The 57671-nt window shown below is 73.1% G+C and carries 47 protein-coding genes and 1 other RNA gene (1 of these 48 running past the window's edge); 31 read left to right on the top strand and 17 right to left on the bottom strand.

Features of this window, described 5'->3' with window-relative positions:
- Nucleotides 1-1145: the 3' portion of a hypothetical protein gene (locus ACH5A8_RS05445; protein ID WP_398998143.1), read on the top strand. The gene continues 385 nt to the left of window position 1, outside the view; the window shows 1145 of its 1530 coding nt (coding positions 386-1530); its start codon lies off the left edge, out of view; the stop codon is at nucleotides 1143-1145.
- A 180-nt stretch (nucleotides 1146-1325) separates the two neighbouring features.
- On the opposite strand, the gene ACH5A8_RS05440 is transcribed toward ACH5A8_RS05445, so the two are convergent.
- Together ACH5A8_RS05440 and ACH5A8_RS05435 are read right to left on the bottom strand one after the other, a co-directional pair.
- The gene (locus ACH5A8_RS05440; protein ID WP_398998141.1) at nucleotides 1326-2117 is read right to left on the bottom strand and encodes an ABC transporter ATP-binding protein; all 792 of its coding nucleotides are present in this window, start codon (nucleotides 2115-2117) and stop codon (nucleotides 1326-1328) included.
- Entirely contained in the window at nucleotides 2110-3024 is a 915-nt protein-coding gene (locus ACH5A8_RS05435) for an ABC transporter permease (protein ID WP_398998139.1), read from the bottom strand. The genes ACH5A8_RS05440 and ACH5A8_RS05435 overlap by 8 nt, the downstream gene beginning before the upstream one ends.
- Before the next feature lie 170 nt (nucleotides 3025-3194).
- On the opposite strand from ACH5A8_RS05435, the gene ACH5A8_RS05430 reads away from it, so the two are divergent.
- Nucleotides 3195-3833, top strand: coding sequence for a TetR/AcrR family transcriptional regulator (locus ACH5A8_RS05430; protein WP_398998137.1), 639 nt, complete (start codon nucleotides 3195-3197; stop codon nucleotides 3831-3833).
- Between the two features lie 88 nt (nucleotides 3834-3921).
- Here ACH5A8_RS05430 and galE read toward each other — a convergent pair whose 3' ends face one another.
- The 10 genes from galE to ACH5A8_RS05380 all read right to left on the bottom strand — a co-directional run bounded on the left by galE (nucleotide 3922) and on the right by ACH5A8_RS05380 (nucleotide 22713).
- Complete coding sequence (gene galE / locus ACH5A8_RS05425) at nucleotides 3922-4902, bottom strand: UDP-glucose 4-epimerase GalE (protein WP_398998135.1); 981 nt, start codon at nucleotides 4900-4902, stop codon at nucleotides 3922-3924.
- A 66-nt stretch (nucleotides 4903-4968) separates the two neighbouring features.
- On the bottom strand, nucleotides 4969-6570 hold the full coding sequence (locus tag ACH5A8_RS05420) for a glycosyltransferase family 2 protein (RefSeq protein ID WP_398998284.1): 1602 nt from the start codon (nucleotides 6568-6570) through the stop codon (nucleotides 4969-4971).
- A gap of 45 nt (nucleotides 6571-6615) precedes the next feature.
- Nucleotides 6616-7902 carry a glycosyltransferase 87 family protein gene (locus ACH5A8_RS05415; protein ID WP_398998133.1) on the bottom strand — a complete coding sequence of 429 codons (1287 nt, stop codon included), beginning with the start codon at nucleotides 7900-7902 and terminating at the stop codon, nucleotides 6616-6618.
- A gap of 117 nt (nucleotides 7903-8019) precedes the next feature.
- The gene (locus ACH5A8_RS05410; RefSeq protein WP_398998282.1) at nucleotides 8020-9405 is read right to left on the bottom strand and encodes a hypothetical protein; all 1386 of its coding nucleotides are present in this window, start codon (nucleotides 9403-9405) and stop codon (nucleotides 8020-8022) included.
- Nucleotides 9406-9545: 140 nt separating this feature from the next.
- Entirely contained in the window at nucleotides 9546-11834 is a 2289-nt protein-coding gene (locus ACH5A8_RS05405) for a CDP-glycerol glycerophosphotransferase family protein (RefSeq protein ID WP_398998131.1), read from the bottom strand.
- Between the two features lie 8 nt (nucleotides 11835-11842).
- Nucleotides 11843-14107 carry a CDP-glycerol glycerophosphotransferase family protein gene (locus tag ACH5A8_RS05400; RefSeq protein ID WP_398998129.1) on the bottom strand — a complete coding sequence of 755 codons (2265 nt, stop codon included), beginning with the start codon at nucleotides 14105-14107 and terminating at the stop codon, nucleotides 11843-11845.
- Nucleotides 14108-14811: 704 nt separating this feature from the next.
- The gene (locus tag ACH5A8_RS05395; protein ID WP_398998127.1) at nucleotides 14812-15717 is read right to left on the bottom strand and encodes a carbohydrate ABC transporter permease; all 906 of its coding nucleotides are present in this window, start codon (nucleotides 15715-15717) and stop codon (nucleotides 14812-14814) included.
- Nucleotides 15714-17057, bottom strand: a complete 1344-nt coding sequence (locus tag ACH5A8_RS05390; protein ID WP_398998125.1) for a carbohydrate ABC transporter permease — start codon at nucleotides 17055-17057, stop codon at nucleotides 15714-15716. Before ACH5A8_RS05390 ends, ACH5A8_RS05395 begins: the two co-directional genes overlap by 4 nt.
- 180 nt (nucleotides 17058-17237) lie before the next feature.
- A complete protein-coding gene (locus ACH5A8_RS05385; protein ID WP_398998123.1) occupies nucleotides 17238-18635 on the bottom strand; it encodes an ABC transporter substrate-binding protein in 1398 nt (465 codons plus the stop codon).
- 322 nt (nucleotides 18636-18957) lie between these two features.
- A complete protein-coding gene (locus ACH5A8_RS05380) occupies nucleotides 18958-22713 on the bottom strand; it encodes an FHA domain-containing protein (protein WP_398998120.1) in 3756 nt (1251 codons plus the stop codon).
- 451 nt (nucleotides 22714-23164) lie between these two features.
- Between ACH5A8_RS05380 and ACH5A8_RS05375 the strand changes: the two genes are divergently transcribed.
- The 4 genes from ACH5A8_RS05375 (at nucleotide 23165) to ACH5A8_RS05360 (ending at nucleotide 28492) form a co-directional block, all read left to right on the top strand.
- Nucleotides 23165-24862, top strand: a complete 1698-nt coding sequence (locus ACH5A8_RS05375) for a serine/threonine-protein kinase (protein ID WP_398998117.1) — start codon at nucleotides 23165-23167, stop codon at nucleotides 24860-24862.
- Between the two features lie 154 nt (nucleotides 24863-25016).
- Nucleotides 25017-26264: a serine/threonine-protein kinase gene (locus tag ACH5A8_RS05370; RefSeq protein ID WP_398998114.1), complete on the top strand. Its 1248-nt coding sequence runs from the start codon at nucleotides 25017-25019 to the stop codon at nucleotides 26262-26264.
- Nucleotides 26265-26313: 49 nt separating this feature from the next.
- Nucleotides 26314-27429, top strand: coding sequence for a peptide chain release factor 2 (gene prfB / locus ACH5A8_RS05365; protein ID WP_398998113.1), 1116 nt, complete (start codon nucleotides 26314-26316; stop codon nucleotides 27427-27429).
- Nucleotides 27430-27730: 301 nt separating this feature from the next.
- Complete coding sequence (locus ACH5A8_RS05360; RefSeq protein WP_398998111.1) at nucleotides 27731-28492, top strand: hypothetical protein; 762 nt, start codon at nucleotides 27731-27733, stop codon at nucleotides 28490-28492.
- Between the two features lie 93 nt (nucleotides 28493-28585).
- On the opposite strand, the gene ACH5A8_RS05355 is transcribed toward ACH5A8_RS05360, so the two are convergent.
- A complete protein-coding gene (locus ACH5A8_RS05355; RefSeq protein ID WP_398998109.1) occupies nucleotides 28586-28780 on the bottom strand; it encodes a hypothetical protein in 195 nt (64 codons plus the stop codon).
- 246 nt (nucleotides 28781-29026) lie between these two features.
- Here ACH5A8_RS05355 and ftsE point away from each other — a divergent pair, with 246 nt between their 5' ends.
- The 5 genes from ftsE to ssrA all read left to right on the top strand — a co-directional run bounded on the left by ftsE (nucleotide 29027) and on the right by ssrA (nucleotide 33125).
- On the top strand, nucleotides 29027-29716 hold the full coding sequence (gene ftsE / locus ACH5A8_RS05350; RefSeq protein ID WP_009188903.1) for a cell division ATP-binding protein FtsE: 690 nt from the start codon (nucleotides 29027-29029) through the stop codon (nucleotides 29714-29716).
- A 32-nt stretch (nucleotides 29717-29748) separates the two neighbouring features.
- Nucleotides 29749-30666, top strand: a complete 918-nt coding sequence (ftsX, locus tag ACH5A8_RS05345; RefSeq protein ID WP_398998107.1) for a permease-like cell division protein FtsX — start codon at nucleotides 29749-29751, stop codon at nucleotides 30664-30666.
- 69 nt (nucleotides 30667-30735) lie between these two features.
- Nucleotides 30736-31923, top strand: coding sequence for a S41 family peptidase (locus ACH5A8_RS05340; protein ID WP_398998105.1), 1188 nt, complete (start codon nucleotides 30736-30738; stop codon nucleotides 31921-31923).
- Nucleotides 31924-32000: 77 nt separating this feature from the next.
- Complete coding sequence (gene smpB, locus ACH5A8_RS05335; protein WP_398998103.1) at nucleotides 32001-32480, top strand: SsrA-binding protein SmpB; 480 nt, start codon at nucleotides 32001-32003, stop codon at nucleotides 32478-32480.
- A 244-nt stretch (nucleotides 32481-32724) separates the two neighbouring features.
- Nucleotides 32725-33125, top strand: a transfer-messenger RNA (tmRNA) gene (gene ssrA / locus ACH5A8_RS05330).
- A 70-nt stretch (nucleotides 33126-33195) separates the two neighbouring features.
- On the opposite strand, the gene ACH5A8_RS05325 is transcribed toward ssrA, so the two are convergent.
- Nucleotides 33196-34479: an MFS transporter gene (locus ACH5A8_RS05325; protein WP_398998101.1), complete on the bottom strand. Its 1284-nt coding sequence runs from the start codon at nucleotides 34477-34479 to the stop codon at nucleotides 33196-33198.
- An 83-nt stretch (nucleotides 34480-34562) separates the two neighbouring features.
- Here ACH5A8_RS05325 and ACH5A8_RS05320 point away from each other — a divergent pair, with 83 nt between their 5' ends.
- From ACH5A8_RS05320 to ACH5A8_RS05295, 6 genes are all read left to right on the top strand, one after another.
- A complete protein-coding gene (locus tag ACH5A8_RS05320) occupies nucleotides 34563-35531 on the top strand; it encodes a LysR family transcriptional regulator (RefSeq protein WP_398998099.1) in 969 nt (322 codons plus the stop codon).
- 153 nt (nucleotides 35532-35684) lie between these two features.
- On the top strand, nucleotides 35685-36791 hold the full coding sequence (locus ACH5A8_RS05315) for a translation initiation factor IF-2 (RefSeq protein WP_398998097.1): 1107 nt from the start codon (nucleotides 35685-35687) through the stop codon (nucleotides 36789-36791).
- Complete coding sequence (locus ACH5A8_RS05310; RefSeq protein WP_398998095.1) at nucleotides 36791-39052, top strand: glycosyltransferase; 2262 nt, start codon at nucleotides 36791-36793, stop codon at nucleotides 39050-39052. Before ACH5A8_RS05315 ends, ACH5A8_RS05310 begins: the two co-directional genes overlap by 1 nt.
- A complete protein-coding gene (locus ACH5A8_RS05305) occupies nucleotides 39049-40215 on the top strand; it encodes an acyltransferase (RefSeq protein ID WP_398998092.1) in 1167 nt (388 codons plus the stop codon). Before ACH5A8_RS05310 ends, ACH5A8_RS05305 begins: the two co-directional genes overlap by 4 nt.
- 184 nt (nucleotides 40216-40399) lie before the next feature.
- Entirely contained in the window at nucleotides 40400-41755 is a 1356-nt protein-coding gene (locus tag ACH5A8_RS05300; RefSeq protein WP_398998090.1) for a nitrate/nitrite transporter, read from the top strand.
- Between the two features lie 103 nt (nucleotides 41756-41858).
- Entirely contained in the window at nucleotides 41859-43022 is a 1164-nt protein-coding gene (locus tag ACH5A8_RS05295; RefSeq protein WP_398998087.1) for a uroporphyrinogen-III synthase, read from the top strand.
- A 5-nt stretch (nucleotides 43023-43027) separates the two neighbouring features.
- Here ACH5A8_RS05295 and ACH5A8_RS05290 read toward each other — a convergent pair whose 3' ends face one another.
- Nucleotides 43028-43480: an ATP-binding protein gene (locus ACH5A8_RS05290; protein WP_398998085.1), complete on the bottom strand. Its 453-nt coding sequence runs from the start codon at nucleotides 43478-43480 to the stop codon at nucleotides 43028-43030.
- A 225-nt stretch (nucleotides 43481-43705) separates the two neighbouring features.
- Here ACH5A8_RS05290 and ACH5A8_RS05285 point away from each other — a divergent pair, with 225 nt between their 5' ends.
- The 8 genes from ACH5A8_RS05285 to ACH5A8_RS05250 all read left to right on the top strand — a co-directional run bounded on the left by ACH5A8_RS05285 (nucleotide 43706) and on the right by ACH5A8_RS05250 (nucleotide 49099).
- Nucleotides 43706-44560: a helix-turn-helix domain-containing protein gene (locus ACH5A8_RS05285; protein ID WP_398998083.1), complete on the top strand. Its 855-nt coding sequence runs from the start codon at nucleotides 43706-43708 to the stop codon at nucleotides 44558-44560.
- Between the two features lie 10 nt (nucleotides 44561-44570).
- Nucleotides 44571-44750 (top strand): DUF397 domain-containing protein, encoded by a 180-nt coding sequence (locus ACH5A8_RS05280; RefSeq protein WP_398998081.1) that lies wholly within the window; start codon nucleotides 44571-44573, stop codon nucleotides 44748-44750.
- Between the two features lie 310 nt (nucleotides 44751-45060).
- Complete coding sequence (locus tag ACH5A8_RS05275) at nucleotides 45061-45483, top strand: WXG100 family type VII secretion target (protein ID WP_398998079.1); 423 nt, start codon at nucleotides 45061-45063, stop codon at nucleotides 45481-45483.
- Between the two features lie 59 nt (nucleotides 45484-45542).
- The gene (locus ACH5A8_RS05270) at nucleotides 45543-45854 is read left to right on the top strand and encodes a WXG100 family type VII secretion target (RefSeq protein ID WP_398998077.1); all 312 of its coding nucleotides are present in this window, start codon (nucleotides 45543-45545) and stop codon (nucleotides 45852-45854) included.
- Entirely contained in the window at nucleotides 45854-47548 is a 1695-nt protein-coding gene (locus ACH5A8_RS05265; protein ID WP_398998075.1) for an RNase A-like domain-containing protein, read from the top strand. Before ACH5A8_RS05270 ends, ACH5A8_RS05265 begins: the two co-directional genes overlap by 1 nt.
- 19 nt (nucleotides 47549-47567) lie before the next feature.
- Nucleotides 47568-48056 (top strand): hypothetical protein, encoded by a 489-nt coding sequence (locus tag ACH5A8_RS05260; protein ID WP_398998073.1) that lies wholly within the window; start codon nucleotides 47568-47570, stop codon nucleotides 48054-48056.
- A gap of 52 nt (nucleotides 48057-48108) precedes the next feature.
- Nucleotides 48109-48408, top strand: coding sequence for an RNase A-like domain-containing protein (locus tag ACH5A8_RS05255; protein WP_398998071.1), 300 nt, complete (start codon nucleotides 48109-48111; stop codon nucleotides 48406-48408).
- 22 nt (nucleotides 48409-48430) lie between these two features.
- Complete coding sequence (locus ACH5A8_RS05250; protein ID WP_398998069.1) at nucleotides 48431-49099, top strand: contact-dependent growth inhibition system immunity protein; 669 nt, start codon at nucleotides 48431-48433, stop codon at nucleotides 49097-49099.
- Between the two features lie 18 nt (nucleotides 49100-49117).
- On the opposite strand, the gene ACH5A8_RS05245 is transcribed toward ACH5A8_RS05250, so the two are convergent.
- Together ACH5A8_RS05245 and ACH5A8_RS05240 are read right to left on the bottom strand one after the other, a co-directional pair.
- Nucleotides 49118-49513, bottom strand: coding sequence for a type II toxin-antitoxin system VapC family toxin (locus tag ACH5A8_RS05245; RefSeq protein WP_398998067.1), 396 nt, complete (start codon nucleotides 49511-49513; stop codon nucleotides 49118-49120).
- Nucleotides 49510-49749: a hypothetical protein gene (locus tag ACH5A8_RS05240; RefSeq protein WP_398998065.1), complete on the bottom strand. Its 240-nt coding sequence runs from the start codon at nucleotides 49747-49749 to the stop codon at nucleotides 49510-49512. Before ACH5A8_RS05240 ends, ACH5A8_RS05245 begins: the two co-directional genes overlap by 4 nt.
- Nucleotides 49750-49896: 147 nt before the next feature.
- Here ACH5A8_RS05240 and ACH5A8_RS05235 point away from each other — a divergent pair, with 147 nt between their 5' ends.
- The 6 genes from ACH5A8_RS05235 to ACH5A8_RS05210 all read left to right on the top strand — a co-directional run bounded on the left by ACH5A8_RS05235 (nucleotide 49897) and on the right by ACH5A8_RS05210 (nucleotide 57453).
- Nucleotides 49897-50661 (top strand): CGNR zinc finger domain-containing protein, encoded by a 765-nt coding sequence (locus ACH5A8_RS05235; protein WP_398998063.1) that lies wholly within the window; start codon nucleotides 49897-49899, stop codon nucleotides 50659-50661.
- Between the two features lie 262 nt (nucleotides 50662-50923).
- Nucleotides 50924-51508: a sigma-70 family RNA polymerase sigma factor gene (locus ACH5A8_RS05230; RefSeq protein ID WP_009188888.1), complete on the top strand. Its 585-nt coding sequence runs from the start codon at nucleotides 50924-50926 to the stop codon at nucleotides 51506-51508.
- A complete protein-coding gene (locus ACH5A8_RS05225; protein ID WP_398998061.1) occupies nucleotides 51508-52314 on the top strand; it encodes an anti-sigma factor family protein in 807 nt (268 codons plus the stop codon). The genes ACH5A8_RS05230 and ACH5A8_RS05225 overlap by 1 nt, the downstream gene beginning before the upstream one ends.
- A 137-nt stretch (nucleotides 52315-52451) precedes the next feature.
- Nucleotides 52452-54911 carry a HelD family protein gene (locus ACH5A8_RS05220; RefSeq protein WP_398998059.1) on the top strand — a complete coding sequence of 820 codons (2460 nt, stop codon included), beginning with the start codon at nucleotides 52452-52454 and terminating at the stop codon, nucleotides 54909-54911.
- A 435-nt stretch (nucleotides 54912-55346) separates the two neighbouring features.
- Entirely contained in the window at nucleotides 55347-56783 is a 1437-nt protein-coding gene (locus ACH5A8_RS05215; RefSeq protein WP_398998057.1) for an NAD-dependent malic enzyme, read from the top strand.
- A 388-nt stretch (nucleotides 56784-57171) separates the two neighbouring features.
- Nucleotides 57172-57453, top strand: coding sequence for an HU family DNA-binding protein (locus tag ACH5A8_RS05210; protein WP_003990598.1), 282 nt, complete (start codon nucleotides 57172-57174; stop codon nucleotides 57451-57453).
- Nucleotides 57454-57671: the final 218 nt, after the last annotated feature.

The following is a 57671-nucleotide window of genomic DNA, read 5'->3' as shown; positions in this document are numbered from 1 at the left end:
TGCGGACCCTCAGCGCGCACCCGGCCGCGCCCGCCGTGGCCGCCCTGAGCCTGGTCCTGCTGTGGGGCACGGTCCTGATCAACTGGAGCGGCTTCCTCTCCCTGAACTCGCTCGCCCTGACGGTGTCGTACCCCAGCGTGCTCGCGCTCGGCCTGGCCTTCCACCACTGGGCCTGGCTCACCCGGGCGCTGCGCACGCCGGCCGGCTGGGAGGTGTGGCTCGGGCTGGGCGCGCTGTGGGCGGTGATCCTGCTGTGCCACCAGTTCACCGGGGTCGTCGACACCCTCGGCGCCCTCGCGGCGGTGGTCTGCGCCCGGCCCCCGCGCGAGAGGTGGCCCCGGATCGCCGTCGGGACCGCGTTGGGGCTGCTGGTGCTGGGCCTGTGGCCGTACTACGACTTCTTCGCGCTGTCCTCGGCCGGCGGCGACCTGGAGGAGGTGCACCGCGCCCTTTACGACCACTTCGCCGGCCGCTACTGGCTGGCGCTGCTCGGGGTGGCCGCGCTGGTGCCGCGGTGGCGGCGCGACCGTCGGGACGTCCTCGTCGTCTTCTTCGCGCTGGGCGCGCTGGTGTGCGCGGCGGGCTTCGTGACCGGCCACTACTCCTGGGGCCGCGCCCTGCCCGCGGCGCTGGTCCCGGCCCAGCTCGCCGCCGCGCTGGCGGTGGTCGAGGGAGGCGCGCGAGCGGTGCGGATCCGCTGGGCCTGGGCGCTGGCCGCCGCGCTGGCGGCGGGCGCGTGGACCCAGTCGGGGGTGCTCGGCTACGTCGTAGGCCGCGCCCGGCTGCCCGCCGCGCTCGCCGCCAACTACACCCGGCCGTGGGCCGGCTACCACTGGATCACCCCGCACGTGCGGTACGGCGACGTCGTCATGGCCAGGGACTTCCCCTCCCGGCTGATCCCGGCCTATGGCGCGTACACCGTGGCCCCCGGCTACCCGGAGTTCTTCCTCGCGGACGAGGACGGGCGCGAACGGGCCGTCCAGCGCTACTACCGGCGCGGCACGCCGCCCGGGGTGCGCCGGGACATCCTGCGGGCGTACGCCGTGCGCTGGGTCGTCGACACCGCCACACCCCGCCCCGCCCCCGGCCTGCGCCCGGTCGCCCGGGGCGCCGGCGGCCAGGTCCTGTACGCGGTGAATCCCTGACGGGACGCGAGCGGCCGCGGCCCGCACGGCACGCGCTGCGCGCCGGGGGACCGCGGCCGCTCGGGCCGGACGGTTCAAACCTGCCGTCGGCGTCTGCCGGTCCGGATCCGCCGGCCCTGCCGGGCCGGTCCGTTCCGCCGGCCCTGCCGGACGGTCGGGACCCGCTCTCCCCGCCGGGGGTCAGGACCTGCTGTTGGTGAAGGTCTCGTAGGCCTTCAGGACCTCGTCGGTGGGGCCGTCCAGGCGCAGTTCGCCGCGTTCGAGCCACAGGACGCGTTCGCAGGTGTCGCGGATGGAGTTGTTGTTGTGGCTGACCAGGAAGACCGTGCCCGCGTGCTCGCGCAGCTCGCGGATGCGCTCCTCCGAGCGCTTCTGGAAGGCGCGGTCGCCGGTGGCGAGGGCCTCGTCGATGAGGAGGACGTCGTGGTCCTTGGCGGCGGCGATGGAGAACCTCAGGCGGGCCGCCATGCCGGAGGAGTACGTCCGCATCGGCAGGGTGATGAAGTCGCCCTTCTCGTTGATCCCCGAGAAGTCGACGATGTCCTGGTAGCGCTCCTTGATCTGCTCCCGGGACATGCCCATGGCCAGTCCGCCGAGGTGGACGTTGCGCTCGCCGGTCAGGTCGTTCATCAGCGCCGCGTTGACGCCGAGGAGCGAGGGCTGGCCGTTGGTGTAGATCTTGCCGTTCTCCACCGGCAGCAGGCCCGCCACCGCCTTGAGCAACGTGGACTTCCCGGAGCCGTTGGTGCCGATCAGGCCGATGGCCTCGCCCTTGTAGGCGACGAACGACACCTTCTTCACCGCGTGCACCCGCCGCACGCCGGCCGCCTTCTCGGCCTTGTGGGGCCGCAGGATCCGGTTGAGCGCGGCGGTCGCGCTGCCCCGTCCGGCGCCGGTGCCGTGCACCCGGTAGACGATGTCGACCTTGTCGGCGACGACGGTGGGGACCTTCTCGGTGCTGGGCTCAGCCACGGCCGTACCTCTCCTCAGCCTTCCAGAAGTAGACGAAGCCGCCGACGCCGGCCAGCAGCGCCCAGCCCAGCGCGTACGCCCACACGTGGTGCGGGAGCTGCTTGGCGTGGAAGCTGTCGATCAGCGAGAAGCGCATCAGGTCGATGTAGACGGCGGCGGGGTTGGCCTCCAGCAGCGTCTTCACCGCGGCCGGCAGGTCGGTGTTCTTCAGCGTCTTGTCGATGCTGAACATGACACCGGAGATGTACATCCAGGTGCGCAGGATGAAGGGCATCAGCTGCGCGAGGTCCGGCGTCTTGGCGCCCATCCGCGCCATGATCATCGAGACGCCCGCGTTGAACACGAACTGCAGCAGCAGCGTCGGGATCGTCAGCGCCCAGGACAGGCCGACCGGCACGCCGCACAGGAACAGGATGAACACCAGCGCGGCCATGGAGAACAGCAGCTGCTGGAGCTGCTGGAGGGCGAAGGAGATGGGCAGGGCGGCACGCGGGAAGTGCAGGGCGCGCACCAGGCCCAGGTTGCCGGAGATGGCCCGGGTGCCCGCCATGATCGAGCTCTGCGTGAACGTCCACACGAACACGCCCGTGACCAGGAACGGGATGTAGTCGGCCAGGCCGCGCTTGGTGCCGAGCAGCACGCCGAAGATGAAGTAGTAGACGGCCGCGTTCAGCAGCGGGGTGGCCACCTGCCAGACCTGCCCGAGCTTCGCCTGGCTGTACTGGGCGGTGAGCTTGGCGGTGGCGAACGCGGTGATGAAGTGCCGCCGCGCCCACAGCTGTCGGACGTACTGGGACAGGGAGGGGCGGGCGCCGCTGACGGACAGGCCGTACCGGGCGGCGAGCGCCGTGAGGTCGTCCTCGGCGTGGGCCGGGGCGGGGGGCGGTGTGTGGAGGACCTGGCTCACATCCGCTGCTTTCGTCGGGGGGAGGGGGTACGGGCGTGCGGCTCCGGGTCCGCCGTCCGTTTCCTTACGGTTCTCTTCACGTTCTCTTACGTCGGAACGGGACCGTATCGTCGCAACGTGAGAGTAGGGCCTAGCGACGTCGGAACGCAACCGTATCGTCGTGACGCCCTATGCTGGACGGCATGACGACGAACGCCGGCGAACCCCAGACGCGTCCGCGCCGCCGCGCCCCCGCCGGGGCGGCCGTACTCCGCGAGGACGTGACCGAGGCGATCCGGGCGGCCGTCTTCGGGGAGCTGGCGGCCGTCGGCTACGCGCGGATGTCGATCGAGGGCATCGCGCGGCGCGCCGGGGTCGGCAAGACGGCGGTGTACCGCCGCTGGCGCTCCAAGCTGCACCTGGTGCTCGACGTCGTCTCGGCGCTGGCGGTCCAGGGCCTGCCCGCCCCCGACACCGGCTCCCTGGAGACGGACCTCCGGCTGCTGTACGAGGTGACCTCCCGGGCCCTGCGCCACCCCGTGGCCTCGCAGATCATCCCCGACCTCCAGGCCGAGGCGGCCCGCAACCCGGACCTCGCCGACGCCGTGCAGAAGGCGCTGCGCGACGGCCAGGAGAGCGTCGCCAGCAGCATCCTCGCGGCGGCCGAGGAGCGTGGCGAGATCCGGTCCGGGCTCGACCGCGACCTGGCCCTCGACCTGATCTCCGGCCCGCTGTACTGGCGTTCGGTCGTCATCCGCTCGCCGAAGCTCCCCAAGGGCTACCTGGGCGCCCTCGCCCGGGGCACGGCGGAGGCGATCAAGGCGCTGTAGCGGCCGGCGGGGACGGCGAAGGACGGCGTACGACAAGAGGGAGCCCGCGCCCGCGGGCTCCCTCTTGTCGTACGCGGCGGGCGGGCCGTCAGTCGCGGGCCGCCTCCGGGTGCAGGCGCAGCCAGCCGGCCCAGGCCGACGTGATCATGTCGTCGATGTCGAGCCGGGCCTTCCAGCCGAGCTCGGTGGCGATGCGGTCGGCGGAGGCGACGACCCGGGCGGGGTCGCCGGGGCGGCGCGGGACGACCGTCGGGGGACGGTGGTGACCGGTCACGGCGTTGATCGTGTCGATCATCTCCCGCACCGAGACGCCCTCGCCGCGGCCGGCGTTCAGCGTCAGGCAGGCGCCGGGCGAGGAGCGCAGGGCGCGCGCCGTGGCGACGTGCGCCTCCGCCAGGTCCACCACGTGGATGTAGTCGCGTACGCAGGTGCCGTCGGGCGTGGCGTAGTCGTCGCCGAAGATCCGTGGGGAGGAGTTCCCCGTCAGCCGCTCGAACACCATCGGGACGAGGTTGGAGACACCGGTGTCCGCGAGCTCGGGGCGCGCCGCGCCCGCCACGTTGAAGTAGCGCAGAGCGGCCGTCGCCAGGCCGGTCGCGCGGCCCGTCGCCCGCACCAGCCACTCCCCGGCCAGCTTCGTCTCGCCGTACGGGCTCATGGGCGCGCACGGTGTCTCCTCGGTGACCAGGTCCACGTCCGGCATGCCGTACACCGCCGCCGAGGAGGAGAACACGAGCGAGCCGACACCGGCCGCCGTCACCGCCTCCAGCAGCACGCGCAGCCCCTCGAGGTTCTCCCGGTAGTAGTGCAGCGGCCGGTCCACGGACTCGCCGACCTGCTTCTTCGCCGCCAGGTGCACGACGCCGTCGACCCGGTGCTCGGCGAGGGCGCGGGCCAGCCGGTCACCGTCCAGGGTGGAGCCCACCACCAGCGGGACCCCGTCCGGGACGCGGTCGGCCGTGCCGGTGGACAGGTCGTCGTACACCACGGCCCGTTCGCCCGCCTCGGTCATCGCGCGGACGACGTGCGCTCCGATGTAACCGGCGCCGCCGGTGATCAGCCAGGTCATGTGCGGCCTCTCCTCGTCAGTGTGCCCAGGGTGCGGGGTCGCTCGGATCGGTTCTCGCCGGCCTCGTCAGCGCAGCAGGCGGCGCAGCCGGCCGCGCAGCACGGAGGTCACGCCGCGCAGGCCGGTCGCCAGGCGCACGGCGAGCGCGCCGGAGTGGGTGGCGTAGGGCTGGGCCAGCAGGACGCCGAACCGGAGGCTCGGCACGACGCTGCGGCGCAGTAGACCGGCGCCCGCGCGGGCGTGCGCCGTCACGTCCCGGCCGGTGCCGTCGGCGAAGAGCACCCGCAGCCGCAGGTCCCAGGTGCCCGCGCCGAGCGCCGCCAGGTCCACGGCCGTCTCGGCCGACCAGGTGTCGTCGGCGGACAGCACGAGCGGGACGGTGGCGCGCCGGGCCGGGCGCCTGTCCTCCCGGTGGCGCCACTCCATCTCCAGCGACCGGGGCCCGGCCGCCGCCACTCTGCCGTACATCTCGTGCAGGCGCAGCCGCAGCACGGTGGCCCGCGCGCGGGGGCGCAGCGCCGCGTCCACGGCCAGCGGCAGCTGGTGCGCCGGCCGGGTCCGGTACGGCTCCAGGGTGACCCGGGGCAGGTCGTCGGACCAGAGGGGGGTGCCGTCCGCGGACTGGGCGTAGGGCGGGCACAGGCGGGCCGGGCGCGCGGCGAGCTCCTGGAGGCGGGGCAGGTCGCGCGGCTCGGGCGAGGCCATGATCACCCGGGCCAGGAGTCGGCCGGGCGCGGCCGGGTCGGCGGCCCAGTCGGCGGCGTCGTACTCGCCGAGGTACGCGCGGGTGTGCGCCCACCACGCGCGCCGGTACTCCGCGTCGCGCAGGCCCAGCTCGCGCGCGTACATGCGCAGCTCGTGGTCGAGGAACTTGGCGCGGGCCGCCCGCGCCAGCTTCTTCTGCCCGGCGCCCAGCAGGATCTCGTAGGCCTGCCGGTTCGCCTCGGTGCGCGAGCGCCAGTTGCCGACGTCCGCGCGGTCCAGGGAGATCGACAGCCGTTCGGCGGAGCGGCGCACGTTCCACACGTAGACCCGGTCGGGGATCAGCGCCAGGCGGGGAGCGGCGGCCAGCACCCGCGCGGTGAACACGATGTCCTCGTAGGGGAAGCGGCCCTCGGGGAAGCGGACGGCGTTCTCGCGCAGGAAGTCGGCGCGGTACAGCTTGTTGACGCAGAGGGTGTCGTGCACCAGGCGCGGCAGCCGCTCGGGGCCGGTCAGGACGGCGGCGTGCGCGTACAGGGACTCCTGCCAGGGCACCTCGCGCCCGGAGGGCAGCTCCCGGCGCACGCACAGGCCGCTCACCACGTCCACGCGCTCCTCGCGCGCGGTGGCGAGCAGGGCGTCCACCGCGCCGGGCGGCAGCACGTCGTCGCTGTCGAGGAACATCACGTACGGCGACGTCACCGCGTCGATGCCCGCGTTGCGGGGGCTGCCGCAGCCGCCGCTGTTGGTCTCGCGCCGGATCACCCGCACTCTGGGCTCGCCCGCGGCGAGCCGCTCCAGCAGCGCGTGGCTGCCGTCCGTCGAGCAGTCGTCGACGGCGACGACCTCACGGACGGCTGGGCCCTGCGCGAGCGCCGAGCGCACCGCGTGGGCTATGTGGGCGACGTCGTTGTATCCGATGACGACGACGCTGACGTGGGGGGTCTGGTGGGGGTGCGGGTGCATGGGATCCACGGGCCGGGTTCGTAGGCGGAGGTCGGTGGTCTGCCGTCAGGAGGGACTCAGCGTCCCCTGCGGAAGACGGCGCGGGTCCGGTTCGGGTTGCGTGTGGGGCGCGAGCGGTTTCGCCGAGCGCCACAGCCGGGCGAATGAGAGTACCGCGGCAGCGGCGAGCAAACCGTTGCGGACGAGCATCAGCACACAACCCGTCCATGTGCAGGCCGCCACCAGGTGGTACAGCGTAGGGTAGGCGACCACGCTGACCAGGCAGGCAGCCGCGACCAGCACGGCCACCGGACGCTGTGTGGTCTGCCGCGAGGTCAGGCACACCGCGGCCAGCCCCAGCAGCCAGATCATGTACTGGGGGCTGATCACCCGGCTGGTGACGGTGAACAGCAGGACGGCGCTCAGCGCGGCGTCGTACGGCGTCGCCGGCGTCCACCGGCGGGCCCGCACCCGCCACCACAGCAGCAGGGCGAACGCCGCCGCCGACAGGGCCAGCGAGACGTGCGCCACGGCGGCCACGTGCGGTCCGGTGAACTCCAGCGACCCGTACTGGTAGCGCACCCTCCCCGGCCAGCCGGCGTGCGTGGCGAGGGCCAGCGCCGTGCCGCCGAACGACTCGATCTGCACGCCCCGCCCGCCCTGCTGGCGCGCGAACGCCAGCGGGTTGCGGAACGTCCCGGCCAGCACCAGCGCGGCGGCGGCCCCGGCGAGCGCGGCCCACGTCCACGCGGAGCGGGTCGTACGGCCCCGGTCCACGCCCAGCAGCACCAGGGCCGGCCACACCTTCACCAGCGAGCCCAGCGCGGCGAGGGCGCCCCCGGCGCGCGGGGAGCGGCGCAGCGCGAGGAGCGAGAGCACGGCGAAGGCGGTGACCTGGATGTCGTAGCGGGCCAGGGGGACGTGCAGCAGCAGCGGGAGGCCCAGCGTCCAGTAGCCCGCGCCGCGCAGACTGCGGCCGGGCCGCGTGCCCGCGCGGGCGAGCGCGAGCGCGATCACCGCGTCCACCGCCAGGGTGAGCGCGACGAAGCCCTGGAAGTACGTCAGGCCCGGCAGCAGCGCGGGCGAGAGCAGCACCGGTGCGGCGCCCGGCGGGTACTGCCACAGGGTGTCGTGCGCGGGGAACGCGCCGTGCGACAGCACCGTGTACCAGTGGTGGTACAGCTTCCAGACCTCGCGGGCCACCGCGCCCCGGCCCAGCAGGGGCCGCGTGTCGTGGGCGAGCAGCCACAGCATCGCGGCGCGGGTGAGGAGCCAGGCGGCCGTCAGGGCGAGCAGGCGGTGCCTCGTCGACGCGCGTGCGAGGGCGGACGGCATGCTCCGGAAGGCACTCATCACGGCGGATCGTAGACCGCGCGAACGCCGCGCCCGCGCCGATACGCCGCACGGTCGGCCAAAAGGCACCGACCGGCCCCGGCGCCGCCACCGGCGCCTCCACCCGTTCCGTGGCCCTCAGGAGGGGAGCGGGCGGCTCGGGCGGTCGTCCGGGCGTGCCGGGCCGGGATCGCCCCCCGGGCGAGGCCCCGGCACCTCCGCCGCGGGCCCGTGTCCCGGCGCTCCGGCGGCCGGACCGGGCTCCCGCGCCTTCGCCGCCGGATGGGGCGCCGGTGCATTCCCCGCCGCTGCCGGCGTCGACCGCGTCAGCTGTTCCAGCAGCAGCGGTACTCCCACGACCGGCAGCAGCCAGGTCAGGACGATCAGGCGTTCGCCCCACACGGTGATGTCCGGGTGGGCCGCCTGGGTGAGGATCCCGGTGAACGCGGACGCCACCGCGAAGGCGCCGAAGGTCCGGCCGCCGCGCCGCAGCGCGCCCCAGGCGCCCGCCGCGAGCAGGGCGGCGAACACCGGCTGCCACAGGCGCCGCCGCAGCCACTCCCGCCAGAAGTCCGCCTCCAGCCGCAGCAGCTCCTGCCACGGGTGGGCCCGGTCGGGGCGGGCGTAGTGATCGGTGAGCAGGTCCTGCACGCTGTCGGTCTCGGTCGGGTAGTGCAGCGCCCGCGCCAGCAGCAGCGTGCCGGCGACCGCGCAGCAGGCCACCGCCGTGAGCGCCAGGACCTCGTGGCCGGGCGGCCGTCCCCGCCGCCGGCGCCGTACGGCGATCAGCGCGCCCGCGGCGGCCAGACTCGCGCCGAGGAACAGCGCCTGCGAGTGCTTGACCGCGAACAGCGCGGCCAGCGCGCAGGCCGTCAGGGTGACGCCGGGCCGCCGGCGTCCGTCCAAGGCCAGCGCGCAGCCCCACAGCGCCGCCAGGGTCAGCGCCAGCATCAGCCCCTCGGCCATCGGCCGCATGGCGGTGGTGCCGCACGGCAGGACGTAGTAGAGGGCCTGGCCGGTCAGCGCCAGGGGGACCGGGACCCGCCGGGTGCGCAGCAGCAGGTACACGAGGGCGCCCCCCGCCGCCGTGACGGCCACGCCCGCCGCCCACAGCCCCCAGGTCACGCCGAACGCCGTGACGAACGGGATCAGGAACACCGGGTAACCCGGCCGCACCTCGAAGATCCGCATGAACCGTTCCGACATGAACGGCAGGGTGTGCCCGCCGGTCTGCCCGGCCCGCAGCCGGGCGTCCACCTCGCGCCACAGCTCGGCCCGGCACTCGGCGGCCACCCGGGCGGCCGGGCTCGGCGCGCCGAACCGCAGTACGTCCACGCTGTGCCTGCGGTCGGCCCGGACGGCCTCCCCGGCGCAGGCGTAGTCGATCGTGACGGCCGCCGTCTCGCGCTTGCCCTCCCCGCGCAGGCTCAGGGCGTAGGACAGGTAGTTCTTGGTGTCGGGGGTGTCCCGGCCGGTGACGGTGCCGAGCTGGAGCAGCGCGAACAGCACGGCCAGCAGCAGCACCCAGCGACGCGGCCCGCGCGGCACCGCGGGCAGCCGGCGAACCAGGTTCAGCGGCCCGCGCGGTACCGCCGGCAGCCGGCGAACCAGGTTCAGCGGGCCGCGAAGGCGGGCGAGGGCACCCCGGGCCGGGGCGGGCGGCCTCATGACGACGTCAGCCGGTCGTGGCCCGAGGCCTGCGCGGGCACCTGGGCGCCCGTCCCGCCGGACCGGCCGTCCGCCTCGCCCGCCCTCGCGGGCCGGACCGTAGGTGGTGGCCGCGGCGGGATCCAGTCCTCCTCGCCGAGGATCAGCGTCCGCACCACCCGCTCGGCCGCCCAGCCGTCGTCGAACTCGCAGAACCGCGCCCGGAACGCCGTCCGCAGCCGCGCCGACTCCGCGTCCCGCCAGCGCCCGGACGTCAGCAGCCGGGCCAACTCCTCGTAGCAGCGCGAGACATGGCCCGGCGGTTCGGCGGTGACGTCGAAGTAGACGCCCCGGCTCGCCGCGTACGCGCCCCAGTCGTCGGCGTGCACCACGATCGGCCGGTCCAGGTTGGCGTAGTCGAACATCAGGGCGGAGTAGTCGGTGACCAGCACGTCCGAGGCGAGCATCACCTCTTCGACGTACGGCTCGTCGGTCGCGTCGACGAGCACCCCGCGCCGGTGCAGCTCGGTCAGGCCCATGCCGCGCGCCGGGCCGCTCGCCAGCGAGGGGTGCAGGCGGACCACGAGCGTGTGGCCCTCGCCCAGCTCCTCGGCGAAGCGGCCCAGGTCCACCCGTTCGACGTACCCGCCGTGCCGGTACTCGCGCCGGGTCGGCGCGTAGAGCACCACCGTGTGCTCCGCCGGGATGCCGAGCCGGGCGCGGACGGCCGCGCCGTCCTCGGGAGCCGCGCCGACCAGCACGTCGTTGCGGGGGCTGCCGGTGCGCGCGGAGGCGAAACGGCAGGGGTAGGCGCGCTCCCAGACCAGTTCGGAGTGGCGGTTGGCGACCAGGCTGTGGTCCCAGCGGTCGGCGCGGGCCAGCATCCGCGGCACGTCGAGACCGCGCCGGGCACCCGGCTTGTCCAGCAGGTCGGCGCCCATGTACTTCAGCGGCGTGCCGAGGTGGGTGTGGATGTGGACGCTGCCGGGGCGTTTGGTCTGCGCGTGGGGCCAGTTGACGTTGTTGACGAGGAACGCGGCCCGGGCGGCGAGTGCGCGGTGGCGCGGGGTGCCGGGCAGCACGTACTCCACATCGGGGGGCAGCAGCCCGGTCTCCTCGGCGAGTTCAGGGTTCTTGACCACCCACACCGCGCGCAGGTGCGGGGCGATCTCGCGGGCCGCCCGGTGCACGGCCGCCGGGTCGCCGAGCACACCGCGGCTGTGGAACGCCGAGTACAGGACCAGGTCGTGGTCCAGCGGCCGGCGGGTGTGCAGCGCGGCCCAGCCGTCCCTGGCGCGACGGCCCGCCGCCTTGCGGACCTTCGACGCCCGCCGCGCCAGCTCACGTTCCGCCCGGCCCGACTGTCGCCGCAGCAGGTAGGCCGCGTAACTCCCCTCCAGGACCCGGACCTCGCCCTCCACGGGCGCTCCGGCGGGCCGGTGGGCGCGGAAGACGCGGGCCGTGCCGCGGAAGAACTCCGCCTTGTCCGACGGGGGCAGCCGGTCCGGCTTGGCGAGGATGTCCAGGCAGTGCTCACCCATCTTGCGGTGCAGGTAAGGGCGCCAGGTCGCCAGCTCGGGACGGGAGTCCACGAACGCGAACACCCGCTCGTACTGGTCGTGGATGTCGAAGTGCTTGCGGCTGGTGGTGGACAGGATGTTGCCCTGCCGGCGCTGGCGGTAGTGCAGGCAGATCCGGTCGAGCGTGGCGATCCGCTCCGCGCTGAGCATCACCGGGAACGTCCACGGCGTGTCCTCGTAGTAGCCCGGCGGGAAGGCGAAGCCGTGCTCCTCGACGAAGCCGCGCCGGTAGGCCTTGTTCCACACCACCATCAACAGGTCCAGGATCCGGGGGTGTTCGGACGCCGTGAAGGTGCCGTCGGAGCACTCGGCGAGCACCCCCGCCAGGACGTTGCGCCGGGTCCCGCCCCACCAGTAGGTGCGCGCGTAGTCGAAGACCAGCACGTCGGGGTCGGCGGTCTCGGCCAGCCGGTCCGCCATGGCGCGCAGCGCGCCCGGGGTGAGGGTGTCGTCGCTGTCGAGGAAGAGCACGAAGTCGCCGACGGCGAGCGGGAGTCCGGCGTTGCGGGCCCGGCCGAGCCCCACGTTCTCCGGCAGGTGCAGCACCCGCATCCGCGGGTCGCGTGCCGCGTACTCGTCGAGGATGGCGCCCGAGCCGTCCGGGGAGCAGTCGTCGACGGCGATCACCTCGATGTCCCGGAAGGACTGTGCGAGGACCGAGTCGAGGCACTCGCGCAGGAAGCCCTGCACCTTGAAGCAGGGGACGATGACGCTGAATCGGGGCACTGCTGTCGTCAGCTCCTTACGAGGGCGGCCGCGGGGGCCGGGACGCGCCGGGCGAGGGGGACCACCGGCGGCAGGGACTCCGGGGGCTCGCCGAGGAACACCCGGCGTACGACGCGCTCGGCGGCCCGCCCGTCGTCGAACTGGCAGAACCGCTCGCGGAACACCGCCCGCAGCGCCGCCGACCGGGCGCCCGCCCAGGAGCCGTCGCCGAACAGGCGCGCCAGTTCCTCGGGGGTGCGCGCCACCGGGCCGGGCGGGCAGTCCATCAGGTCGAAACAGACGCCCCGCGTCTCCCGGTACACCTCCCAGTCGTCGGCGAGGATCACGATCGGCCGGTCGAGGTTGGCGTAGTCGAACATGATCGAGGAGTAGTCGGTGACCAGCGCGTCGGCGGCCAGGCACACCTCCTCGGTGGAGCGGTGCGCGGTCACGTCGATGACCCGGCCGCCGCCCCGCCGCCCGCCGCGGTCGTAGAAGTAGTGGGCGCGCAGCAGCACGACGACGTTCTCGCCGGCCGCCGCGCAGAAGGCGTCCAGGTCCAGGCCCGTCTCGAAGCCGGTGTGGTGGTCGCGGTGGGTGGGGGCGTACAGGACGGCCGTCGCGCCGTCCGGGACGCCGAGCTCACGGCGGACGCGGGCCACGTCCTGGGCGCGGGCGGTGCAGAAGAGGTCGTTGCGCGGATAGCCGTACTCCAGGGCCTCGTACCCGCCGGGGAAGGCCCGCTCCCACATCTCGGTGGAGTGGCGGTTGGCGGAGAGGTTGTAGTCCCAGCGGTCGACGCGGCGCAGCAGCTTGGTGAAGCTGCCGCTCTGCGCGGCGACGACGGGGTACGTCGACTGGTCGCAGCCCATCGTCTTCAGCGGCGTGCCGTGCTGGGTCTGCAGGTGCACGCTGCCGGGCCGTTTGACGACGGCGTCGGCGAAGTTGGCGTTGTTCACCAGGTACTTGGCGCGGGCCAGTACCCGCCAGTGACGGCGGCTGCCGATCACCGCGTGGTCGACGTCGGCGGGCACGGTGTGTTCCTGGCCGGCCTCGACCAGGAACACCGAGCGCAGGTGCGGGGCGAGTTCGCGGGCCGCGGCGTGCAGGGCGGCGGGGTTGCAGGCGTAGCCCCGGCCCCAGTAGGCGCAGTACACGACGAGGTTCTCGTCGATCGGCCGGCGCAGGTGCCACCGGTAGGCCAGGCGCGTCGCCAGGCCCTGGGCGCGCGCGAGGGCGGCGGCGCGCACCCGGGCGGCCCGCGCGCCGGTCCGGCCGGCGGCGCACAGGGCGCGGAAGACGGGGTGCGCGACGGCGGCGGGCAGCAGGGGCGACAGGCCGAGGCGGCCGGCCGCCCGGGGCACGGGTCCGCCGCCGGACGGCCGTGACCCGGCCGGACGGGGCCGACCGGCCGGGGACGCGGGGCGGTGGCGGCGGTGGAGGGCGCGGGCGCGGCGGAGGAAGGCGCGGCGGTGGCGCGCGGGCACCCGGCCGGGGTGCGCGGCGGTCTCCAGCACGGCGGACAGCACCTGCTCGAACAGCGCCGTGAACCGTTCCGCCGCGAGACCCTGTTCCGCGGCCCGGGCGAGCACCCGCTCGGACTGGTCGAGGAGGTCGAGTTGGTGCTCGCCCGGGAGTTCGAGCCGGCTGCCCTGCCGGCGTTCCCGGTGCCGTACGACGGCCCGGCGCAGCACGGCGATCCGCTGGGCGGCCACGGTGACCAGGCCGCCCCAGCCCAGGTCGGTGTGGTGTCCGGCGGGGAAGGCGAGGCCGTGACCGGTCACGAAGGACCGGCGGTGGGCGGCGCTCCAGGCCGGCCGGCGCACGCCGGTCAGCCGGGGGACCTCGCCGGGCGGGAAGGCGTGCGCGGGAGCCGCCGCCGGCAGCGGCTCGGCCGGGCCGGCCGGCGGACCCTCCCACCAGGGGGCCCGCTCGTGCTCGAAGTACAGCGCGTCCACGTCGCCGGTCTCCTCCAGCCGGCCGGCGAGCGCGGTCAGCGCGCCCGGCAGGAGCAGGTCGTCGCCGTCGAGGAAGAGCAGGTACGCGCCGTGTGCCGCGCCGATCCCGGCGTTCCGCGCCCCGGCGAGCCCCGCCGACGGCGGCGAGTGCACCGCTCTCACCCGTGGGTCCCGTGCGGCGAATCCGGCGGCGACGTCGGCGGCGGGAGCGTCGGGCGCGTCGCACACCGGGATCAGCTCGAAGTCGGCGAAGGACTGGGCGAGGACCGAGTCCAGGGCCTGGGACAGCCGGCCCGCCACCCCATGGGACGGGACGATGATGCTGAAGCGGGGCATGCTGCTCTCTCTGTCGTTGCCTTGGTCCGGCCCACCCGTCGGTGTCCCGGCCCGTCGTCCCGGCGCGCCCGCCGGCGTACGGACCGTCGGGCGGGCCGGCGGGCCGGGTCCGCCGTCGCGCGGGGCCGGCCCGGGCGTCCCGACGGCCGCCAGGCGGGGGGCCGGGCGGGCGTGGGCCACGAGGTGCCGGCGCGCACGCGGACTCCCGGAAGGACAAACGGCCCTCGACGGCTCTCGGTGACGGTCTGGCGGCCGGCGGGTTGCGGCACGGTGGCGACCGGGGAACGCCCACGGGGCGCGGAGGAGCGCGACGGCGCCGCCGGGGAACGCCGGGCGGGCGACGGCGCGAGGGACGGCGCGAGAAGCGGTGCGAGGGGCGGGCGCCGGACCGGTGCGCCGGTGTCGCGCGCGTCCGGGGCCGGCGGGCAGGTCCGCAGGTCATGGCGGGTACGGAGGGCCGCCGCACCCGCCTGCCGGCCGAGGGGCGGGGGCGCGGCCGGACGGTCCGGGGCGGCGGCGTCGGACACGGGGCCGTCCAGGGGGCGGCGCGGGCGGTCGGCCCCGTCGTCACGACGGGGCTGTGCCCGGCAACGGCCGATGGAGTGAATCGGTCACGCTCCGCTGCGGCATGCGGGGGACGGCGGGTGAACGTGAGGGGACGGACCGGTGTCGGCCCGTCCCCTCGCATCCGTACCGCTGTGCGGTTACTTGACCGCGCCCGCCATGACCCCGGACACGAACTGCCGCTGGAAGGCGAAGAACACGGCCAGCGGGATCACCATGGAGATGAACGCGCCGGGGGCCAGTACGTCGATGTTGTTGCCGAACTGGCGTACCTGCGTCTGGAGGGCGACCGTGATCGGCTGGGTGCCGGACTTGGTGAACACCAGCGCGACCAGCATGTCGTTCCACACCCACAGGAACTGGAAGATGCCGAGGCTCGCGATCGCGGGCCCGCCGAGCGGCATCACCACCCGTGCGAACAGGCGCAGTTCGCCGGCGCCGTCGAGCCGGGCGGCCTCCAGCAGCTCGCGCGGGATCTCCGCGAAGAAGTTCCGCAGCAGGAACACCGCGAACGGCAGCCCGTAGCCGGTGTGGAACAGCACCACGCCGAGGATCGACCCGAACAGGCCGATCTTCCCGAACAGTTCGGCGATCGGGATGAGCGCGACCTGCACGGGCACCACCAGCAGCCCGACCACCGCCAGGAACCACCAGTCGCGGCCGGGGAACTCCATCCACGCGAACGCGTAACCCGCGAGCGAGCCGACCACCACGACCAGGACCGTCGCCGGGACGGTGATCAGGGCGGTGTTCAGCAGGGAGTGGGTGATGTCGCTGTTCTCCAGCAGCTTCCGGTAGCTGTCGAAGGTGAGCTGCGAGGGCTTGGTGAACACGGTCCACCAGCCGCTCGCGGCCATGTCCTGCGGGGAGCGCAGGGACGACAGCAGCAGTCCGACCGTCGGCACCAGCCAGAACAGCCCCACCACGATCAGGAACACCCGCACCAGGCCGCCGCTCACCAGCTCGGCGAGCCGGGCGCCGAGCGACCGCCTCGCCTCGACGGGCGGTGCGGGCCGGGTCGTCTTCGTGACGGCTTCGGTCGTCATCGCCGCACCTCCCGCCTCAAGCGCCGCATGTTGAACAGCATCACCGGGATCACCAGCAGCAGCAGGAACACCGCGATCGCGCTGGCGACGCCGGGCCGCCCTTCGGAGAAGCCCTTGCGGTACAGCTCCAGGGCGAGCACGTTCGCGTCGTCCTGCGAGGAACCGGGCGCGATGATGAAGACCAGGTCGAAGATCTTCAACACGTTGATCATCAGGGTGACCGCGACGACCGCCAGCACCGGCGCCAGCAGCGGCACCGTGATCCTGCGGAACACCTGCCACTCGTTCGCGCCGTCCACCCGCGCCGCCTCCAGCAGTTCGCGCGGCACCCCGGCGAGCCCGGCCGCGATCAGCACCATCGCGAACCCGGCCCACATCCACACGTACGACCCGATGATGGCGGGCGTGACCAGCGACGGGCCGAGCCAGTCCACCCCGTTGTACGGCTCCTTGAAGTTGCCCGCCGGCAGCCTCAGCCGCGCCCCGTCGGCCTCCGCGGGCAGCGAGAACGTGCCGTCCGCGGCGGCCTTCGCCGTCGCCACCACCGTGCCGTCCTTGACCGCCTCGATCCGCATCCCGGAATAGCCGAGTTCGGACGGGTCCACCGCGCCGAGCTTCCCGACGCCCTTGCCGCGCGTGAAGTCCTGCCAGGTGGTGCCGGTGATCCGCCCCGGCTCGTCCGGCGCCTGGACGGCCCGCTTCGCGCCGTCCGGCATCTGGTCGGGGGCGACGCCGACCAGGGGCAGCGCCACCGACTGCCCGGTGTGCACCGGCGCGGTGGTGAGGAAGCCGCCGTGGTCGGGCGCGAGCGGCGACCGGCGGCCCGGGTGCGCCTTAGGGAACGCCGACGACTGGGCGAAGGTGTCGTGCACCCCGACCCACACCGCGTTGGCGACGCCCTTGTCCGGGTCCTGGTCGTACACCAGCCGGAAGATGATCCCGGCCGCCAGCATCGAGATCGCCATCGGCATGAAGACGACCAGCTTGAACGCCGTTCCCCAGCGCACCCGTTCGGTCAGCACCGCGAAGACCAGCCCGAGCGCGGTGGCGACGGTCGGCGCGAACACCACCCAGATGACGTTGTTCTTGAGCGCGGTGCGGATGCCGTCGTCGGTGAAGAGGGCCTGGTAGTTGTCGAACCCGGCGAAGTGGTCGCCGGAGGAGTCGTAGAAGCTGCGGACGACCGAGTACCCGATCGGGTAGACCACGAGCGCGCCGAGCAGCACCAGGGCGGGCAGCAGGAACAGGGCCGCCACGATCTTGCGGGTGCCGGTCACGCTCTTGCGGCTGCGGGGCGCGGCGGGGGCCGGGGAGGCCCCCGCCGCCGTGGCCGAGGTCATCGCCGGACCCGCCGTCGTGCGCGGTGTCCGGTCCGCGCGGCCCGCGGGGACCCGGCTGTCCCCGGAGTCCTCGGGAGTCGGGCGGCGCGCGTGGTGCCCGGGGATCCGGCTGCCAGGGCGGTCCCCGGGGGTCCCGTTCTCGCGGTCCGAGGGTGTCCGGTCCTCATGATCTCCATGGGATCAGCTCCCGCCGCCGTAGGCCGCCGCCGCGTCCTTCTCCAGCTTCGCCTGCGCGCCCGCGACGTCCGACGGGTTCTTCAGGAAGTCCTGGAGGTCCTTCCACTCGCCCTTGCCGGGCGTGCCGCCGAACGCCTGCGGCGCCTGGTCGGACATGTCGAAGCGGAAGTCGTCGCCGGAGGCGATCAGCGCCTTGGCGATCGTGCGCTGCACCTCGTTCGGGTAGGCCGACTCGGGCACGTTCTTGTTGGGGGAGAGGTAACCGCCCAGCTTCGCCTGGATGGTCGCCGCGTCCGGCGAGGCCAGGAAGGTGACCAGCGCCTGCGCCGCCTTGGAGTCCTTCAGGATCACCGCCGCGTCGCCGCCGGAGACCACGGGCGCGGTGGAGCCCACGGCCGGGAACGGGAACACCTTCGCGTCGCTGCCCACCTTCGCCTTGGTCTCACCGATGTTGACCTGCGCGAAGTCGCCCTCGTAGACCATCGCTGCCTTCGGCTGGTCGCCGCCGGTGAACGTCTGGGTGACCGACGCCGGGAACTCCGTCTGCAGGGCGCCGTCCGGGCCGCCGGCGAGGTAGTCCTTCTTGGACCAGATCTGCGCGAGGGTGGTCAGGGCCTGCTTGACCGACGGGTCCGTCCACTTGATCTTGTGCTGGGCGAGCTGGTCGTACTTCTCCGGGCCCGCCTGGGAGAGGTAGACGTTCTCGAACCAGTCGGTGAGCGTCCAGCCGTCGGCGCCGCCGACCGAGAACGGGGTGACACCGGAGTCGTAGACCGTCTGCGCGGTGGACAGCAGGTCCTTCCACGTCTTGGGCTCGCTCGCCCCCGCGTTCTCCAGGACCTTCGCGTTGTACCAGATCAGCGATTTGTTGGCGGCCTTGTAGTAGACGCCGTACTGCTTGCCGTCGACCTTGCCGATGTCCTGCCAGCCCTGCGAGTAGTTCTTGCTGAGCTGCGCCTGCGCCTCGGGGCCGATGGGCTTGGCCCACTTCTTGTCGACGGCCTGCTTGATGGCGCCCGGCTGCGGGAGCAGCGCCACGTCCGGGGGCTGGCCGCCCGCGATCTTCGAACCGAGGAAGTTGATGATCGGGTCCTGGGCGGGGACGAAGGTGACCTTGGCGCCGGTGCGCTTGGTGAACTCCGCGAGCACCTTCTTGAAGTTGGTCTGCTCGGCGCCGGTCCAGACGGCGGCGACCTCCAGCGTCGTGCCGTCCAGCTTCGGAAGGGTGACGCCGGCTCCGGTCTCCGTGCCGCCGCCGCTCGCCTTGCTGCTCTCGCCGCCGCCCGCCTTGTCGTCGCCTCCGCCGCACGCGGTGAGGGAGAGGGCCAGGGCGCCCGCGGCGACGACCGCCGCGGCCCTGGCGGCCCTGCGTGTTGGGATGGTGCTGCTCGTGCTGCGCATCAATGCCCCGTTCTTCGTTCCTCGTCGAACGCCCGAGCGCTGTTCCGTGCGCTCTGGTCTACGCCGGGGCCCGGACGTCGGCAAGAGCGCCCACGGGGTCCGCCGGGCGATCGTTAACACGTCGTGACACCACGTCAGGGGCGGTCGCCGCACGGCGTGCCGAGGTGGGCCGGCGGGGGCGTCAAGGGGCGCGGTCGCGGGTAGCAGGAGGGGTTGACCACCGGGGCGCCGGGGCGGGACGGCACGGTGGGAAGACGGTGCGGAGGCGGTGGGGCGGCGCGGCGGGGAGGCGGCGCGAAGACGGCGGGGACGCCGCGGGAGGTCACAGCAGCGAGGGGACCTCCGCGGCCGACACCTCCTTCGCGGCCCGGTCCAGCGCGCTGGCCAGCAGGGCCAGGTCGGTCGGCCCGTTGCCCAGCTCCCGGACCGGGCGGCGGGCCGGCGGGTCGCCCATGCGGTGCCACTCCAGCGGGACCACGGTGGGGCGCTGGGTCGCCGTCCGCGGGATGCGGCCGGTGACCCGGCCGCCCTGGAACGGCGTCACCCGGCCGTCCGGGCCGGTCAGCCGGCCGCGTCCGGGCGCCGGTTCCCCGCCGGCCTCCCGGCCCGGCTCGATGCGGGAGGCGCCGGCGCGACCGCCGGCCGGGGCGTCCAGGACGACCCGCAAGGTGGCGCGGCGGGCCGGTTCGGTCTCCGCCGTACGACCGCCGGGGGCCGTGGCCGCCACCAGGTGGACGCCGAGCCGCTCGCCGTCCCGGGCCACGGCCTCCAGCGCGCGGATCACGGAGCCGGCCGCGGGCCGCCCGGGCGAACCGAGCGCGGGGGAGACCAGGAGGTCCAGGTCGTCCACGACCACGACCAGCCGGGGCAGCGGAGGAACCGCCGTGGCGCGCGAGCGGGCCGCCGCGGGGCGCAGGCGCAGGGTGGAGCTGGGCGGCGCGTCGAGATCGGCCGCACCGGCCGCCTGCGGGCCGTTCGGCCCGGCGCCGGTCGCTCCGGTGGCCCTGCCGGCGCCGGCCCCCGTCCCGTCGGCCTGCCTCGGGACGCCCGGGGTGCGGCCCGGCACCGAACGGCCGGGCGCGGTGCGCTGGGCGACGATACGGCCGGACACCTCCCGCCGGGCGTGCCACTCGGCGAAGTCGGACAGCCCCAGCAGTTCGGCCCGCCGCTTCAGCTCGGCACTCAGCGACTGCGCGAACTCCCGCATCCGCACCGGGTCGTTGGCGGTGAGGTGGGTGGTGACGTGCGGTACGTCCGTACAGGCGCGCAGACCGTCGCCGTGTCCGCCGCCCGCCTCGACGCCGTCGCGGCCGTCCATCAGGACGATGCCGAGCCGGTCCGGGCGCTCCGCGGCGGCGAGCGAGGCGACGACGGATCGCAGCAGCTCCGTACGGCCGCTGCCCGCCGGTCCCTCGATCAGCAGGTGCGGTCCGTCGGCCACGAGGTCCGCGCACAGGGGCCCGCGCGGACCGGCGCCGAGTATCAGCACGGCGCGTCCGCCGAGGGACCCGGCGTCGTCGGCCGCGTCCGCCCAGCGGGCCTGGAGCGAGGCCGGGGTGGCCCGGGCCAGGCCCAGTTCGTCCAGCAGCCGCGCCGACAGCGGCAGCGGCGCGGACACCCGCGCGGGCCGGTCGCCGCCGGCCGCGTCCGCCGTCCGCAGCGGCGCCAGGGCCCGCGCGAACCGCTCGGCCCAGGCGGGGGAGACGGCGTCGACGACCGCGACCGTGCCGGGGGAGACGGGGGCGGGGGACTCCGGGCGCCCTTGCTGGTGCTGGTGCTGTTGTGCGGGGGCGGGCGCCGTGCCCGGCCGGTGGGCCTCCGTGCCGGGCCGGGCGACCCGCATCAGCCGCAGGGCCGTCGCCACGTCGCCGCTGAGCAGCGCGACGGCGCCGCACTCGCGGAACACCGGCGACACCGCGCACGCCGCCTCGTAGGTCTCCGCCACCGGCGACGCGGGCGAGGCGGGCGCCGCCTCGGCGAGACACAGCACGTGTATCCCGGCCCGCGGCCCCTCCTGGGCCAGCCGCGCCACCGCCTCCCGCACCGAGGCCCCGCCCGGGTCGCCGTCCACGACGACCACGGTGTAGGGCCCGGCGAAGGCCCGCGCGCCCGCCGGGTCCGCGTCCCGGGCCCAGGAGGGCCGCCGGGCGGCGCCGTGCGCGGACCCGGCTCCGACCGGGGCGTCGGTCTCCGCGGCCTCCTCGGTCCGCCGGGCGTCGGCGAGGTGGTCGTCGAGGCGGCGCAGCAGTTCGTCGGTGCGGGCCGTGGCCTGTTCGAGGTCGTGGGCCAGCAGGAGCCGGCAGTCCTGGCCGTGGCGCGGGCGCACATGGGGGAGCCAGCCGAGCCACGCCCACTCGGCCGTGCGCTCCTCCAGGGTGCGGGTGCGGTCGGCGGCGATCAGGACGATCTCGAGCGTCTCGGGGGAGTGCAGCGCGGCGAGTTGGGCCAGCACCGCGCGGGCCAGCCCGGACAGCCGGTCGCGCGGCCCGGCCAGGCCCAGCGCCCCCGCCTCACGCAGCCCCGCGGTCACCGGCACCGCCGGCAGCAGCCGCCCCGAGCCGTCGGGGGCCGTCCGGTCGGCCGTGCCGAGCCGGACCGTGAGCGCCTCCGGGTGCCCCGGCCCGCGCTCCCACAGCCGGGGCCCCGGGCCGAGCGCGGTCAGCAGCAGCGCCGCCGGGTCCGGCCAGGTCTCCGGCAGGTGCGGGCCCGCCTGCGCCGCGGGCGCCTCGCCGCGCGCCGGCGGCACCCTGCCGTCGTACGCCGCGCCGCGGTCTTGCGCGCTCTCGCCGCGCCCGCCGGTCAGGCGCCGGGCCCACGCCCCGAGCCCGCCCCGCCTGCGCAGGCCCTGCGGCACCTCGGTGCCCCGCACGGGCGTCCCCTTGCGGCCGCGGCCCTCGACGTCCCCGTACGGGTCGGCGAAGGGGGTGTGCGGGCTCCCGTACGGGTCGCCCGGGAAGGCGTCGGGGTGGGCGCCGGCTCCGGAGCGTCCCGCGTGGGTGTCGCCGCCGTGGCTCTCGATCCCGGGCGCGCGGCCCTGCGCGGGGAGCACGGGGGAGCCGGCGTAGCCGTGCTCCCCGCGCAGGGCACCGCCCGCCGGGCCCGGCGCGTCCGGTCCGTCCGGGGCCTGGGCCGCCGGTCCCGGGGTCCTGCCGGTGCTCAGACCCGGCGCGATGCCGGTGCCGGCGCTCGTCGCCCCGCCCGCAGCAGGAGGCGTGCCGCCGGATGCCGTGCCGTCGGGCCCCGTACCGCCGAATCCCGGAGCGACGGGTGCCGGCCCGCCGTCGCCCGGCACGCGCGCGTGCGTCCCGCCGGCCGTACCCGCGGCGCTCCTGGAGTCCGCCGCGCCGTGCGCGCCCGCGCGGGGCACGCGGACGTGTCCCTCGCCGTCCGGGGCCGTCGCCACGCGGGCCGCCGGTCCGGCGGCCGGGGCCAGGCGCAGGGCCGACTCTCCGATGCGCAGCAGCGCGCCGGGCGCGAACCGGACCGGACGGGAGCCGATCTCCCTGCCATCCAGCGCCGTGCCGTTGGTGGAGCCGAGGTCGGCGACGGACACGCGGCCGTCCGGGGCGAGGGTCACCGCGCAGTGCAGACGGGAGACGTCGGGGTCGTCGAGCGGCACGTCGGCGTCGGCGGAGCGGCCGACGGTGATCTGCCCGCCGTGCAGCAGGTGGACCCCGCCCGCGTCCGGTCCCGCGACCACGTGCAGCTGGGCCGGGGCCTCGTCGAGCTCGGGGTGCGGCTCGGCCTCGGCGGGGGCGCCCAGGGACAGCACCGCGCCGTCCAGCAGCGGCGGCTCGCCGAGCGTGCAGCGCTGGGCGTCCAGCCGCTCCGCCCCGGCGTACAGCACCACGGGGCCCGCGCCGGGCTCCCGGCCGCCCCGCTCGCCGCCTGCGCGCTCCCGGCCGCCCCGCTCGGACGCCGTCCCGCCCTCGCCGCCGCCGGTCACGGCGGCGAGCGCCGACGCCACCGCGGCCAGGGCCGTGCCCGCGGGCGCGGTGACCAGGACGTCGCGGCTCGCGGCGCGGCCCTGGGGCGCGGGCGGGCCCAGCGGGTCTACGACGGTCAGCCGGATCTGCATCGCCGTCAGCGGTCCCTTCTGCGCGGGCGCCCGAGAACGGGGAGGGCGAAGCCGCCCTGCGGTCCCCCACCGCGGGCTTCCCCCCACCGCCGCACGAGCACGTCGGCCAGTAACTGGCAGCATCCTCGCACCTGCCACTGACAACGTGCCCGCCGCCCATCGCCAAGTGATCTTGATTGGTCGGCTCTGACCCCAAAAGTGCCTGCCCCGTGCCCGGCGGATGTCTGCTTGATACCGCCTTGAGATCGGTCACGTCCGTGTGCGGGCAACCAAGCGCCCCGACTCGTACGTCTTTCCTTCGAACATGTAAGGCGTCCCCCACGTACGTCGCCCTGGGAGAGCCGGGAAGAGCCGGAGGGACGACGGGCGGCGGCACTACAGTGGGGCGGAAACCCGCGCGGGCCCCGGAGGGCGCGGGGGACAGGCAAGCAAGCAGCAGGGAGCACATGACGTGCGGCCGGTAGGCAGCAAGTACCTGCTCGAGGAGCCGCTCGGACGCGGCGCCACGGGCACCGTCTGGCGAGCCCGCCAGCGAGAGACCGCGGGCGCCGAGGCGGCCGTGCCCGGCCAGCCCGGCGAGACCGTCGCGATCAAGGTCCTCAAGGAGGAGCTGGCGAACGACGCGGATGTCGTGATGCGGTTCCTGCGGGAGCGCTCCGTGCTGCTCCGGCTCACCCATCCCAACATCGTCCGGGTCCGCGACCTGGTGGTCGAGGGCGATCTGCTGGCGCTGGTCATGGACCTCGTCGACGGCCCCGACCTGCACCGCCACCTGCGCGAGAACGGACCGTTCACACCGGTCGCCGCCGCCCTGCTCACCGCCCAGATCTGCGACGCGCTGGCCGCGAGCCACGCCGACGGGGTGGTCCACCGGGACCTGAAACCGGCCAACGTGCTGCTGAAGCAGGACGGCGGCCGGATGCACCCGATGCTGACCGACTTCGGCATCGCCCGCCTCGCCGACTCGCCCGGCCTGACCCGCACCCACGAGTTCGTCGGCACCCCGGCCTACGTCGCGCCCGAGTCCGCCGAGGGCCGCCCGCAGACGTCCGCCGTCGACATCTACGGCGCCGGCATCCTCCTGTACGAGCTGGTCACCGGCCGGCCGCCGTTCTCCGGCGGCTCCGCCCTGGAGGTCCTGCACCAGCATCTGAGCGCCGAACCGCGCCGCCCCTCCACCGTCCCCGACCCGCTGTGGACGGTGATCGAGCGCTGCCTGCGCAAGAACCCCGACGAGCGGCCCGGCGCCGAGAGCCTCGCCCGCGCCCTGCGCGTCGTCGCCGAGGGCATCGGCGTGCACGCGAACTCCGCGCAGATCGCCGCCGCCGAGGGCGTGGGCGCCCTGCTCGCCCCCGACCCGGACCCCGCCGCCGTTCCCGCGCCGGACGGCATGCCCGGCGCCGCCGACCCCACCCAGGTGCTGCCGCACGGACAGGGCGCGCCGGCGTACGACCCGAACGGCGCGACCAGCGTCCTGCCGCACACCGGCGGCCCGGCCGGCGCCGCCGACCCGACCACCGTGCTCCCGCACGACGGCGCGCCCGACCCGACGCGCATGATGCCCCCGATGCCGCCCGGACAGCCCGGCCAGGCCGACCAGCAGGGGCAGCACCCCGACCAGCCGCACCCCTGGCAGTCCCAGCTGCGCGCGGCCCGCGACCGCAACGAGCAGACCCAGGTCCAGTACCTCGACCCGGGCGAGGACCCGCTGCGCCGCCGCCCCCAGCGGCAGGTCGCCCGTCCGCAGCCGCAGCAGCGCCCCCAGCCCCAGCAGCCCGGGTACGGCTACGGCCACCCGCAACAGCAGCCGCAGCAGTACGCCCCGGCGCCGCAGCGCCGCCAGACCCCGCAGCCGCAGCCGCAGGCACAGCCCCAGCGGTACGCGCCGCCGCCCGCCCCCGAGCCCCAGCGGCCCGCGCGCGAGCCCAGGGCCCCGCGGCAGCGCGGCGCCAACCCGATGAAGATCCCCGGACTCGGCTGCCTCAAGGGCTGCCTGTTCACGATCCTCATCCTGTTCGTCGCGGGCTGGCTGGTCTGGGAGCTGAGCCCCCTGCAGAGCTGGATCGGCACCGGCCGGGGTTACTGGTCCGAGCTGAGCCACTGGTTCAGCCAGGCCACCGACTGGGTCAAGAACCTGAGCGGCAACTGACGCCCCCAGGGCCCTCGCCCGCCGCGCGTCCGCTCCCGGGCAGACGTGAGTCTGGAGATTTGTCGACATCCAGGGGGTGATTTCGGGCTCCACGGTGAAGGTCGCCTCGCCGGACGCGTAGCTTTAGGCGCAACACGCGTCTGTAGGAGCAGTCTTGGCACGGAAGATCGGCAGCCGGTACACCGCGCACCAGATCCTGGGGCGGGGCAGCGCCGGCACGGTGTGGCTCGGCGAGGGCCCGGACGGGCCCGTCGCCATCAAGCTGCTGCGCGAGGACCTGGCCTCCGACCAGGAACTCGTGGGCCGCTTCGTGCAGGAGCGCACCGCCCTGCTGGGCCTGGAGCACCCGCACGTCGTCTCGGTGCGCGACCTGGTGGTCGACGGCAACGACCTCGCCCTCGTCATGGACCTGGTCCGCGGCACCGACCTGCGCACCCGGCTGGAGCGCGAGCGGCGGCTCTCGCCCGAGGCGGCGGTCGCGATCACGGCCGACGTGGCCGACGGACTCGCCGCCGCCCACGCCGCGGGCGTCGTGCACCGCGACGTCAAGCCGGAGAACATCCTGCTGGACATGCGGGGCCCGCTCGGCCCCGGCGGGGCCCACCCCGCGCTGCTGACCGACTTCGGCGTGGCGAAGCTCATCGACTCGCCCAGGCGCACCCGCGCCACGAAGATCATCGGCACTCCGGACTACCTCGCCCCGGAGATCGTGGAAGGACTGCCGCCGCGCGCCGCGGTGGACATCTACGCCCTCGCCACCGTCCTGTACGAGCTGCTGGCCGGCTTTACGCCGTTCGGCGGCGGCCACCCCGGCGCCGTGCTGCGCCGCCACGTCACCGAGACCGTGGTCCCGCTGCCCGGCATCCCCGACGAGCTGTGGCAGCTGATCGTGCAGTGCCTGGCGAAGGGCCCGGCGTCCCGGCTGCGGGCCTCCGAGCTGGCCGCGCGCCTGCGGGAGCTGCTGCCGCTGCTCGCCGGGATGCCGCCGCTGGACGTGGACGAGCCCGACGCGGAACCGGCCGGCGAGCCGCAGGACGAGGCCGCGCCCGCGCAGGCGCCGGCCCCCGCCGGGGAGCGGGCGCGGCGCCGGGGAGCGGTGCCGCTGGTGCCCGGCGCGAAGCCGGACTCGAACCGGGACACGCACACCTCGATGCGGGTGCCCGCGCCGGACGAGCTGGCCGGCCCGGCCCACGGCACCGCCCGCGCCCCCCGCACGCCGGGCGCCCCCCGCCCCGGCTCGGCGCGCCACCGCACCGCCGCCCGCCGCCGCCGGATCACCCTCGGTGTGGCCGGGGCGCTGCTCGTGGCGGCCGTGGGCGCCGGAGCCTGGTGGGCGACCTCGGGCGACGACCCCGCCGCGCCCGGCCAGGACACCCGGCACTCCGCCCCGCAAGCCCCCTGACCGCCGCCACCGGCGTTCCCCGCCCGGCGGAGCCGTTACGCTGGAGGGCGTGGCAGTCGTCGACGTATCCGAAGAGCTCAAGTCCCTCTCCTCGACCATGGAGTCGATCGAGGCCGTTCTGGACCTCGACAAGCTGAGGGCAGACATCGCCGTGCTCGAGGAGCAGGCGGCCGCGCCGTCCCTGTGGGACAACCCGGACGAGGCGCAGAAGATCACCAGCAAGCTGTCCCACCTCCAGGCCGAGGTCAGGAAGGCGGAGGGGCTGCGCGGACGGATCGACGATCTCGCCGTGCTCTTCGAGATGGCCGAGGAGGAGGACGACCCGGACACCCGCGCCGAGGCCGAGTCCGAGCTGTCGGCCGTCCGGAAGGCGCTGGACGAGATGGAGGTCCGCACCCTCCTGTCCGGCGAGTACGACGCCCGTGAGGCCCTCGTCAACATCCGCGCCGAGGCCGGCGGCGTCGACGCCGCCGACTTCGCCGAGAAGCTCCAGCGCATGTACCTGCGGTGGGCCGAGCAGCGCGGCTACAAGACCGAGGTCTACGAGACGTCGTACGCCGAGGAGGCCGGCATCAAGTCGACCACCTTCGCCGTCCAGGCGCCCTACGCCTACGGCACCCTCTCCGTCGAGCAGGGCACGCACCGCCTGGTGCGCATCTCCCCCTACGACAACCAGGGCCGGCGCCAGACCTCCTTCGCGGGCGTCGAGATCCTGCCGGTGGTCGAGCAGACCGACCACATCGAGATCGACGAGTCCGAGCTGCGGGTGGACGTGTACCGCTCCTCCGGCCCCGGCGGCCAGGGCGTGAACACCACCGACTCCGCGGTGCGCCTCACCCACCTGCCCACCGGCATCGTCGTCTCGTGTCAGAACGAGCGTTCCCAGATCCAGAACAAGGCCACGGCGATGAACGTCCTCCAGGCCAAGCTGCTGGAGCGGCGCCGCCAGGAGGAGCAGGCCAAGATGGACGCCCTCAAGGGCGACGGCGGCAACTCCTGGGGCAACCAGATGCGCTCGTACGTCCTGCACCCGTACCAGATGGTGAAGGACCTGCGGACCGAGTTCGAGGTCGGCAACCCCGAGGCCGTGTTCAACGGTGAGATCGACGGGTTCCTGGAGGCCGGCATTCGCTGGCGCAAGCAGCAGGAACAGCAGAGCAAGTAAGAAAAGAGTTCTTTGTCGACAAGGCAACTGCCGCGCTCGAAGCGGCAGTTGCCTTCTTCGTTCCCGGGTGTCCGGGTTTTGCGTCACATTCATATCCCTCTCCCTCCGGCAAAGAACGCTTACCGGGACATCGCGTACGCAACGGCCTTGACGTTGCTTTGAAAAATGGGAAAGGTGAAGCGCGGCATGCGTATCTGCGGGGCGCATGTGAACCGGGGGGCTTCATTCGCACAGCTACCTCCGTCGATCACGGCCCCGAGCGCGGCCTCATCGACGAACAGCTACTGGGGGTAGCAACTTCATGACGAACAAGACGCGCATTCGTATCGCGCGCATAGCCGCGGGCGCGGTCGTCGCCGCGGGCGCCTCGCTGATGGTCGCGGGTGTCGCATCGGCCGACCCGGGCCCGGACCCGGACCCCACCTGCGGCATCGTGACCCTTCCGGAGTGCCCGGACCCGGGTATTCCGTCCGACCCGGCGACCCCGTCCGACCCGGGCACCCCGTCGGACCCGGGTACCCCGTCGGACCCGGGGACCCCGTCCGACCCCGGCATCCCGTCGGACCCGGGCACCCCGTCGGACCCGGGCACCCCGTCGGACCCCGGCACCCCGTCGACCCCGGGTGACGGGAACGGCGGTCAGGGCAACGGTGGCCAGGGTGGCAACGGCGGCGGGCAGGGCACCGGCGGTGACCAGGGCGGCAACGGCGGCCAGGGCGGCAACGGCGGCCAGGGCGGCAATGGCGGCGGCCAGGGCACCGGCGGCAACCAGGGCGGCAACGGCGGCCAGGGTGGCAACGGCGGCGGCTCGGACACCACCGGCGGCACCACTCCCGACGGCGGCGGCAGCAACCCCGTCCCGCAGGAGCAGGGCTCCTCGGCCCTCACCGAGACCGGCGACACCTCGAACGCCACCCCGCAGGGCAACGGCAAGCAGCTCGCCGAGACCGGTGCGGGCGAGACCACGTTCCTGGTGATCGGCGCCGCGACGATGATCGCCGGCGGTGTCGGCTTCCGCGTCCTGCCGCGCATGATGGGCGGCCGCGGCGGCGCCGCCGCCTGAGCGTGGCCGGCGCCCCACGGGGCGTGACGGACGGCTGACGCAGTGGGGCCCGGAGCGCAGCGCTCCGGGCCCCTCGCGCGTCCGCGTCCGCCGCTATGCCGTCTGGTGCGCCAGCAGCGCCACCGCGGCGATCAGCACCGCCAGCAGCGCGATCAGCGCCATCGGGTTCAGCCCCGCGAAGAAGTTGTTCTCCTGCTGCAGCCGCTCGCGGTTGGCCCGGCACACCGGGCACCGGCCCTCGCTCACGGGCGCCGCGCAGTTCGCGCACACCAACCGGTCGTACGTCATGCGCTCGCCCTCCTTGCACCGCCGGTCACACATGGACAACGCTCACGGACACGCGAACGTTCCCCTCTCCACCATGCCAGGTTCCCCGGCTTTCAGCGCGGGGTCCCCGAAGCCCCGCGGCCCCCTTCGCCCCGTACGCCCAGACAAAACGTACGACTGTCCCGCAACCCAGACCGGCGACTGCGCGGGTACACCCGACTCGCGTATGGTCACGCTCATCTACCCCCGGCGACCCGTGGTGCATCCGTGATCCGATTCGACAACGTCTCCAAGGTCTACCCCAAGCAGACCCGCCCCGCCCTCAGGGATGTCTCCCTGGAGGTCGAGAAGGGCGAGTTCGTGTTCCTCGTGGGGTCCTCCGGCTCCGGAAAGTCCACCTTCCTGCGGCTCATCCTCCGCGAGGAGCGGTGCAGTCACGGCCAGGTGCACGTCCTGGGCAAGGACCTCGCGCGCCTGTCCAACTGGAAGGTGCCGCAGATGCGCCGCCAGTTGGGCACCGTGTTCCAGGACTTCCGCCTCCTGCCCAACAAGACGGTGGCGGAGAACGTCGCCTTCGCGCAGGAGGTCATCGGCAAGTCGCAGGGCGAGATCCGCAAGTCCGTGCCGCAGGTGCTCGACCTCGTCGGGCTCGGCGGCAAGGAGGACCGGATGCCCGGCGAGCTGTCCGGCGGCGAACAGCAGCGCGTCGCCATCGCGCGGGCCTTCGTCAACCGGCCCAAGCTGCTGATCGCCGACGAGCCCACCGGCAACCTCGACCCGCAGACCTCCGTCGGCATCATGAAGCTGCTCGACCGGATCAACCGGACGGGCACCACCGTGGTGATGGCCACCCACGACCAGAACATCGTGGACCAGATGCGCAAGCGCGTCATCGAGCTGGAGAAGGGCCGCCTCGTCCGCGACCAGGCGCGCGGCGTCTACGGCTACCAGCACTGAAGAGTCCACCCGGAAAGGCTTGACCAGACGCCATGCGCGCCCAGTTCGTCCTGTCGGAGATCGGTGTCGGTCTCCGCCGCAACCTGACGATGACGTTCGCCGTCATCGTCTCCGTCGCCCTGTCGCTCGCCCTGTTCGGCGGGTCGCTCCTGCTGAGCGACCAGGTCGGCAAGATGAAGGGCTACTGGTACGACAAGATCAACGTCTCCATCTACCTCTGCAACAAGAGCAACGCGGAGTCCGACCCCAACTGCGCCAAGGGCGCGGTCACCGAGGACCAGAAGAAGTCGATCCTCACGGACCTGCAGAAGATGCCGGTGGTGGACAAGGTCACCTACGAGTCCCAGGACCAGGCGTACAAGCACTACAAGGAGCAGTTCGGCAACTCCCCGCTGGCCGCTTCCATCACGCCGGACCAGATGCAGGAGTCGTACCGGATCAAGCTGAAGAACCCGGAGCAGTACCAGGTCATCGCCAGCGCCTTCAACGGGCGCGACGGCGTGCAGTCCGTGCAGGACCAGAAGAGCATCCTGGACAACCTCTTCACGCTGCTCGGCTATCTGAACCTGGCGGCGCGCGGCGTGATGGCGGTGATGCTGACCGTGGCGATGCTGCTGATCGTCAACACCGTGCGCGTCTCCGCGTTCAGCCGGCGCCGGGAGACGGGCATCATGCGGCTGGTGGGCGCGTCCGGCTTCTACATCCAGGCGCCGTTCATCATGGAGGCCGCCGTCGCCGGGCTCATCGGCGGCATACTCGCCTCCTCCTTCCTGGTGGTCGTGCAGTACTTCGTGATCGACCACGGGGTGTCGCTGTCCACGAAGCTGCCGCTCATCAACTTCGTGGGCTGGGATGCCGTCATCACCAAGATCCCGCTCATCCTCGCGGTGAGCTTCCTGATCCCCGCGCTGGCCGGTCTCCTGGCGCTGCGCAAGTACCTCAAGGTGTGACGGACGCCAACAGGGCCGTACGGGTCAACCGGGCTTACGGCCCCCGGGCGTTGTCCTAGACTCACCGCCATGTCAGGCCGTGACCCCTTCCTCCGGCCCCGCCGCGACCGCGCCGGGGCCGCCCTGACATTGGTCTTCGCGGGCGTGCTCGTCGCCGGCGCGGCGACCGGGTCGCTGCCCGGCTCCCGGCCGGGCTCCGTCCCGGGCGAGCGCAAGTCGCCGTCGGACACGGTCCGTTCGGCCTCCGCCGCCTCCCACGAACAGGTCACGCGGGCCGCCGCCGAGGCCATGGCCGACGGCAAGTCCCCCATGGAGGCCGCCGAACGGGCCGTCAGCCGCAGCGGCGACCGCTGGGGCGCCGTCTACTCCCCGGGCGACTACCAGGAGTTCCAGGAGGCCCTGGACGGCCAGTACACCGGCGTCGGCCTGTGGGCGCGGCGCGAGCGCGACGGCCGGATCGACGTCACCAAGGTGCGGACGGGCTCGCCCGCCGCCGACGCCGGGATCCGCGAGGGCGACCGGCTGCGCAGCGTGGACGGCGAGCGGACGGACGGGCTGCCGGTCACCGAGGTCGTCTCCTTACTGCGCGGCGACGCCGACGACGCGCCCGCCGGGACCGCCGTCACCCTCGGCCTCCAGCGCGGCGCCCGCCAGTGGAGCCAGACCCTGCGCCGGGCCCGTCTGTCCACCGACTCGGTCACGGTACGGCGGCTCGCCGGCGGCGCGACCGTCATCAAGATCTCCGCCTTCACCAAGGGCGCCGGCGACCGGGTCCGCACCGCCGTGCGCAGCTCCCCGGCCGACCGGGGCGTCATCCTGGACCTGCGCGGCAACTCCGGCGGCCTGGTCACCGAGGCCGTGACCACCGCCTCCGCCTTCCTGGACGGCGGCCTCGTCGCCACCTACGACGTCGACGGCCGGCAGCGCGCCCTGCACGCCGAGCCCGGCGGCGACACCGCCACGCCCCTGGTCACGCTGGTGGACGGCGGCACGATGAGCGCCGCCGAACTGCTCACCGGGGCCCTCCAGGACCGCGGCCGGGCGGTCGTCGTGGGCTCGCGGACCTTCGGCAAGGGCTCGGTGCAGATGCCGAGCCGGCTGCCCGACGGCTCCGTCGCCGAGCTGACCGTGGGCCACTACCGCACCCCCGCCGGGCGCGCCGTGGACGGCCGGGGCATCACCCCCGACCTGCCCGCGGGCGGTGACGCGGTGCGACGCGCCGAGACGGTCCTGAGGGGTCTCGGCGACCCGTCGTAGCCGGCGCCGACCCGTCGCGGCCCGCGCCGAATACCCTTTCCGCGCACCCGCCCCGTAGTGCAAAAATGGGCGGCACTATGGCTAAGGAAAAAGGGCGCAAGCTGATCGCGCAGAACAAGAAGGCGCGGCACGACTACCTCATCCTCGACACCTACGAGGCCGGACTGGTCCTCACCGGCACCGAGGTGAAGTCGCTGCGCCAGGGCCGGGCGTCGCTGGTCGACGGCTTCGTGCAGCTGGACGGACACGAGGCGTGGCTGCACAACGTGCACGTGCCCGAGTACAGCCAGGGCACCTGGACCAACCACAGTGCCCGCCGCAAGCGCAAGCTGCTGCTGCACCGGCTGGAGATCGACAAGCTGGAGACCAAGTCCCAGGAGACGGGTCACACGATCATTCCCCTCGCCCTGTACTTCAAGGACGGCCGGGCGAAGGTCGAGATCGCGCTGGCGAAGGGCAAGAAGGAGTACGACAAGCGGCAGACGCTGCGCGAGAAGCAGGACCGCCGCGAGGCCGAGCGCGCCATGTCGGCGGTGCGGCGCAAGCAGCGCGCGTAGGTCCGCGCGGGCTCCTCGTCCGGTCGTCCGGTGTCCGCGACACGCCCCCGTCCCGGCCGGGAGCGCGCCGGCGTCGCACGGTGTCGACCCGGATGCCACGGCGGGGTGACCGCCGCGGGGGAGCGCCGGGAATAAGCTGGCAAGGACCCGCGTTGGTCACGTACGATGGCGCAAGCACCGCGAAGACGGTGCGAGCCTCCCTCTCCGGAGGGGCCCTCCTCGGAGGGATTTGAAAAAACAACATGGGGATGATCGGTTTCGACAGCGGCTGTCGAAGCAGGGGAAGCGTGCCGAGGAAGCGGCCATGATCTCGTAAACCACAGGCCGAAAAAAATAATCGCCAACACCAAGCGCGATTCCTCCCAGCAGGCCTTCGCCCTCGCTGCCTGATCTCAGGTAGCGACCGCGAGCCTCCTATACAGGGAGTGTCAGCCCGGGGATGTTCCCGACCCGGATCCTGGCATCGACTAGGGGACTAAACCTTGATCCCGGTCACGGGGTGAAGAGGGAAACCAAACAGTGACTGAGCCCGTCGGAGACTTGTCCGTGTGATCTCCGGGGCCGAGAAAAGCGAAGCGGACTGCGCACGGAGAAGCCCTGGTTCCGCACCGTTGGACGCGGGTTCGATTCCCGCCATCTCCACTCGCCCATCCGGGCACCCCATGTGGGCGAAGGCCCCGCCGCTTCCGAGCGGCGGGGCCTTCGTCATGCGCGCTCAGCCCCGCCGGGAGTTCCGGCGCGCCAGCGAGAGCAGCAGGGCCAGGGCCGCCGAGGCCACCGGGACCGTGTAGCCGGACGCCGGGGACAGGTGCTCCACCGTCCAGCCGCCGGCCGCGCTGCCGCAGGCGATGCCGCCGAGCAGGCCGGTCACCGCGAGGGTCATGCCCTCGTTGAGGCGTCCCTCGGGAGTGAGCCGTTGCACCAGGGTCATGTTGGTGACCATGGTGGGCGCGGTCGCCGTGCCCGCGACGAGCAGCGTCCCGGCCAGCAGCGGGAGGGAGCCGGTCAGGGTGGCGGCCAGCAGCGGCAGCGTCATGAGCGCCGTCATCGCCGCCACGCACCACGGCAGCCGCCGGCCGGGCGGTCCGCCGGGCCGCACCGCCCCGTACACCAGCCCGGCCACGCACGACCCGGCCGCCTGGAGCCCGAGCGCCACGCCCGCCGCCGCCTGGTGGCCCCGCGCGTCCGCGAACGCCACCGTGACCACCTCCATCGAGCCGAACACCGCGCCCATGGCGAGGCACACGGCGAGCTGCGCGGGCATCCCCGGGGCGCGCAGCGGCGCCTTCGCGGGGGTGCGGGGGCTCGGCGGCGGCTCGGTCGAGCGCTGGGCGGCGAACAGCAGCACGCCCGTGAGCAGCAGCACCGCGCCGGTCAGCGTGCCGGCCTCCGGGAAGAACGTGCCGGTGAGGAAGGCCGCGAGGACCGGGCCCAGCATGAAGCACAGCTCGTCGGCCGCCTGCTCGAAGGAGTTCGCGGTGTGCAGGGCGTCCGGGTCGCGGCGGAGCAGATGGGCCCAGCGGGCACGGGACATGCCGCCGGTGTTCGGGGTGGTCGCGGTGGCGGCGTAGGCGGCGAAGAGGGTCCAGTCGGGCGCGCCGCAGCGCACGCACAGCACCAGGGCCAGGCTGCCCAGCACCGCCAGGACGGTGGCCGGCACGGCGACCCGGGCCTGGCCGTGGCGGTCGACCAGGCGGGCGATCCAGGGTGCTGTCGCCGCCGTCGCCGCGAGGCCGGTGGCGGTGACGGCCCCGGCCAGGGCGTACGAGCCGCGTGCCCCGGCGATCATGACGACCGCGCTCACCCCGAACATGCCCATCGGCAGCCGGGCGAGCAGGTTCCCGGCGGTGAAGGCCCGCGCGCCGGGGACGGCGAAGAGGCGGCGGTAGGCGGCCGTCGCCGACGGGGCCGGTGCGGCCGTGCCGGCCCGGTCCCCGTCGGGAGTGCTGGGTGTCGCGGCCGGCGCCCGGCCGGTCGTCTCGGTCGTCCTCGGTGGCATGCGCTCACCGTCGCCCGCGCCGCACCACGGGGTCCAACACCTGTTCGCCGCCGATTGACGCACCCGCGTTGTAAGTTCGCCGCATGTCCGTCCCCCACCTGGACCCGCGCCTGCTGCGGGCCTTCGTCACCGTGGCCGAGGAGCTGCACTTCACCCGGGCCGCCGTGCGGCTGTACGTCGCCCAGCAGGCGCTCAGCCGGGACGTACGGCGGCTGGAGAGGGAGCTGGGCGCCGAGCTGTTCGTGCGGACGACCCGGCAGGTGGCCCTGACCGCCGACGGCGAGCGGCTGCTGCCGTACGCGCACCGGGTGCTGGCCGCCCAGGACGAGCTGCTGGCCGCCTTCGGGCAGGCCCGGCCGCTGCTCCTCGACCTCAACTCGCCCGGCCTGGAGACCGGGCGCCGCGTGCTGCACCGGGCCCGTGAACTCGCCCCCGAGCACGAGATCATGGCCCGCTTCGAGAGCGGTCTCACCGGTGCGGCGGCGGAGCTGCTGGCGGGCCGGCTCGATGCCTCCTTCGGCCGGTTCGCGGGTCTGGACCCGGTGCTGCGGGCCAGGCTGGAGCACCAGCTCGTCCGCTACGAGCCGATGGCGATCGCGCTGCCCGAGGGGCACCGGCTGGCCGCGCTGCCCGAGGTGCCGCTCGCCGCGCTGGCCGGCGAGACCGTGTACGCGGGCGCCGGGAACCCGCGCACCCCGGAGTGGACCGACCTCGCGCGCCGCCTCTTCGACGGGCGCGGCATCACGGTGGCGCCGCCCGCGCCGCTGGCCGTGGGGACGGAGGAGTTCGAGCGGCTGATGGCCAAGACCGGGCATCCGGTGCTCGCGGTGATCGGCTTCCCGGTCCTGCCGCGGACCGTCGTGCGGCCCCTCGTCGAGCCGGTGCCGCTGTCACCCGTGTCGCTGGTGTGGCGCAGGGGAGCGGCGCATCCCGCGCTGGACGCCGTGCGGCGCGCCGCGGCGCAACTGGCGGCCGGGGAGGGCTGGCTGCGGCGACCCGAGCAAGGATGGATTCCAGCCATCGATGAACCGGTCAATTCTGTTCATGATTGATCTTTTCATCTTTTGACCTCCCGGCGGGCAGTACGTTCATGTCCGCCGAGCCCGGTGGGACAAGGGGGGCGCGCGGGCAGGTGGGGGCCTGTTCCGGCGACGCGGGCTCGGGGTCGTATGCGCACCCGCAACACTCCCGTGGGGGAAGTACAAGTGCGCGTGAAAAAGGGGCTGGAACAGGCCCGACCCGAATGGCCCGTGGCCGCGTCCGCGACCGGAGCCGTGCCCGCCCTCGAGACCGGCACCGTGGACGGTGGCGGCGTGGGCGGTGATGTCCAGAGCTTCCCGAAGACCGGCGCCGTGCCGGCGCTGCGGGTCGAGGACCCGTGGGAGCGGTCGGGGCCGGACGGCCACGATCCGGGCGAGCTGACCGTCCGGCTCGACCGTGCCGGAGCCGGACCGGACCGGCCGGACGGCCCCGGCGGGCTCGACGGCGATGCCGGCGGCTCCGACGGGCCGGTCTTCGTCGACGAGTCGGGCCGCCGCAGCCGCCGGTTCCGCCGGATAGGCATGGCGGTCGGCCTCACCTGTGGGGTCTACGCCGTCGTCATCGCCGTCACCCTCGTCTCGGGCAATTCCAACGCACCCTGGCTGCCGGTGCCCGGGCAGGCCGACCAGAAACCGGCCGGCAAGGTCGACACCTCGCCCGCGCCCTCGGACTCGGTCCTGCCGTCCGGCACGGGCGGCGGCGCCGTGGCGCCCGGGCGGCCGGGACTGCCCGGGGTCTCCGGGGCGCCCGGGGTCTCCGCCACGGCGGCCGGCGGCGCCGGGCCGAGCACCACCGCCGGGACGTCGGCGCCGCCGTCCTCGGCCGGCCCGAAGAAGCCCGCCGCCTCCGCCGGCGCCAAGCCGCCCGCCACGACGCCCGGCAGGCCCAAACCGCCGGGCACCGGCGCGGCCGGTCCCACGACCGTCCCCACCCCGCCCCCGGCCTCCGCCTCGCCCGACCCGACCCCGAGCAGCGGAGGCGGCTCCGCCGCACCCGGTCCGTCGACGTCGCCGGGCGGCGGGGACGGCGGCAGCGGCGGGCCGGGCGCCGGCAGCGGCGGGCCGGGCGCCGGCAGCGGCGCGGTGTCCAGCGGCCCCGGCACGGTCGCGGACGGCCCCGGCAGTCCGGTGCCCGTGACGAGCGAGCCGGCGCCCGCCCAGGACCCCGGGCCGACCACGGACCCCGGCCCCACCGCGCCACCGGGACCCGGCGGTTCCGCGAGTGACGGCGCCGGGGCCCGGTCCCTGACGGCCTCCGGGACCGTGGCCTGATGGCGGGCCGTGTCCGGCAGAAGGGATCGCACGGTGCGGGCGGCGCCCGTGGCGGCGCGCGCCGTGCGTCCGGCCGCTCCCGTGCCCGCACCCGCCCGCGCTCCCGGCTGCGCCTGCGTCCGCCCCTGCGCCTGCTCCTGCCCATGCTCGTGCTGGCCGTGCTGATGGCGATGCTGATGCTGCGCGGCTACGTGCACAGCGAGATCCTGGCCGACCACCGCATCCGGCCCGAGGCCGCCACCGACGAGGTGCCCGACACGATCCTCGACGGCGGCCCGGTCATCGACACCCGGCACGGGCAGACGACCAGCCTCCGCGTGCCCGACCACCGCCTGGTCCTCACCTTCGACGACGGGCCCGACCCGACGTGGACGCCCCAGGTGCTGGACGTGCTCAAGAAGCACCACGCGCACGCCGTCTTCTTCGTCACCGGCACCATGGCCTCCCGCTACCCGGACCTGGTCCGGCGCATGGTCGCCGAGGGCCATGAAGTCGGTGTGCACACCTTCAACCACCCCGACCTCTCCTACCAGTCCAAGAGCCGCATCGACTGGGAGCTGTCCCAGACCCAGCTGGCCATCACCGGCGCGGCCGGTGTGCGCACCTCGCTCTTCCGGCCGCCCTACTCCTCCTTCGCCGACGCGATGGACAACCGGTCCTGGCCGGTCACCCGGTACATCGGCAGCCGCGGCTACATCACCGTGGTCAACACCGCCGACAGCGAGGACTGGCAGAAGCCCGGTATCGGGCGGATCATCAGCAACGCCACCCCGAAGGGCGGCGAGGGCGCGGTCGTCCTCATGCACGACTCCGGCGGCGACCGCCACCAGACGGTGCGGGCGCTCGATCGCTACCTGCCCGAACTCCAGGGCCGGGGCTACCGGTTCGACAACCTCACCGAGGCGCTCGGCGCGCCCAGCGCCCTCACCCCGGTCACCGGCGCCGACCTGTGGAAGGGCAAGGCGTGGATCTTCCTGGTCCAGGCCGCCGACGAACTGACCGACGGCCTGGGCGTCTGCCTCGCCCTGGTCGGCGGACTGGTCATCGCCCGGTTCGCGCTGATGCTGCTGCTCTCGGCGGCGCACGCCCGCCGGGTGCGCCGCCGCGGCTTCCGCTGGGGGCCCGCGGTCACCGAACCGGTCTCGGTGCTGGTGCCGGCGTACAACGAGGCCAAGTGCATCGAGAACACGGTCCGTTCGCTGATGGCCGGCGAGCACCCGGTCGAGGTGCTGGTCGTCGACGACGGCTCGGCCGACGGCACCGCGGACATCGTCGAGGCCATGGGCCTGCCCGGCGTACGGGTGGTGCGCCAGCGCAACGCGGGCAAGCCGGCCGCCCTCAACCGGGGCATCGCCAACGCCTCGCACGACCTGATCGTGATGATGGACGGCGACACCGTCTTCGAGCCCTCCACCGTCCGCGAACTCGTCCAGCCCTTCGGCGACCCGGAGGTCGGCGCGGTCGCCGGCAACGCCAAGGTCGGCAACCGCGGTTCGCTGATCGGCGCCTGGCAGCACATCGAGTACGTGATGGGCTTCAACCTCGACCGCCGCATGTACGACCTCATGCGCTGCATGCCGACGATCCCGGGCGCGGTGGGGGCCTTCCGCCGCTCCGCGCTCCGTCAGGTCGGCGGCATGAGCCACGACACGCTCGCCGAGGACACCGACATCACCATGGCGCTGCACCGCGCCGGCTGGCGGGTCGTGTACGCGGAGAACGCCCGTGCCTGGACCGAGGCGCCCGAGTCCGTCCAGCAGCTGTGGTCCCAGCGCTACCGCTGGTCCTACGGCACCATGCAGGCGATCTGGAAGCACCGCGGCGCGCTGCTGGACCGGGGCGCCTCCGGCCGCTTCGGCCGGGTCGGCCTGCCGCTGGTGTCCCTGTTCATGGTGGTGGCCCCGCTGCTCGCCCCGCTGATCGACATCTTCCTGCTCTACGGCGTCGTGTTCGGCCCGACCCAGAAGACGATCGTGGCCTGGCTGGGCGTCCTCGCGATCCAGGCGGTCTGCGCGGCGTACGCCTTCCGGCTGGACCGCGAGCGCATGACCCACCTGATCTCGCTGCCCCTCCAGCAGATCCTCTACCGCCAGCTCATGTACGTCGTGCTGCTCCAGTCCTGGATCACCGCCCTGACCGGCGGCCGGCTGCGCTGGCAGAAGCTGCGCCGCACGGGCGTGGTGGAGGCGCCGGGCGGCCCGGCGCCGCGGGAGCGGACGGCCGCCGCCGTCCCGGCGGGCGAGGGGAGGCCGGTGGCATGACGCAGGCACTCGCTCCCGAGACCACCTCCGACCCCCGCGGACCGGCCGGCGGACGCGACCGCTACCTCGATCTGCTGCGCGCCCTGGCCCTGGTCCGGGTGGTGGCCTACCACCTCTTCGGCTGGGGCTGGCTGACGGTGCTGTTCCCGTCGATGGGCGTGATGTTCGCGCTGGCCGGCTCCCTGATGGCCCGCTCGCTCCAGCGCCCCGCGGTGAGCGTGGTCAAGGGCAGGCTGCGGAGGCTGCTGCCCCCGCTGTGGGCGTTCGCCGCGGTCCTGCTGCCGCTGATGCTGATCGGCGGCTGGAACCCCGTGAAGGACCCGGACCTCGGCGGCGCGCTCGGCCTGCCGAAGCTCCTGGAGTACGTCGTCCCGGTCGGCGCACCGCCCTACCCCGCCCACCTGGGCTCGGACACGGGCCTGCTGGACGCGACCTGGCCCGACGACGCGGCGGGGCCGCTGTGGTACCTGCGCGCCTACCTGTGGTTCGTGGTGGCCTCCCCGCTGCTGCTGCGGGCGTTCCGCCGGGCCCCGTGGCCGACGCTGCTCGCGCCCCTGGCACTCACGGCGGTGGTCGGCACGGGTCTGGTGACGATCCCCGGCGAGACGGGGAACGCGGTCACGGACTTCGCGGTGTACGGCGGCTGCTGGGTGCTGGGCTTCGCCCACCAGGAGGGCATGCTGCGGCGGATCCCGCGCTACATGGCGGTCTCCTGCTCATCGCTCGTGATGGCCTTCGGCCTGTGGTGGGCGTCCGGCCATCCGGGCCCCGAGGGGCTGGACCTCAACGACATCCCGCTCGCCCAGGCCACCTGGTCCTTCGGCGTGGTGGTGATCCTGCTCCAGTACTCCCCGTCCTGGAGCGAGCTCCCGCCCCGCCTGCGCCGCTGGGACCGGCCGATCACCCTCGCCAACAACCGCGCGGTCACGATCTACCTCTGGCACAACGCGCTGATCGCCGCCACGGTCCCCCTGGTCGACCTGGCCTACGACCTCCCGTTCACGCAGAGCGACGGCGCGTCGTCGGTGCTCGACTCGACGTACGGCCTGTGGATGTTCCTCCTGGTCTGGCCGCTGATCGCGCTGGCCGTCCTGGCGTTCGGCTGGATCGAGGACGTGGCGGCCGGGCGCGGACCCCGCCTGTGGCCGAACGGGAGGCGGTGAGGGCAGCGGCCGAGGCCGGGGCGGGCGGTGGGTCGCCCCGGCCGCGGGGTCCGTCGCCCCGCCTCTCAGCCCGTCCCGCCGCCGGGTGAGCGTGAAGTTCCTTCGCGGTCACCCACCGCCACAGCGCCGAAACGCGGTGTCCCTACCTTCGGTGTCCGGTCACTTTGCGCACCGTGGAGGCGGCATGGCAGGCAGGCGTTGGATCGAGCACTGGGACCCCGAGGACGAGGCCTTCTGGGCGGCGACGGGGGAGCGGATCGCCCGCCGCAACCTGTTCTTCTCCGTGCTCTCGGAGCACATCGGGTTCTCGGTGTGGACGCTGTGGTCGGTGCTCGTGCTGTTCATGGGCCCCGAGTACGGGCTGAGCCCCGCCGACAAGTTCCTGCTCGCCTCGGTGGTGACGCTGGTGGGGGCCGTCGTGCGGGTGCCGTACACCTTCGCGGTCGCCCTGTTCGGGGGCCGCAACTGGACGGTCGTCTCGGCGAGTCTGCTGCTCGTGCCGACCGTCGCCGCGTTCGTGGTGATGAAGCCGGGGACCTCCTTCGGCACCTTCCTGTGGGTGGGGCTGCTCGCCGGGATCGGCGGCGGCAACTTCGCCTCCTCCATGACCAACATCAACGCCTTCTTCCCGATGCGGAGGAAGGGGTGGGCGCTCGGTCTCAACGCCGGGGGCGGCAACGTCGGCGTGCCCGTCATCCAGCTCGCCGCCCTGGCCGTCATCGCGGCGGGCGGCGGCCCGCGCGTACTGCTCGGGATCTACATCCCGCTGATCGTCGTCGCCGCCGTGCTGGCCGCCCGGTTCATGGACAACCTCGCCGCCGTCAGGAACGACACCGGGGCCGCCGTGGACGCGGCGAAGGACCCGCACACCTGGATCATGGCGTTCCTGTACGTGGGGACCTTCGGGTCGTTCATCGGCTACAGCTTCGCCTTCGGGCAGGTGCTCACCGGTCAGTTCGGCCGGACCCCGCTCCAGGCCGCCTGCCTCACCTTCGTCGGCCCGCTGCTCGGTTCCCTGGTCCGGCCCGTGGGCGGCCGGCTCGCCGACCGGTACGGCGGGGCGCGGATCACCCTGTGGACCTTCGTCGCCATGGCCGCCGCGACCGCCGCCCTCGTAGCCGCCGGGACGAGCGGGTCGCTGCCGGTGTTCGTGGCCGTGTTCGTCGTGCTGTTCGCCCTCAGCGGGCTCGGCAACGGGTCCACCTACAAGATGATCCCGGGCATCTTCCGGGCCAGGGCCCTCGCCCGGGGGCTCACCGGGGAGACGGCGATGGCGCAGGCGCGGCGGCTGTCCGGGGCCGCCATGGGGCTCATCGGCGCGGTGGGCGCGCTCGGCGGCGTGGGGATCAACCTGGCCTTCCGGCAGTCGTTCCTCGCGCACGGCTCCGGGACCGGCGCGTTCGTCGCCTTCCTCGTCTTCTACGCCGCGGCCTTCGCCGTCACCTACGGCGTATACCTCCGCCGCCCGGGCGACCGCCGTACGGCGGCCGGGACGGCCACGGCCGGAGCCGAGCCCCGGCTGAGCCATGCCGAGGTGTGACGTAACACTGGTGACATGCCGGCGAACCGAGCCCGTCACGCGGCGTTGACAGGCTCGGTCGGCGGGACGGAACGTACGACGAGTCGAACGCGGGACGAGAGCCATGGGTGAGGTCGAGGAACAGCAGCGAGCCGAGCACGGGCCCCTGGCCGGGTTCACCGTGGGGGTGACGGCGGCGCGCCGTGCGGACGAGCTGGGCGCGCTGCTGACGCGGCGCGGCGCGTCCGTCGTGCACGCGCCCGCCCTGCGGATCGTGCCGCTCGCCGACGACGGCGAACTCCTCGCCGCCACCAAGGAGATCATCGGGCAGACGCCCGACGTCGTGGTCGCCACGACCGCGATCGGATTCCGGGGCTGGGTGGAGGCGGCGGACGGCTGGGGGCTCGGCGAGGCGCTCCTCGGCCGGCTGCGGGACGCCGAGCTGCTGGCGCGCGGACCCAAGGTGAAGGGCGCGATCCGGGCGGCCGGGCTCACCGAGGAGTGGTCGCCGTCCTCCGAGTCGCTGGCCGAGGTGCTGGACCGGCTGCTGGAGCAGGGCGTCGACGGACGGCGGGTGGCCGTGCAGCTGCACGGGGAGCCGCTGCCGGGGTTCGTGGAGGCGCTGCGGGCCGGGGGAGCGGAGGTCGTGCCGGTGCCGGTGTACCGGTGGCTGCCCCCGGAGGACCCGGGCCCGCTGGACCGGCTGCTGGACGCCGCCGTCTCCCACGGCCTGGACGCGATCACCTTCACCAGCGCCCCGGCCGCCGCGTCCCTGCTGTCGCGGGCGGAGGAACGCGGGCTGCTCGCCGAGTTGCTGGCCGCGCTCGGCTCCTCCGTGCTGCCCGCGTGCGTCGGTCCGGTCACCGCCGTGCCGTTGCAGGCGCACGGGGTGCCCACGGTCCAGCCGGAGCGGTTCCGGCTCGGCCCGCTGGTGCAGCTGCTGTGCCAGGAACTGCCGGCCCGGGCGCGGGCGTTGCCCATCGCGGGTCACCGGGTGGAGATCCGGGGGCACGCGGTCCTCGTGGACGGCGAGCTGCGGCCGGTGCCGCCCGCCGGGATGGCGCTGCTGCGGGCGCTGGCGCGGCGGCCGGGCTGGGTGGTGGCCCGCGCGGAGCTGCTGCGCGCGCTGCCGGGCACGGGCCGCGACGAACACGCGGTGGAGACCGCGATGGCCCGCCTGCGTACGGCGCTCGGCGCGCCGAAGTTGATCCAGACGGTGGTCAAGCGCGGGTACCGCCTGGCCCTGGACCCGGCGACGGACGCCAAGTACGCCGGCGAGGACGGCTGACCGCCTCACGCGTCCCGCCCGCTCACCTCGAACCACAGCAGTTTCCCGGCCCCCCGGTCCAGCGGCCCGTTTCCGAGGGGCAGACCGCCCCAGCAGTCGGCGTGCTCCTGCACGAGGCGCAGCCCGCGTCCCCCTTCGGCGTCCGCCGGGGCGAGCGGGACGCGGTCCCCGGGCGGTTCGCCGAAGGGGGCGGGCACGCGCGGGTGGCTGTCCCACACCCCGACCCGCAGCCGCCCGTCCGCGAGGGCGGTGAGCCGCAGGGAGGCGGGGCCGCCGGTGTGCCGGTAGGCGTTGGTGACCAGCTCGGACGTCAACAGCTCGACGGTGTCGAGCACTTCGTGTCGGCCGTGCCCCTTCAGTACGGCCCGTACGGTCATACGTGCGACGCGTGCCGCGCGCGGATCATGAGGCAGGCGAAGGGCGTACACCCAGGTGTCGGGCAGGGATACGGTGCCCATGGAAACCTCCGACGAGGAAAGGGATGCGGGCTCGCTCAACTCCTTCACCCCGCGGTGGCTCTGCCTGGGGAGGTGCGCTTCCGGCTTGTGGGTGGGGGGAGTTGGACGGTATGGGCACTACCGTAGGGGTCAGTGGGAGATTCATCTTCCAAAACGGGGGAATGAGTCTGCGTTTACCTCGTGTGGGTTACGAGAGCCCCTCATCTCGACCTGGAAGGACGTGTCTTGCCGCCCGTCGACAACCCCACCTTGCGTCAACGGCGTCTTGGTGCCGAGCTGCGCAAACTCCGCGAACGATCCGGCTTCACGGTCACTCAGGCCGCAGCGCATCTGGGCGTCAACCAGGGACGCGTCAGCATGATCGAAACGGGTCGCAGCCCTCTCAGTGCCGACCGGGTCCGGACCTTGGCCTCTGCCTATGACTGCTCGGACGAGGCTCTGGTCGACGCCTTGGCGGCGATGACCGGTCGCCGGACGCGTGGCTGGTGGGAGGAGTACCGCCAACACCTTCCCGCCGCGTTGGTCGACCTGGCCGAGGTCGAGCACCACGCCACCGGGTTCCGGGTCGCTCTCGCGATGCACATTCCGGCTCTGCTGCAAACCACGGATCACGCACGCGCGCTCTTCCGGGCGGTGGTTCCGCCCATGAGGCAGTTCGAGATCGAGCACCGGCTCACGCACCGCATGAAGCGACAGGGTGTCCTGTACCGGGAGGAGCCGCCTCCCTACGCGGCACTCATCCACGAGTCGGCTCTGCGTATGGGTTTCGGCGGCCGTGAGGTGAAGCGCGGCCAGCTCAACCATCTCCTCGACATGAGCGAGTTGCCGCACGTCAGCGTCCGGGTGATCTCTTTCGAGGCGGAGTACTACCCCAGCACGGGCCAGTCCTTCGACTATCTGCAAGGGCCGGTCCCGCAGCTCGACACCGTGCAGTTGGACAGCCACCATGGAGGGTGCGGATTCCTCGACGCGGAGGCACAGTTGAGCAAGTACCGTGCCGTTCTGGATCACATGGAGTCGTGCGCGCTCGGCCAGGCGGAGTCGCGTGACTTCATCCAGAACCTCCTCCGGGACAGCTGAAAGAGCGACTGTGCAGACACTTCATTGGCGGAAGTCCACTTATAGCGGCGACAGTTCCAACTGCATCGAGATAGCCCCCACCCCCACCGCCATCCACATCCGCGACTCGAAAGACGGCGCCGCCCCCCACCTCACCGTGACCCCCTCCGCCTGGGCGGACTTCCTTCGTCTCGCGCGCCGCGCGGCGTAGAAGCCGGGTCCGTCAGCCGACGACCTCGATCTTGCACCGTGCGACGTCGCAGCGGCTGAGCCGGGCGTCGCCCGTGACCAGGGGGCAGGCGAACGCCTCGGCGGCGGCGATGCTCCCACATGCCGGGCAGGAGCCGCTGCGCGTCGATGGTCTCGAGGGAAAGGCGGGCCAGCGCGGACACCGCAGCGTCCGCGCGGTCGTGGGTGAGCCGTGATCGGAGCTTCCCGATCCTCCTGGGAGATCTGAGATTCCCGCCCTCAGGATTATCGCGACAGTAGACGGTGGCGTGGTCGATGCGGGGGCATGTGACATGGCCGCACAGGAGACGGGTTCGAGGCATGGTGCCGCCGACCTGCGGGTGTCGTCCCAGGACCTCACCAAGCTCGCGAACGACCTCGGCGACATGCAGGACCACCTCGACAAGCAGGTCCGGCGCATGGACGAACTCGTCGACCGCATCGAGGCCGGCTGGCGAGGACCGGCGGCGGCGACATACCGGAAGTTCCACCGCGCGGCGGCTGAGGATGCCGTACGCATCAGGGAAGTGATGAAGGGCCTGGAACAGGCGGTGCGGATGAGTCGCGACGGCTTCAGCGCTGACGATCTGCACGTGCTCGAGCTGATACGGCGGATCCGCGTGGACATCGACAGCGAGGTCGACAAGCTCTCCACGCCGAACGCGGCAACCGGCGAGACGCCGGCTCGCCCGCCCAGCAGCCTGGACGCCTTCTGAGGCTCAGCGCGCCAGGTGCGTGTCTCACACACGCGGTTACCGACATCAAGGGGGGAATCATGTCGAAGGGTACCGACGGCGACCACATAACCGTCTCGTTCGCCGCGCTTCACGAACTCGCCATCGAGCTGGAAGACGTACTCAAACAACTCAACGGCAAGCTGGGCGATCTGTACGACCGTGTCGAACCGGTCGTACTGTCCTGGGAGGGCGAGGCCCGCGAGATCTTCGTGGAGAAGCTCGACGAGTGGGACCGCTCCGCGCAGGATCTGCAGGCGACCCAGAAGTGGCTGCACGCCTACGTCACCACCGGCCACGCCAATTACTCAGCAGCTCACAAGGCGGTGCTGCGGGGCTGGGGAGCCGCCTGATGGCCACTCCGGCGGCCACCGGGCACGGGACTGTCGATGTGACGCCATCAGTCCTCTACCAAGTCTCCACCAACGTGGCCGGCCAACAGGATCCTCTTGACCAGGGCATCAGGGCGTTCCTCGACGAGCTGGCGCGGTATCCGGACGGCGGTGGCAAGGGCTCGGCCATGAGCGGGCTCACCAAGGCCTACGTGAAAGTGGCCAATCGGTTCCTCGAGGTGTGGGCCAAGTCCGTGGTGAGCGTCGGTGGTGCCGGCGTCGGGTTCACCACGACGGCCAACAACTACGTCGCGGCCGACCATGCCACGAACCCCTCGTCGACAAGTCATCCGGCACAGCGTCCCGCTCCCCATGTGATCGACACACCTCCCACATACGGCCCGGTCACCGATTTCAAGTGGGGGGACATCGACGCGAGCCAGGACTTCATGCAAGAGGCGTTGGAAGGGCTGGAGGGCGTCGCCCTCACCATCCTGCGCCCTTTGCTGGAACACGAGTGCCGGTGGGGTAAAGCGGCGAAGATCCTCCCACTGCCCAATCACCAGCGTCTGTACTCGGTCTCTCAGGCCTGGAGGATGCCGCAGACCACACTCACCCTGGTGGACGGGACGCTGACCGGCCTCATCGGCGGCATCACCGACCAGGCCGACCAGGAGTGGTACAACGCGATGCGGCAGTTCTGCAGCACGCTGTGGGGAACATCGGCTTGGGGCCAGACGCGACACGGCTACGACTGGGCGAACGACGACGCACGCAAGAAGGGAACCAGCCACCCTGTCTTCGCGGTGCTGTTCGACACCTGCGACGCCATGGTCGATGCGGTGTACAACGTGGCTCAGGCAGCGGAAGACGTGCGCGGCGACCTGCACCGGATCTACCGGAATGCCGTAGAGGAGAGCATCAAGCAGCTCGATCCGCGAGAACTGGATGTGACAGACGCCAAGAGCCTGGTCAAGGGCCTGTGGAACGCGGGCAAGGGCCTGGTCGAGGATGTGTCGGTCGGTGTCGTCCTGAACATCGACGAAGGCGCCATGAACGACGCCGTCGACACGTACAACAACCGGGTTCACCGTCAGCGGCGCCGTATACGGGACCTGATGTCGGCGCTGGACGAGGCTTATACGAGTGCTCCGTCATTCATCGCCGAGACAGCCAGGGCGGAATCTTTCGGGGCACGCTCCCTGACCGATTTCAAAGGGAATCCGCTGTACACGGTTCCTGGGGACAGTGAGGCCAACCATGCGTATCCGATCGACCTGGCGAATCAGGAGGGAGTCCACCAGAGTCACATCATCGATAAACATGTGGGCAAGACCGATGAGCAGCTCGCGCAGCGACTGAGGGATCAGCCGACCATTCCCGCTGCTTCCAGCTTCACCGATCTGACATCCGCCCAAAAATACACACAAGACGCGCTGGAATATGTGGGGCCGCCCGCTAATTCAGGCCAAAGGAACGAGGGTGTCGATAATCAGGCACTGATCAGAAAATGGCTTTCGAAGCCACGTCGCGACAGTTCAATTCTTACTCTGGATCCGGTGGAGTTTAATTCTGTGACAGGGAGTACCATCGAAGCGAGCGACCCGCGGGCGAACGCGGCACAGGACGCGCACTCGGTAGCGGTCGTACTCAAGTACAAAAATGGCCTGCACCCGCCCTATATCGTCTACACGTCCATGCCCACGTTGCCATGACTACACCCTGGGAGAACCCGTGACGGGAAGAAGGACATGTCTCCCCGCCTGCGCGCAGGGGCGTTTCAATGAACTGCAGTGCTTTGCCGCGCTCGTGATCCGTAGGCACGCAGACTGGCTCGACACAGTGATGGAAGCGATCCAAGGACATGCCGTGCTGCAGCATGTCGACCGGGGGGAGTTGCGAGAGAGCGTCCTGCAGGTCTCACCCAGCCAGGCTCTGGATCTGGCTAAGCTAATCTCGGCTGGCTCTCTGCTGTTCGGCCGTAACGAGTCCCTTCGCGCGCCGGACGCGGAACGGGACGACTGTCTGCGGGAGGTCTTGAGGGCAGTGGGGAATGGTGCGCAATTCTTCACCAACCACGGGCACGCAGAAGACGGTGAAGACGGCGACTTCCTGACCTCGTCATTTCACGCCGATGTCCTCGCAGGCACCACCATCGACATCTGCCTCATCGGCGTCTCGGACATGCATGTACTGGTGCTCTGGCGTTTTGAGGACGACTAGCCGTTCGCAACTGCCCAACCGCCGCCCCACAGCAATCAGGAGAGGACCGAAGGTGCTCACTCGCACCGCCACCTACCCCGACCGTGAAACGGCTCAATGGGCCACTCAACACGTCGTCACCGCCAACGAGCAGGTCATCCACCGGTGGCTCGCCCAGTCCACGCGTCCTCGCCTGAGCATCGAGGCGTCCTGGCCCTCTCGGTCCGAGCCGGTCGGGCGGGTTCTGTTGCAGGCGATGATGCTGGCGGGCCGGGAGCCGATCGACGTACGCGCGGCCAGGGTGGTCCTCAAACGGGACGCCTCCCGCCCGCACGGCTTCGCCGTCCACGCCACCTTCCCCATCTACCTGTAAGAGTTCGTGGAGGCTGACCACCGTGCCTTTGAGTCCCCTTGAACACGACCGCCGCTACAGCGAACTCGACCAGGTGATGCGTGCCTACCTCGGGCAGTCGGCCGACGACAACCCCGAGAGGCCGAGTCAGGCCCTGACCGCCTACCTTCGCCACACCTGGCACTTCCGCCCCTGGGCCCTGGCCACCGCGGAGCGACAGTTGCGGGACTATGCCGACAACCCGCCCGGACGGCTAAGGCTCCGCCTCGGTGAGTTCTACGACATCCCCGATGTAGGCCTCCCCGAGGGCGAGGTCCGGCAATGGCTGCACTGCCTCGCGGACCACATCAGGCACAGCATCGAGACCGGGGAGGTGCCGCCGTCGTCCGCCCCCGTCACCCATTGGGAGTGGCACGCTCGTTTCCCCGAACTCGGCCAGTTCCTCGGCGGATGGTTCTCGCAGGACATGCCGGACGAGTTCGACGACCACGACACCGCCGTCGACGACTATCGACGTTCCACCGACTCCCAGCTCGTGGGCCGACTGGTCGGCGAGCTCCATGAGTTGCTGGCTCTGGACCTGGACGAGAGTGACTACGCCCTCGCCGTCGCCGAACTGGGCATGGAAGTCGACGCGGCACCGTACTCCCCGAGCGGCTGGCTGGCTCGGGTCGCCCAGCAGCTTGCCGCGCCACCGACCGTCGCCAGATGAGATGCCACCGGCGGTCCGTCAGCCGATGACCTCGATCTCGCACCGTGCGACCTCGCAGCGGCTGAGTCGGGCGTCGCCCGTGGCCAGGGGGCAGCCGAACGCCTCGGCGGCGGCGATGTACGCGGCGTCGTAGCCGGAGACGTTCTGTCGCAGCTCCCACATGCGGGGCAGGAGCCGCTGCGCGTCGATGGTCTCCAGGGAGAGGGAAGCCAGCGCGGACACCGCGGCGTGCGCGCGGTCCTGGGAGATCTTCGAGCCCAGCCGGCGTTCCCGGATCGCGTGGAACGTCTCCACGACGAGATGTTCCGGCGCCGCCCAGTGGTTGTCCCGCATGAGGCGCGCGCGGGCGGCCTTGCCCGCCGTACCGTCACCGGTCAGCGCCTCGGTGAGGACGGATGCGTCGACGACGATCACCGCAGGCGCTCCGTACGGGCCGTTCCGATCTCGGCCACGGTCTCGGCCATGGTGCTGTCGGCGCCGTCGGTACGGTCCTCGAAGGACTTCAGGAGGGAGAGGTTGCTCGTCCGCTCCGCCTCGGTCGTCACAAGCGCGAGGAGATACGCCTGGAGTGACTGACCCAGCTGCTGGGCTCGGTCGGCCAGTATGTCGCGGACTTCACTCGGTACGTCACGGATCTGCAGAGCCACCATGCATGCATTGTGCATGCGCGGCTGAAGGTGCGCAATCGGACATAGCGCTGACGCCCGGGGGGTTCCGGCCGCGCGGGGCGGCGGGCACTGTGGAGGGGGGCGCTCCCGTGGTCCCCCCGAGGTTCCTGCCTAGGCGGTGACAGGTACATGGCGCTGGGAACGGTCGCGGTCCCCTACGAGCCGCGCTTCGACACCGGGCGGATCTGCCTGGACCTCCTCTCCACCAGTCATCCCGCGGAACGGCTGGACTCCCCGGAGGCGCTGCGCGCCTGGATCGCGGGGTCGGGGCTGGTGCCGTCGGGCACCCCGCTGGCGCACGTCGACGCCTCCTGGCCCGCCGCCTTCCGCGAACTGCGGGAGCACGTGGGGTGGTTGGTGCGCGGCCATCTCGCGGCGGCGGGCGCGGGGGCGTGCGCATCGGCCGACGACCCTCGGACCTGCGCGCCGTCCGGCGGCCCTCGGACGTACGCGCCGTCCGGTGCCCCCCGGACGTACGCGCCGTCCGGTGCCCCCCGGACGTACGCGCCGTCCGGCGACCCCCGGACGTACGCACCACCCGGCGACCCCCGGACGTACGAGTTCGCGCTCGCCCGGGTCAACGGTGTCGCCCGTGTCGCCCCGCCCGCCCCACGCGCCGTACCCGGGAAGGACGGCGTCCTCGTGAGGGAGTTGGCCGGGCCGCCCGAGTGCGCCGCGCTGCTCGCGGCCGTCGCCCGCGACGCCGTGGAACTGCTCACCGACCCGGCCGCGCGCGGCGCCCTGCGGCAGTGCGCGGGCGACGACTGTCCGATCGTGTACCTGGACACCTCCCGCGGGCGCAGACGCCGTTGGTGCTCCAGCGAGGTCTGCGGCAACCGCGAGCGGGTGGCGCGCCACCGCCGTCGTACCGCCGCCCTCACCCGCCCGGCCTGACCGCCGCGCCCGCGGCGCCGGGCCGGCCCGGTTGTCGGGTGTGATGTGTGCCACCTGGTGTTTCGGCCGTGGGCCGAACGGGCAGCGCCGTCTGCCCTGCCGGTGTGGCGGAAACGTGAACGGAGGACGGGGGGAATGTGCCCTCATGTCCTCCCTCGTCACCCGGCCCCGCAGAAAACCGTCGTCCCGCTTTGAACACCGCGCCCCTCGCGTCCGTACCCGACGACGAGCGACCGACTGGGGGAACCCCCGGACACCGGAGGTGGGCGTGCGCAAGGATGCGGCCGTGGCCAATGAACGTGGAGCGAGGGCCCGACATCGCATGTCCTCACAGCCCTCGGAACCTGACGAGGAGCTGATGCGCGCGCTGTACCGCGAGCACGCCGGACCCTTGCTCGCGTACGTCCTCAGGCTGGTCGCCGGAGACCGGCAGCGCGCCGAGGACGTGGTCCAGGAGACGCTCATCCGTGCCTGGAAGAACGCCGGCCAGCTCAATCGAGCGACCGGTTCGGTACGCCCCTGGCTGGTGACGGTCGCCCGGCGCATCGTCATCGACGGCCATCGCAGCCGGCAGGCCCGGCCGCAGGAGGTCGATCCGTCGCCGCTGGAGGTCATCCCCGCGGAGGACGAGATCGACAAAGCGCTGTGGCTGATGACGCTGTCGGACGCGCTCGACGACCTGACCCCGGCCCACCGGGAGGTCCTCGTCGAGACGTACTTCAAAGGGCGTACGGTCAATGAGGCGGCCGAGACGCTGGGCATACCCAGCGGCACCGTCCGCTCCCGGGTGTTCTACGCCCTGCGTTCGATGAAGCTGGCTCTGGAGGAGCGGGGGGTGACGGCGTGATGAGCGGGTACGGGGGGTTCGGAACGGGTGGTTCGGGTATGTCTGGCCCCATGCAGGGAACACCGGCCCCGAACGAGCACGAGACCGTCGGCGCCTACGCCCTGGGAATCCTCGACGACGCGGAGGCCACCGAGTTCGAGGCCCACCTCGCGGGCTGCGAGTGGTGCGCCCAGCAGCTCGACGAACTGGCCGGGATGGAACCGATGCTGGCCGCGCTCGCGGACCTGCCCGGCTCCGGCACCCCGGCGATCGGCGAGTCCCTGTCCGCCAGGCCCAGCCCGCGGCTGGTGGAGAACCTCGTCGACGAGGTCTCCGAGCGGCGGGCGCGCAAACGGCGCAAGACCTTCTACCTGGTCGCGGCGGCCGCCGCGCTGATCGTCGGCGGTCCGCTGACGGTGTACGCGACGAGCGGTTCGGACGGCGGCGCCGCCAGTGTGGCGGCGGGACCCGCCAAGACCGCGTTCCAGTCGATGGCGGACAAGGTGACGGCGACCGACCCGGTCACCCACGCCACCGCCACCGTCGCCCTGGAGAAGAAGGACTGGGGCACCAACGCGGTGCTGGAGCTGAAGAACGTGACCGGCCCCGAGCGCTGCTCGCTCATCGCCGTCGGCAAGAACGGCGAACGCGAGACGATCACCTCCTGGTCCGTCCCGAACTGGGGCTACGGCCTGCCGGACGCCAAGACGGAGGAGGCCAAGAGCCCCCTGTACGTGCGCGGCGGCGCGGCCTTCGAGCCGAACCAGATCGACCACTTCGAGGTGATGACCTTCGACGGCCAGAAGGTCGTCCAGGTCAAGGCGTAGGGCCGCCGGACGGGTCCCGGGGGGCCGGTGCGGCGCATTCCGCCGCGCCGGCCTCGCCGCAGGCCGGGTCCGGCTTCCGCCGGTGGGTCCCCTTCGCGTACGGTTGACGGCTGCCCAGCACGTCAGAAGGGGGCCCGGTGGCCGCTCAGGCTCAACAGGATTCCGCGGTCGAATCGGTTCACGACGCAGCGCCCGGCACGGTGCGCGACGCAGCGGCCGACTCCGTGCGCGACCGAGAGATCAGCGGGGAACAGGAACACCTGGACCGGGTGTACCGGCGGCTCGAGGAGAAGATCCACGAGGCCGAGTTCCTCATGCACGACGCGGCCCAGCGCGGCCAGGTCGGCACGCCCGGCGCGCTCGCCGAGCGGGACGCGCAGGTCTTCCGCGCGGGCGTCCACCTCAACCGGCTGAACAACGAGTTCGAGGACTTCCTCTTCGGCCGGATCGACCTGCTGCTCGGCAAGGACGGCAAGAAGGGCCCCGACGGCGCGTACACCGCGGTAGAGCCCGCCGAGGGCGCGGTACGGCCCGACCGCACCGCCGACATCGCCGAGACCCTGCACATCGGCCGCATCGGCGTCCTCGACGCGGAGTACGCCCCGCTGGTCATCGACTGGCGCGCGCCGGCCGCCGCCCCGTTCTACCGCTCCACCCCGGTCGACCCCGGCCGGGTCGTGCGCCGCCGGGTGATCCGCTCCAAGGGACGGCGCGTCCTCAGCGTCGAGGACGACCTGATGCGCCCCGAGCTGACCGCCTCCCTGGACGGGCGGGAGCTGGCCGTCGTCGGCGACGGCGCGCTGATGGCCGCCCTCGGGCAGGCCCGCAGCCACACCATGCGCGACATCGTCGCCTCCATCCAGGCCGAGCAGGACCTCGTCATCCGCGCCCCCGCGTCCTCGGTGACGTACGTCGAGGGCGGCCCGGGCACCGGCAAGACGGCGGTCGCGCTGCACCGCGCCGCCTACCTGCTCTACCAGGACCGCCGCCGGTACGCGGGCGGCATCCTGATCGTCTCGCCGACCCCGCTGCTGGTGTCGTACACCGAGGGCGTGCTGCCCTCCCTCGGCGAGGAGGGCCAGGTCGCCATCCGGGCGATCGGCTCGCTGGTCGACGGCGCCGAGGCCACCCTGTACGACACTCCGGCCGTGGCGCGCGCCAAGGGGTCCTCGCGGATGCTGAAGGTGCTGCGCAAGGCGGCGCGCGGCGCGCTGGAGTCGGGCGCGACCGCCACCGCCTCCACCGCCACCGGGCAGCTCGCCCTCGGCGACGACGCCGCCGACGAGGTACCGTCGCGCGCCCCGGCCGGTCCGCCGAACCGGCTGCGGGTCGTCGCCTTCGGGCGCCGGCTGGAGCTGGAGGGCCCGGAACTGGACCACGTCCGGCGCACCGCCCTCGGCGGCACCGCGCCGGTCAACCTGCTGCGCCCCCGTGCCCGCAAGCTGCTGCTGGACGCCCTGTGGGAGAAGTCCGGCGCGTCGGGCCGGCACAGCGACCCGGAGCTGGCCGCCGAGCTGCGCTCCTCCTTCGACGAGGACGTGACGGGCGAGGACTCCTTCATCGCCTTCCTCGACGCCTGGTGGCCCGAGCTGACCCCGCGGGGCGTGCTGGAGGCCATGGCGGACGAACGCCGGCTGGGCCGCTGGGCACGCCGGGTCCTCAACCCCGGCGAGGTGCGCAAGGTCGCCCGCTCGCTGCGGCGGGACGGCTACTCGGTGCACGACATCGCGATCCTGGACGAGCTCCAGGCGATCCTGGGCGCCCCGGCCCGGCCGCGCAGGAAGCGCGAACTGGATCCGCTGGACCAGCTCACCGGTCTGGAGGAGCTGATGCCGGTGCGTGAGGAGTCGCAGCGCGAGCGGGCCGAGCGGCTGGCCCAGGAGCGCGTCGAGTACGCGCACGTCATCGTGGACGAGGCGCAGGACCTCACGCCGCTGCAGTGGCGGATGGTCGGCCGCCGCGGCCGGCACGCCACGTGGACGGTGGTGGGCGACCCGGCGCAGTCCTCCTGGTCCGACCCGGACGAGGCCGCCGAGGCCCGTGACGAGGCGCTGGGCACCCGGCTGCCCGGCTCCCCGCACGCGGGCGCCGCGAGCCGTTCCTCCCGCGCCCGCCGCTTCGAGCTGACCGTGAACTACCGCAACCCGGCCGAGATCGCCGACCTGGCCGCCAGGGTGCTCGCCCTGGCCATGCCGGGCGCGAAGGCGCCGGCGGCGGTGCGTTCCACGGGGCTGAAGCCGCGGTTCGCCGTGGTGTCGGGCTCCCTGGGCGCCACCGTGCGCGCGGAGGCCGAAGCGCTGCTGGAGCGGGTGGAGGGCACGGTCGGCGTGGTCGTCGCCATGAACCGGCGCGAGGAGGCGCGGCGCTGGCTGGCCGGGCTCGGCGACCGGGTGGTCGCGCTGGGCAGCCTGGAGGCCAAGGGCCTGGAGTACGACGCGACGCTCGTCGTCTCGCCCGCGGAGATCGCCGACGAGTCGCCGGCCGGCCTGCGCGTCCTCTACGTCGCCCTGACCCGCGCCACGCAGCAGCTCACGGTGGTCGCGGGCGACCGCGACGAGCCGGACGCGAACGGGGTCCCGGACCTGCTGCGGGACTGAGCGCGGGGGCGCCGGACCGCCCTCCGGAGGGCTCTTCGGGGGGCTTCCGCACAGCGGAATCCTGTGAACCTCGCCGCGGGGAATGGTCTTCCCCGATCCGTTTGTTAGCCTGGACGTGACACCGGCTCGATCCAAGCCCCCGGGCCCAACCTTCGTCGCTACGAGCGACCACTTGCCGCGAGGCGAGCATGGCGGGTCGGTGTCACAAGCCTCGAAGAGGCCCACGTCACACTCGATGTGACGTGGGCCTCTTTTGTTGCTCCAGGACCTTCCATGGTCCGGTCAACTCTCGTATGGTGGAAACAACTTTCCGAAAACAGCACCCCTCGGTGAACACAAAGTCCGCAACCCAGGGCGACTACCACGTACTCAGGGGTAGGTGCGACGATCGGACGGCACAACTTCGCGTCACGGTGAAAGCAGAGGAAGTCGGCCATGGCAACGGCGCCCAGCGTCTCCTACTCGATGACCATCCGGCTGGAGGTGCCCGCGAGCGGAACCGCCGTCTCGCAGCTCACCACCGCCGTGGAGTCCTCCGGAGGCTCGGTGACCGGCCTCGACGTCACCGCGTCCGGCCACGAGAAGCTCCGTATCGACGTCACCATCGCGGCGAGCTCCACCGCGCACGCCGACGAGATCGTCGAGCAGCTGCGCGGCATCGAGGGCGTCACGCTCGGCAAGGTCTCCGACCGTACGTTCCTGATGCACCTCGGCGGCAAGATCGAGATGGCGTCCAAGCACCCCATCCGCAACCGTGACGACCTCTCCATGGTCTACACGCCCGGTGTGGCCCGCGTCTGCATGGCGATCGCAGAGAACCCCGAGGACGCCCGCCGCCTCACCATCAAGCGCAACTCCGTTGCGGTCGTGACGGACGGCTCCGCGGTGCTCGGCCTCGGCAACATCGGCCCGAAGGCCGCGCTGCCCGTCATGGAGGGCAAGGCGGCCCTCTTCAAGCGCTTCGCCGGCATCGACGCCTGGCCGATCTGCCTGGACACCCAGGACAGCGACGCCATCGTCGAGATCGTCAAGGCGATCGCCCCCGGCTTCGCCGGCATCAACCTGGAGGACATCTCCGCGCCGCGCTGCTTCGAGATCGAGGCCCGGCTGCGCGAGGCCCTGGACATCCCCGTCTTCCACGACGACCAGCACGGCACCGCCATCGTCGTCCTGGCCTCCCTCACCAACGCCCTGCGCGTGGTGGGCAAGCCGATCGAGAACGTGCGGGTCGTGATGTCCGGCGCCGGCGCCGCCGGCACCGCCATCCTCAAGCTGCTCATCGCCGCGGGCGTGAAGAACGCCGTCGTCGCCGACATCCACGGCGTGGTGCACTCCGGCCGCGAGGACCTCGTCGACGCCGCCCCCGGCTCGGCGCTGCGCTGGATCGCCGACAACACCAACCCCGAGAACCTCACCGGCACGCTGAAGGAGGCCGTGCGCGACGCGGACGTCTTCATCGGCGTCTCCGCCCCGAACGTGCTCGACGGCGACGACGTGGCGGCCATGGCCGACGGCGCGATCGTGTTCGCGCTCGCGAACCCCGACCCCGAGGTCGACCCGGCAATCGCCCGGCAGACGGCCGCAGTTGTCGCCACCGGCCGCTCCGACTTCCCCAACCAGATCAACAACGTGCTGGTCTTCCCGGGCGTCTTCCGCGGCCTGCTGGACGCCCAGTCCCGCACGGTCAACACCGAGATGATGCTCGCCGCTGCGCAGGCCCTGGCCGACGTCGTGACCGAGGACGAGCTGAACCCGAACTACATCATCCCGAGCGTCTTCAACGACAAGGTCGCCGGGGCCGTCGCCGGAGCGGTGCGGGACGCCGCCAAGGCGGCCGGCGCGACGGCGGGCGGCAGCACCACCGGCGTCTGAGGGCCGGCCAGAACGGCGGCGGACGCTCACGCCGGGGCGCGGGCCCCGGCGTGTCCGGCGCCCGCCGGGCGTGACGATCGCCACGGTGCGCCCGGATCCGGCGCGTCGCGGACGGCGGTGTCAGTGGCGCGCCCTATCGTGATCGGCCAGGCCCTGTCGCAGGCCCCTTTTCGTGTGACTCCCAAGGGTGTTCTCACGACGACTGGGGGTGCCGGATTGGCTTTCCCGCCGCAGGTGGGGGCAGGATGCCTCCCTGGGCGCGAGGGTCTGACCAGGGACCCCGGGTCCGGGGACCCTCCAGGACCCTGGCAGCATCGGCTTGGCTGGCCAACACGCGGCTCCGCCGCGTGGCACGCCTCAATGGCAAGAAGAACACGGGAGTAAGAACATGAACCGCAGTGAGCTGGTGGCCGCGCTGGCCGACCGCGCCGAGGTGACCCGCAAGGACGCCGACGCCGTGCTGGCCGCGTTCGCCGACGTCGTCGGCGACATCGTCTCCAAGGGGGACGAGAAGGTCACCATCCCTGGCTTCCTGACCTTCGAGCGCACCCACCGTGCCGCTCGCACCGCCCGCAACCCGCAGACCGGCGAGCCGATCCAGATCCCGGCCGGCTACAGCGTGAAGGTCTCCGCGGGCAGCAAGCTCAAGGAAGCCGCCAAGGGCAAGTGACCTTGCCGTCCGTACGCCACGCGACGGTGTACGGGGCCCGCTAGGGCCGACCACGACGTCGATGGGGCGGCCCCCTTCCCAGGGGGCCGCCCCATCGACGTACGCGCGGCTGCGGGCCTCACCGGCGGCTGCGGGCCTCACGGCGGCCATGGGCCGCGCCCGCCGTCACGGACGCCGCCCACCGCCGCAGGAGGCCTGGCCGAGCGCCTGGCCCGGCA

This window comes from Streptomyces sp. NPDC018610 (assembly GCF_044391765.1).
Lineage (GTDB): Bacteria > Actinomycetota > Actinomycetes > Streptomycetales > Streptomycetaceae > Streptomyces.
The sequence above is the reverse complement of the archived record's forward strand: the minus strand, read 5'-3'. Positions and strand labels throughout refer to the sequence as shown.

Bases quoted from the DNA above. Each gene is read 5' to 3' on its own strand.
- ACH5A8_RS05415 (WP_398998133.1), bottom strand. From the start codon at position 7,902: ATGAGTGCCTTCCGGAGCATGCCGTCCGCCCTCGCACGCGCGTCGACG.
- ACH5A8_RS05300 (WP_398998090.1), top strand. From the start codon at position 40,400: ATGGCAGGCAGGCGTTGGATCGAGCACTGGGACCCCGAGGACGAGGCC.
- ACH5A8_RS05340 (WP_398998105.1), top strand. From the start codon at position 30,736: ATGTCAGGCCGTGACCCCTTCCTCCGGCCCCGCCGCGACCGCGCCGGG.
- smpB (WP_398998103.1), top strand. From the start codon at position 32,001: ATGGCTAAGGAAAAAGGGCGCAAGCTGATCGCGCAGAACAAGAAGGCG.
- galE (WP_398998135.1), bottom strand. From the start codon at position 4,902: ATGACCTGGCTGATCACCGGCGGCGCCGGTTACATCGGAGCGCACGTC.
- ACH5A8_RS05380 (WP_398998120.1), bottom strand. From the start codon at position 22,713: ATGCAGATCCGGCTGACCGTCGTAGACCCGCTGGGCCCGCCCGCGCCC.
- ftsX (WP_398998107.1), top strand. From the start codon at position 29,749: ATGCGCGCCCAGTTCGTCCTGTCGGAGATCGGTGTCGGTCTCCGCCGC.
- ACH5A8_RS05240 (WP_398998065.1), bottom strand. From the start codon at position 49,749: ATGGTGGCTCTGCAGATCCGTGACGTACCGAGTGAAGTCCGCGACATA.
- ACH5A8_RS05395 (WP_398998127.1), bottom strand. From the start codon at position 15,717: ATGACGACCGAAGCCGTCACGAAGACGACCCGGCCCGCACCGCCCGTC.
- ACH5A8_RS05310 (WP_398998095.1), top strand. From the start codon at position 36,791: ATGGCGGGCCGTGTCCGGCAGAAGGGATCGCACGGTGCGGGCGGCGCC.
- ACH5A8_RS05355 (WP_398998109.1), bottom strand. From the start codon at position 28,780: ATGACGTACGACCGGTTGGTGTGCGCGAACTGCGCGGCGCCCGTGAGC.
- ACH5A8_RS05235 (WP_398998063.1), top strand. From the start codon at position 49,897: ATGGCGCTGGGAACGGTCGCGGTCCCCTACGAGCCGCGCTTCGACACC.
- ACH5A8_RS05290 (WP_398998085.1), bottom strand. From the start codon at position 43,480: ATGGGCACCGTATCCCTGCCCGACACCTGGGTGTACGCCCTTCGCCTG.
- ACH5A8_RS05215 (WP_398998057.1), top strand. From the start codon at position 55,347: ATGGCAACGGCGCCCAGCGTCTCCTACTCGATGACCATCCGGCTGGAG.
- ACH5A8_RS05295 (WP_398998087.1), top strand. From the start codon at position 41,859: ATGGGTGAGGTCGAGGAACAGCAGCGAGCCGAGCACGGGCCCCTGGCC.
- ACH5A8_RS05305 (WP_398998092.1), top strand. From the start codon at position 39,049: ATGACGCAGGCACTCGCTCCCGAGACCACCTCCGACCCCCGCGGACCG.
- ACH5A8_RS05390 (WP_398998125.1), bottom strand. From the start codon at position 17,057: ATGACCTCGGCCACGGCGGCGGGGGCCTCCCCGGCCCCCGCCGCGCCC.
- ACH5A8_RS05270 (WP_398998077.1), top strand. From the start codon at position 45,543: ATGTCGAAGGGTACCGACGGCGACCACATAACCGTCTCGTTCGCCGCG.
- ACH5A8_RS05430 (WP_398998137.1), top strand. From the start codon at position 3,195: ATGCTGGACGGCATGACGACGAACGCCGGCGAACCCCAGACGCGTCCG.
- ACH5A8_RS05385 (WP_398998123.1), bottom strand. From the start codon at position 18,635: ATGCGCAGCACGAGCAGCACCATCCCAACACGCAGGGCCGCCAGGGCC.
- ACH5A8_RS05210 (WP_003990598.1), top strand. From the start codon at position 57,172: ATGAACCGCAGTGAGCTGGTGGCCGCGCTGGCCGACCGCGCCGAGGTG.
- ACH5A8_RS05320 (WP_398998099.1), top strand. From the start codon at position 34,563: ATGTCCGTCCCCCACCTGGACCCGCGCCTGCTGCGGGCCTTCGTCACC.
- ACH5A8_RS05400 (WP_398998129.1), bottom strand. From the start codon at position 14,107: ATGCCCCGCTTCAGCATCATCGTCCCGTCCCATGGGGTGGCGGGCCGG.
- ACH5A8_RS05265 (WP_398998075.1), top strand. From the start codon at position 45,854: ATGGCCACTCCGGCGGCCACCGGGCACGGGACTGTCGATGTGACGCCA.
- ACH5A8_RS05275 (WP_398998079.1), top strand. From the start codon at position 45,061: ATGGCCGCACAGGAGACGGGTTCGAGGCATGGTGCCGCCGACCTGCGG.
- ACH5A8_RS05420 (WP_398998284.1), bottom strand. From the start codon at position 6,570: ATGCACCCGCACCCCCACCAGACCCCCCACGTCAGCGTCGTCGTCATC.
- ACH5A8_RS05225 (WP_398998061.1), top strand. From the start codon at position 51,508: ATGAGCGGGTACGGGGGGTTCGGAACGGGTGGTTCGGGTATGTCTGGC.
- ACH5A8_RS05325 (WP_398998101.1), bottom strand. From the start codon at position 34,479: ATGCCACCGAGGACGACCGAGACGACCGGCCGGGCGCCGGCCGCGACA.
- ACH5A8_RS05360 (WP_398998111.1), top strand. From the start codon at position 27,731: ATGACGAACAAGACGCGCATTCGTATCGCGCGCATAGCCGCGGGCGCG.